The sequence below is a fragment of the Streptomyces sp. MUM 2J genome, from assembly GCF_022414535.1.
In the GTDB taxonomy this organism is placed as follows: Bacteria; Actinomycetota; Actinomycetes; order Streptomycetales; family Streptomycetaceae; genus Streptomyces.
Genome location: NZ_JADWYM010000034.1, coordinates 1 through 57,671, shown reverse-complemented (window position 1 = coordinate 57,671; position 57,671 = coordinate 1). Strand labels below are relative to the sequence as shown.

Sequence of the window (57,671 nt, the reverse complement as noted above, 5' to 3'; positions counted from 1 at the left end):
GATGACGACCTTGAGGTCGGGCCGGCGCGGCAGCAGCTGGGCGAGGTAGCCGAGCAGGAAGTCGATGTTGAGGGACCGCTCGTGGGCCTCGTCGATGATGATCGTGTCGTAGGCGCGCAGCTCGCGGTCGGTCTGGATCTCGGCGAGCAGGATGCCGTCCGTCATCAGTTTGACGAAGGTGGCGTCCCGGTCGACCTGGTCGGTGAAGCGCACCTTCCAGCCGACGGCCTCGCCGAGCGGCGTCGCGAGTTCCTCGGCGACGCGCTCGGCCACGGTGCGGGCGGCGATCCGGCGGGGCTGGGTGTGCCCGATCATGCCGCGGACGCCCCGGCCGAGCTCCATGCAGATCTTGGGGATCTGCGTCGTCTTGCCCGAACCGGTCTCACCGGCCACGATGACCACCTGGTGATCGCGGATGGCCTCCGCGATCAGGTCCTTCTTCTGGCTGACGGGCAGTTGCCCGGGGTAGGTGACGGCGGGCACACGGGAACGCCGGGCGGTCATCCGCTCCTCGGCCTTGGTGACCTCCGCCTCGATCTCGGCGAGGACGGCGGCGCGGGCCTCCGGCTTGCGGATCTTTCGCGCGCCTTCGAGCCTGCGCCCGAGCCGGTGCGCATCGCGCAGCGACAGCTCGGTCAGGCGGGGGGCGAGGGCGCCGAGGGCGGGGGCAGGGTACGTAGACATACGCGGTCCAGGATCTCATCCCGGAGAAAAACGTGGCGAACGCTTTTGCCCGGGGGCCGGCGGGACCCCTGTCGGCCCCCGGGCTGCCGGTCCCGGCCGGGGCGGGGGCGGGGAAAGGGGGGCCGGTGTCCCGCATCCGTGGCGTGTCCACCCGATCCGCCTCGGCACCTCCCCCGGAGGCGTCGCGTCCGCAGAGCGGCGGGTCGAAGGGCCGGGTCAACACAGGGCACATCCGAGCTCGCTCGCCGGGGTGAAGCCTGCGCCTGCTCCACCCTTCTGGAGCGATCGCAGCGACGGTTCGGCGGGGAAACCCAGTAGATCTTGTGGCGTGACCAGTGATCATCTGCAGTACGTGGACGACGAGATGCTCGACGCGCTCTACCGGTGCCGCAGCCGGTCGGCGGACGAGGGCAAGCTCGTGGAGGTGGTCTCCAACGACTACCTCGCCCTCGGCGGGCACCCGGACATCGCCGCCGCGCAGCGGGAGGCCGACGAGCGGTTCGGCAACGGGAACCGGATGGCGGCCCCGCACCTGTTCGCCGACGACCCGCAGCGGCGCCTGGAGGAGCGGATCGCGGCGTGGCTCGGTGTGGAGGCGGTGGTGCTGACCCAGTCCGGGTGGACCGCGAACTTCGGACTGATGCAGGTCCTCGCCCGGGGTGTGCGGGTGTTCCGGGACGGGACCGCCCACACCTCGCTGACCGACGGCGCGCTCGCCGCCCGTGCCGAGATCCACGACGTGCGGCACAACGACCCGGCCCACCTGGACGAGTTGCTGCGCCGCCACGGCCCGGGCCTGGTGGTCCTGAACGCCGTGTACAACGTCCGCGGCGACCTGACCCCGCTCGCCGCCATGACGGAGGTGGCCGAGCGGTACGGGGCCGAGGTCGTTCTGGACGAGTCCCACTCCCTCGGCGCACTCGGCCCGGCCGGCCGTGGACTCGCCGCCGGGGTCGGCCCCGGTGGCCGCGTCGCGCACCGCACGGCCTCTCTGGCCAAGGCGTTCACCGCCCGCGCCGGCATTGTCGCCACCAGCCGCACCGCCGCCGAGCAGGTCCGCTACCGGGCGCGCTCCGCGTGCTTCGCCTCCACTCTGCTGCCGCGCGACATCGCCGGCATCGACGCCACCCTCACCCTCGTCGAGCACGCCGACCAGGCCCGGGCCCGCCTCGCCGGCCTGACCGCCGACCTGCGCCAGGGCCTTGACCGGCAGGGCTGGGACGTCGGGGACGGCGCCCACATCGCCTCCCTCGTCCACACCACCCTGCCCCGCCTGGCCCGCTCCGTCGCCGTCCTGGACGCAGCCGCCATCCGTACCAGCGCCTTCGTCCTGCCCGTACCCCGCCCGGGCCACCTGCCCCTGAGGATCTGCCTCCACGCCGCCCTCACCGGCCACGACCTCGACCGCATCCTCGATGCCACCGCCCTCCTGCGCACCGAACCCGTCTGACGCGAAGGGCCCGGTGACCCGGATGTCCATCGGGCCGCCGCCCCGGTGCGCCGGCGGACGAACGGGGGTTCGCCCCGCCCGTACAAGTCCCCACGCCCTCGTGCGACACCGGGAAGGGGCTGAGCGCCGCCGGTCCGGGTGTCTGTCCCGGGGCCGGGCGGATGACCGGCTGCACGCCGTCCATGTGCCGGCCCCGGTTCCGGGGACGCGGCGGGGCGAGCCGCCGGGGTTGCGCTGGGATGCGATCGACTGGACCACGAGACGCTGACCGTGGGGCGCGCCGCAGCGGGTCGGGCGGCGACCTGCGGCTCGTGAGGCCCGGGACCCGTCGGCGCACGGCCCGGTGCACCCGGCAAGAGAACGGCCCCGTCGAAGCATCTTCGACGGGGCCGCATGCCCTGGTCAGGGCGGTGGTGGCTGGGGCCGGGGTCGAACCGGCGACCTTCCGCTTTTCAGGCGGACGCTCGTACCAACTGAGCTACCCAGCCACGAGGTCTACGAGAGACCTCAGCGGTCCTGACGGGATTTGAACCCGCGGCCTCCACCTTGACAGGGTGGCGAGCACTCCAAACTGCTCCACAGGACCAAGCTGTTGTGTACGACAGTGTCGCACACGGTGTTGCGTGCCCCCAACGGGATTCGAACCCGAAAACTTTACCTCCCTGACCTGGGGCATTGCTGGAGAGCTGGGCAAACACCCCTGTTTCCATCCTCTCCCGCCCTGCTCGATCCGGCTCGCTTCGGGACCCGTGCCCACCGGTGGGCACGGGGCAGCGTGACGTTGCGATTGCAAATCATCGGTCTCTGGACTGGTATGCGACGCCCATGATTCCAGGGTTCTGGGTCGATGCCGTGGCGTTCCGAAGCGCGATAGGTATGAAGTGGCGCCGGAGCAGTGCATCAGCATGCATCTTGAGGGTGGCGCTTCACCTCGTGAAGCGGGCGCGTGTGCATCGCGCTTCAGCTGTCGGCCCGACTCGCGGTCAATTCCTAGACCCGAGTTCGACAGTTGGTGGGCATGCGGCGGTGGCGGATCTGCGGGCTGACCTGCGGTGATGGGCATGAGGAGGCTCCGGAGCCGTTTGCCCACGGCTCCGGAGTACGTTTTCCCAGGTCAGTGGCTATTCTGGGGTCTTGAGGGCGCTCATCTTTGGCGGGAGCGGGACACCGCATTCCTTGAAGAGTTTGGTCTGGGTGTCGGTGAGCCGGGTGGTCTGCTGGAGGCTGCCGGCGGGGCCGGAGAGGGTGACCTGGTGGATCCGGCCGAGCTCGGCGGCAATCTTGGGCCAGGTCTGCTCGGTGCGGCGCTCGGCGACGCGGATCAGCAGCAGGGCGAGCCAGCACAGCAGCACGTGAGCGCGTATCCGCTCGTCAAGGCGGTGGTAGACCGGCCGCAGGTCGAGGGTGGATTTCATCGTGCGGAAGGCGCGTTCTGCTTCCAGCAAGTTCTTGTAACCGAGCGCGACGTCCTCGGCGGACAGGTCCGGGTCGCTGGTGGCCAGCAGGTACTTGCCGTCCAGGCGGGCCTCGGCGGCGACCTTGGCGGCGTCGGTGGACAGCCGCCCGGTGGTCGGGTGCTGCTTGAGCCAACGGCCGAGGGCAGGATGGTCGCGAAGCGCGCACTCGGCCTTGCGGTGCGGGGCGTCCGAAGGGGCTGCGAGGCGCTTGCCGGTCTTGGCCGCCTTGGCCTTCGCCTTCTTCGCATCGGCCTGGCGGGCCGCCTTGATGCGCGTCAGCTCCTCACGGATCGCGGCGAGTTGGTTTTCGCGTCGGGCGGCATCGCGCATCGCCTCGGCAGGGTTGTGGCAGATGATGAAGCGCCTGCCCTCGTCGCCGTCGAGGCGGACCTCCTTCACGCGCAGGTTGTCGCGCACGTCCTGGTAGCGGCCCTGGCGGGCCAGGGCCTGGTCGGCACGGTGGGAGCCTTCGCGCATCTTGACGCCGGTGATGTAGTGGCCGCCGGCCCGGCGCAGGTAGCTCTGGTTGGCCTCGGAGGAGAACCCGGTGTCGCAGACGGTGACCACCCGCCCGAGCCGCCAGTCGCGCAGCCCGTCCTTGACTTCGGTGATCACGGTCTGGTCGTTGGTTCCGCCGGGCCAGGTCCAGCAGCGGACCGGGATGCCCTCGCGGGTGACGGCCAGCCCGATGACGATCTGCGGCAGGTCCCGCCGGTGGTCCTTGGAGTGCCCGTACTGCCGCAGGCTGCTGTGCTCGCCGGTCGGTTCGTCGGCTTCGTCGCGCTCGAAGTAGGTAGAGGTGGTGTCGAAGAAGACCAGGTCGACTTCGAGGTTGAGCAGGTGGGCGGCGGAGAAGAACACTGCTTCCTGCACGGCACCTTGGACATCGGCCTCGATGAGCAGGTCCATGGCCCGGTAGGCGTGCTGCTCGGCGAGGGCGTCCAGACCGGGGATGACGTGGTCGAAGGTGGCCCACTCGGCGGCGGCGAGCTTGGAGGCGGGGGCGATGGCCCGGTTGGCGACCAGCGCGAAGATTGTGCGCTCGACGTCGGTGCGGAACTTGCGGCCGTCGATGCGCGAGGCCAGGGCGGTGTCGATGCCCAGGAGCTTCCACAGTCCGTCGAGCAGCCAGCTCGCCCCGATCGGCCGGGAGGACTGCACCGTCAGCGGGCCGGCTTCCTCGGCGCCCAGCGGCGCGGCGGTGTCGTCCTCGTCACCGAGGTAGCGGTTGATCGAGGCGACCAGGCGGCGCAGCCCGTCGACGTCCAGGCGGTCCTCGCGGCCGAAGTTGACCAGCACCTCGGCCTGGGTGGTGCCGTCCTTGCGCCGGTTGTGGGCGAGTTGGAGGTAACGCACCACCGACCCGTCCTTGTTCCGCCGCTGGATCTTCCGCAGGTACATGCCCGCATCATCAGGCAACAGGCCAGATCAGGGCAATACCCACGGCAAATCCGTTTGCCCACACCTTCGAACGGTCCCAGGCGGGCGCCGGCCCTCTCACCTGCACAGATCCGCCGCCGAACCGTCCCGCATGCCCACCAACTGTCGAACTCGGGTATCCGTCTCCACCACCCAACGCCTGCCCCGCCACGCCTCATCCACGATCACCTGGAGGGCATCGTGTGCTCCGCGCTTCGGCCGGAACCCGAACGAGCACGGGAGCATGTCGGCCTCGAAGACCGGCTCGAGCACGATCTTCAACGCGGCCTGCACGATCCGGTCGCGAACCGAAGGAATCGACAACGGCCTCTGCTCCGCCACACCGGGCTTCGGAATGAACACCCGGCGCGCAGGCAACGGCCGCCAGCGGCCTTCCCGCAGTTCCGCGGCCAGCTCACCAAGGAGACGGTCAACGCCGTACTCCTCAACTTCAGCCAGAGTGGTGGCGTCAATGCCCGGAGCGCCGTTGTTGCGACGCACCGTCACCCACGCGCGCCTCAGGACGTCCCTGCGGTGGACCTTGTCCCCCAGCGCGTGAAACCGCCGTCCGGGACCGGCCTTGGCCGCCCGGTAGAGCGCATGCTGCAAGGCTCGGACCGGATCCAGCTTCAGGGATCCCGACGTGGTGGAACTAGCCGAAACGGCACTCACCAAGCCCCTCCAGACAACCCGCACATCGACGAAGCAGCGGCCCTTCCCTGACCGACGGTTGTGTTGTCCGCCGGCTCATCGCGGTACTACGGCCGCCTCCGACGCCCACCCGGCCCGCGCCCACTTCCCGGGGATCACCCGGTTACAGGACGCGCAGCTTCCGGCAGCACCTATCCGCAGGCCGCCGGGCCGGGGAGGGCCTCCCCAGTTCCCGCTGTCACCGTCACAACGTTCCATGCCCCATACGCCGGGGAGTCCCTCACGGCTGCATCTCCAGGATCTTCGCCGCTTCCATGGCCTTCGCCCTGATCTCGGGGGCTCGGCACTCCCTGTCCCCGCCCCGAGAGGCGGGCCTCTAACGACGCCGCAGGCTTCGCTTCATGCTACGGACCGCTGCTTTGCTCCCCCTTACAGGGCTTTCGACACTGGGCTTCGACGCCGGGCGTTTCCCCCCGACGCCGCCAGTCTGCTACCGGGCCTCCTGGCAGCTACCCGGACCGGACTTCCACCGGCAGGCGACAACGAGCTTACGACTCAAGATCAGCTACATCACGAAGACCTCCGAGTCTGCTGGGCGCGCGAAAGCGCGAGGCTAATGGCCCGGTGATCATGGGCAAGCCCGTGCGAGGACGGCCACTCTGGCAGGTGATCGTTTCCTGGAACGGGTGGCGGGCCGCTCCGGCGGGAGGGGTATCGGAAGAGGGCTGGGAATGCTGTGGGAAGGCTCGATGATGTCGTTGATCGCGGCGAAGGCCGAGTTTGCGCGTGGGAGGGAGGTGGAGTGGTAGGCCTTGCCCGCTGAGGCGGGAGTCGAGGAAGACGCGGTGTGGCGTCTGCGGCTGGCCCACGCGGCGCGGGAAGGGCCGTTTGAGCGGCTGATGTGCGAGGAGCGCACGAGAACGGAGACCAGAGCGTTCCTTGTCCGGACATCCGTCCTTGACGGAAGGGCATGGGCTTGCAGCTGGACTGGGGTCTGGCAGCCAGGTTGCTCAGCCGACTCCAGGCGACCAGGACGATTTCGAAGTTGATCTTGTGGGCGCGCAGGCCACAAGAGGGTGGCGATGCCCGGTGGGCCGCGTCGTACGCAACGAAGCTCCGTTGTGCAGGTGACCTTCCCACGTCGCCTTCGCCCAACAGAGCTTTGATGGGCCGCCCGCCTGCCACCGTCTGCCCGACCAAGTCGCCCTCGCGTCAGCCAATGGACCTTCCCTCACTGACGAACGGCTCGGGACGCCGCCCGACCTGAGAAAGCGGTGCGGAGCGCGTCACCCGTTCGTGGTGGTACTGCTTATTGCGGCATGCGAGCTGACGGCCGACTCCCGTTCCTGGACGGCAATTGGACATTGGGCACGCTTGGCACCGCACGACACCCTGGCCGGGCCAGCGCCCTCGCGGTCCGCACGGCTCTCTCACCGGCCACCATCCGGCGCGTGATCGGTGCTATGTGTTCCGGCGGCCAGGCTGATCTGACGGCGCCAACCCTGCTGGAGTGCGGCCACCGTGGCGGTATAAGGCAAGACCGCCCGTGGCTCGCGCCGCTGCGAAGTGCTGGCCGTGCCCCTGCTGGCTGCGATGACCGGCGACGGCCGCACTGTCACTCAGCTCCCGGTTCCGGGCAGACCTGCGACATCACCTGCTTCGCCTACTCGCGCCAGCCTACTGCTTTGATGCCAGGACGATAGAAGCCGAAGGCATGGGCGTAGAGCGCGAATTCGGCTTCGAGCGCGGCTATCTGGTTCTCCAGTCGCCGGAAGCCGTGTCCTTCGCCCTCGAATGCGAGGTAGGCGTGCGAAACACCGCGACCGGCCGCCTTCACGAGGAACCGCTCGCACTGTTCAGGCGGGCAGACTCGGTCATCGAGGCCCTGAAGCAGCAGGAAGGGCGCCGTCAGACGGTCGGTGCGGTTGATGGGGGAGCGGTCATGATACTGGTCGATTGCTTGGGGCAGGGGGCCGACCAGCGCGTCGAGGTAGCGGGATTCGAAGTCGTGGGTGCCGCCGGAGGCGAAGGCGACCAGGTCGAGGGCGGGGTAGTAGAGGGTGCCGCAGCGATAGGTTGGGACGGAGACCAGCGAGGCTCCGACGGTCCACCCGCCCGCGCTGCGGCCTCGGATGCCCAGCCGGTTCGGATCTGCCAGGCCCTCTGCGACCAGCCCCAGCGCGGCGGCCTCGCAGTCCTGGACATCGACCACGCCCCACTGTCCGCGCAACCGTTCTCGGTAAGCGCGGCCGAAGCCGGTCGAGCCACCGTAGTTGACGTCCAGTACGCCGACGCCGCGGCTGGTGAAGTAGGCGATTGACAGCGAGAGCACCATGGAGCTGCGGGAAGTCGGGCCGCCGTGCACGAAGACGACATAGGGCGGCAGCGCGTGTTCGGGGCCCGTGTAATCGGGATTGCGCGGAGGGTGCACGATGGCGTGTACTTCGCGGCCGCCCGGGCCGGTGAAGGTGCGCGCATACGGCTCGGAGAGGTACGCGGGGTCGACACTGTCGGTATGGGGGTGGCCGATCACCTCGGCGGAGGGCACGGCACAGCCGGTACCGGGGCGGATTTCCACGACCTCATAGGACCTGGCGGGTCCCGCACCGCAGGCGACGACACGGCTGCCGTCGGCGGGGACCGCGAGGGTCGGGGCCCACTCAGTCCAGGGGCCCGGAACGTCGGTCAGCGTGGCGTCCGCCGGGTCCAGGAAACCGAGGTGAGTGGTGCCACGCCCGTGCACGACGGCGATCCGTCCGTCAGAAAGTGGGGCGAACCAGCGGCAGCCGACTTGCCAGAGCGGACCGCCGAACTCCTCCTCGGCGGTGTGGAGCGCCATGACGGCACCAGTGGTGAGGTCGAGCCGGTGCAGGTTCCACCAGCCGTCGCACTCACCCGAGAAGAGCAGTTCGTCCGAGTTCGCCCACTCCACCTGGCAGATCGGCTCCTCGGGCCCGCCGGCGACGGTGCGCGGAGCGCCGAAGGACCCGTCCGGGCCGATGTCGGCGACTCGCAGTTCGGTGCCGTCCCAGGGCATCGCCGGGTGATCCCAGCCGATCCAGGCGACCCGGCGACAGTCGGGTGAGAGTCGAGGACCTGTGATGAAGTGCCGGTCGGCGACGAGCACTTCGACGGCGGACGGGTCGGCGGCGGCCGAGCCATCGAGTGGGACAGCGACCAAGTCACGGCTGACGGCCGCGGAGTCCGGTCCGTGGTGGGTCTCGCGGACACACCATACGTAGTCTCCGACCATGATCGGGTCGACATAGCGGAGCGCTGCCGACTCCGTCGGGTTGGGGGTGAGGGGGACGGGTACGGCCGGTGCGGTGTCAGGGATGACGCGGTACAGGCGCTGGTCGGCGAAGTGGGTGAAGACGATCTCGGGACCTTGCTTGCCAACCTGCCCAGTCCATGGTGCGCCGCCGTACTCCATCACTCGGGTGCGTACGTTCCAGGGGGCGGGCAACGCGTCCTCGGTGCGGCCGTCCGGGTGGCGGCGGACCAAAGTGCAGCGTCCGTTCTCGGAGGGCCGGGGTTCCGTCCACCAGGTTTCGGCACCGACAGTGCCCAGCCAGTCCGGGTGTCCGCTCTGCGCTGATGCGTCGATGGCCGAGACCGGTGATTGCCACGTGCCGTAGGGGGCGGCGACGGTCATGCCGTATATCCTTTCGCGAGGTTCCCTGATTTGGTTGCTGCGGAGCCGATTCCGGCATGCGATCGCAGATCGGAAGCCTCAGTGGAACACAGCCAGAAGTGCCTTGCGGTCGGTCTTCCCAGAGCTGTTGAGGGGGAATTTATCGAATGCTCGGAAGCGGTTTGGGGCCATATGGCGAGGAAGTTTCGAGGAGGCATAGGAGCGGAGTTCGCGGATGACCTGCTGGTCGTTCTCAATTCGGCGAACGAAGCATGCCACGAGGGACTTCGTTCCGGTCCGGTCCGGGACAAGTGAGACGACCGCGTCTTCCACATGGGGATGTTGCTTGAGTACCTCCTCGATCTCCCCGAGCTCGATTCGGAAACCCATGACTTTGACTTGCTGGTCGGCTCGTCCGACATACTCAAACTCTCCGCCAGGAAGGGCTCGGCCGAGATCGCCGCTGCGGTAGTAGCGAGTTCCCCTAGAATCATGGGAGAGATGGGCGAAGCTTTTCTGCGTACTTTCCGGACGACGGTGGTAGCCACGGGCCACGCCATCCCCAGTGATCCACATCTCGCCAGTCTCGCCCAGGGGGAGTTCCACTCCGTGTTCGTCCCTGATGCTGATCGCGAGATTCGACAGAGGCTGGCCGATAGGAGAGCTGATGCCGCTCTCGAAGTCCGCCTCTGTCAGCCGCTTGAATGTTGCGTGCACGGTTATCTCGGTGATTCCGTACATGTTCGTGAATTCGGGTACATGCTTTCCGCAGCTCAAGCTGAACCTGCGGACGCATTCCAGGTCGACCTTTTCTCCGCCGAATATTATGTGGCGCAGTGCGGTCAGGGCCTCCGGCCGCTCCGCGTGCGCCTTGGCCAGATGGCGAAAAACTGATGGAACTTGGTTGAGTACCGTGATTTCCTCTGTCGCCAGGAAATCAATGAAGGCTTCCGGTGTCTGTGTGATATCAGCCGGCACCAGAGTCGCCCGGCTGCCTTTTGCGAAGGCTCCCCAGAGTTCCCACACGGAGAAGTCGAAGCTCATGGAGTGAAATATGCTCCATCGATCGTCCGCCGACACGTCGAACAGCGGCAGTGCTGCCCGCAGCATCGACAGCACATTGTCGTGCGTGACGATGCAGCCCTTCGGGTTTCCGGTGGATCCGGAAGTGTAGATCATGTAGGCGGGATCGGACCCCGCGATCCGCACGTCCGACACCCCCACGGTTTCCTCTGGAGCCGCCTCCCAAGGGGCCTCCCGGGGGTCGAGTATCCCCAGGTGCTGCGGGGCGAATGACTCGGTGATTTCCCGGGGGCCCACCACGAGCGAGACCTGGGCGTCGTCCAGTAGATAATGCAGTCGTTCGAGCGGATAAAATGGGTCCAGCGGCACATAGGCATGGCCGGCCTTGAGAATGGCCATCATGCCGACCACGCTGTCCGGGGAGCGGTCGGCGACCACCCCGAGGAAGGCCGGCCCGCCCGGTGTGAGGGAGCGAATTCGCCGCGCCAAATCCTCCGACCTCCGATCGAGCTCTCCGTAGGTGATCGACGCCCCGCCCCCCGCTACGGAAATCGACTCCGAGTTCTCCCGAGCGACGGAACCGAAAAGGTCGACCAATGATGCGGATCTGGACAGATGCACTTCCCACTCCAGGGGTCGGCGGACGAAGTCCATGCCTATGGAAAACAACAGAAGCGAATGTAGGGAGCTGCTCCCACCGTTCGGAAGAAGCGGATCTCGGACAGCTAGTTCGTGAGCGGCGCGACGGGGCGTGCCCTGCCGGATTGCGCCCCCGCGGCGATGCGCCGGGCGAGGAACGGCGTGAAGCCGCCGGCGTAGCGCGACTGCAACTCCTCACGGTTCCAGTCGTCCCCCCTGATCTCGCTGCGGCAGTAGGAGGTGCCGCAGCGGCAGTCTCCCGGGACGAGCCTCGCTGCGACGTCGCCGAGCAGCGCATAGTCGACGGTCAGCTCCTCCCCTGCGGCCACCGCTCGACGTGTGGAGTAGGTCGTGGGGCCCGACATCCACAGGTTGGAGTCGCATGAATGATTTACGTGGAGGGTCTCCCGCTTATCCACCAGGTGGAACTCGTCGTCGATCTGAATTGCGTCGTAGGCCACGTCGGAATACTTTCGACTCTCCCGGTGCGAGAAGAACTCGGCTCGATTGAGTCGCGTGCCCTCGAAGGTGAAGACGGCCTGGCCGGGCTCCAGTGCGATTCCGGCGAACACTCCAAGGCCGTCAATGCTTGACTCGCCAGTGGTCACCGGGAAAAACGTGCGGAACATCTTGTTCAGTCCTTTCTGGAAGGTTGGGAATTCCGATGAGGGAAATGCTTCTCCGCTCGATGGGCGGTTTGGTCATCGGGACCTTGATCGACGGACCCGATCTGCCCGGTCGCGCATGCCCCGGACTCGACTGTCCATCTCTTCGTGTACGTTCTCTGATGTCAGGCGGGCCGCCAGCAAGCGCGCCGTCGGTTCTGAGTAGACGATATGTGCAGGAACTTTCGTGCCTAGTTCCCGGCTGATATTCCGAGAGGCGGAGAGCACCATCATGGAGTTTGCGCCGAATTCGAAAACGTCGTCGTCGGGGCCGAGTTCAGGGGCTTCCAACAGGTCGGCCCAGATCCGGTGGACAACTGCCTCGGGCCGGCTTTCCTCGGAGGTGTACGACACGGGGGGCCGGTCGAGAGCGCGGCTGGCGGCCCGCGGCCTGCCGTGCACCGCTTCGGTCGCTGTTTCCAGGCCCTGCTGGGCAGGCGGTTCCAGGGCAGCGATCGAGGTGAGCGGTGCCGCGACCGCAGCATCCAGGAACGCCGCGAAGGCACTGGCGGTGCGCTCGGGTGAACCGGCGAGGGTCTTCGCCGCGTCCACCGCCCACTCGATCCGGGTCGCGTCGGCCCCGGCTGCTTCGGTGAGGAAGACCGACACGTCGTACATGGAGTTGACCGGGACTTCGCGCCACGGCTGGAAGCGCAGGCCGTCCGAGGCGGTGACCGGCGGCGCGAGGGACTGTACCTGCTGGCTCAGCACCACCTGGGCCAGGCCCGAGTCGCCGCGGGCGGCCGATCCGGGGAGGTCCGCCAGGATGTCCTCGTAGCTCAGGTCGCCGTGCTCAACCGCCTGCCGGGCGAGCACGGCCACTTGCCCGACGTAGTCGGCGAAGGACAGCCGGGAGTAGGCGTCCGTGCTGAGCTGGTCGTACACGGGCACCAGGTTGACGAAATGTCCGACGGCGTCCGCGCAGTCCACCGACCGACGCTGCGAGATCGCGATCGTCACGGTCTGGGGGGAAGCGCCGGTGCGCTGTCGCAGAAAGGCCTTCAGCGCGGCGAGTACCACGGTGAACGGTGTTGTCCCCGCTTGCCTGGCAAGTTCCAGCACGCTCTGCCAGGTCGCGGTGCTGACCGCACGCTTCAGCACGTGCACCCTCCGGTCCGTCCGGTGCGACGGCGCGGGCGGAGGCAGTGCGGGCTGGGCGCGGAACCCGGCCAGTGCCTTGCGCCAGTACGCGTGCAGAACATCGCGTCGGTCGGCCGCTGGGGTCAGCAGCGGGTGGAGTGCGGCGCTTCCGCCCACCTGTCGCAGCGCGATGCCGGGATCGCCGTACGCGGCGGCGAGGTCGCGCTGGAGCACCTCCGCGGATTCGCCGTCGAACACCATATGGTCCGCGGCGAATATGAGTACCGCGAAGTCGTCGCCAAGCACTAGCTCGGCCTCCCACGGTCGGACCGTAACGTCGAAGCGCTGATCGAGCCTGAGCCGGAGCAACTCGTCGACCTCGCTCGCGGATCCCACCCGGTTGACGGGGAGGTCCACGGCCATCGTCGGCGCGGACACCCGCTGCTCCAGGCGGTCGTCGGCGTTCACCACGAACGTGGTGCGCAGGCTCTCGTGGCGGGCCACGACTGCGGTGAAACCTCGGCACATTCTTGCCACATCCACCGGTCCGTCCAATCGGATGGCGTGGACGACCGTGGTCGCCGTGGCGTCCGCGTGCAGTTCCCGCCAGGCCCACAGCCCCTCCTGGGCGCGGTCGGTCGGGTAGGTTCCCGGCCCGACCGGCGCCACCCTCACCTGCTGGGTGTCCGTCACCCCGTCGGCTAGGGCGCGGATGGTGGGACGGGACAGCACGGCCGCCGTGGAAACGGGCCGCCAGTCGTCCCGGAGGCGCGCGGCGACGTGGATCGCGTCCAGTGAAGTCCCGCCGAGCTCATGGAAGTTGTCGTCAATCCCGACTGTGTTGACACTCAGGACCTCCGACCACGCGGCAGCAACGCGGCTCTCCCACTCCGTCCGTGGGGCCACGAACGGCTTCGCGCTGGCGGGGCGTTCCTGATCCATGGCCAGCAGCGCGTCGGTGGCCACCTTCCCGTTGGCGGTCACAGGGAAAGTGGGGAGCACCATGATCCGGGACGGCATGGCATGGGGGGGCAGCTGGTCGGCCAGCTGATTCCGGATGTCGGCCCTCCTCACGTAGGCTGGAGCCTCGACGGCCGCGATGAGCCGCTTCTCTCCGCTCTCGCCCGTGGTGAACACCACGGCCCTGCGGATTCCCTCTACCGCGTTGAGGGCGGCCTCGACCTCGGCGAGCTCGACTCGGAACCCCCTCAGCTTGACCTGTCCGTCGCGACGGCCGCTGAATTCCAAGACGCCGCCGGGCAGGAACCGTCCGAAATCGCCGGTGCGGAAAACCCGCCTGCCCCGGACTTTGATGAATCCCCTGCTGTGCCCGTCCAGGTAGCCACGAGCGAGGCAGGCGCCGGAGACCAGGATTTCGCCCACTTCGCCTTGGGGGACCGGCTCAAGCAGTTCGTCCACGACCTCGATCGTGGAGCCGGCCACGGCACGGCCGATGGGGACACGGTGGTGGGGGTCCCCGACAGGGCCCACCAGGTGCAGGGTGGCGGTGATGGTGGTCTCGGTCGGACCGTATCCGTTGACGATCCGCAGCCCCGGCACGGCGGTGGCCAACCGGGCCAACAGCCCCTGGGGAATCGGCTCCACCCCCACCAGCAACCGGGCCGCCCGCCACTCACCCTCCTGCTCCGCCGCCTGGACCATCGGCGCGAGCAGCCCCGGGGGTATGTAGGCGCTCTGGATCGCGTCGCCGCCGAGGAACCCCCACAGTGCATCGCCGTCCAGCAAGCACGCCTGGTCAGGTACGTGCAGGCACCCGCCGTACAGGAACGCCGAGAAGATCTCCCACACCGAGACATCGAACGATGGTGGTGCCAGGAGGCTCGCCGTGAATGCCTCTGGCGCCGGCGCCAGGGCCTCGTACGAGGAGAGCATGTTGAGCACGCTGCTGTGCTGCACCACGATGCCCTTGGGGATACCGGTCGAACCGGACGTGTAGATGACGTACGCGTCGTCGTCCGCGTCGCCGTCAACCGGCTGCCAGGAGGAGGTGGCGAGGTCGGTGCGGTCGGCCAACCGGACGACCGGCAGGTGATCGGAGGCCGGGGGGCCCTCAGCCAGGTCTGCGATCACCAACGCGACCGGGGCGAGATCAGAGAGGATCAGGTCGCGCCGGGTGAGAGGGACACTCGGATCGATCACGCAGTAGGCGGCACCGGCGTGGAGGACGCCGAGTAGCGCGACGACGGTGTCGGCGGTCCGTCCGCCCAGCACTGCGACACGGTCCCCGCGACCGACCCCGAGCCGGGCCAGGTCAGCTGCCAGGGCGACTGCGCAAGCGCGGAGTTCGGCGTAGGTCCAGGACCGGCCGTCGGCTGCTCGGAGCGAGGGGCGGGAGGGGTGCCGGTCGACCCGATCGGCGAACACGGCGGTCAGGGTCGAGGACGGGACGGAGGAGGCTGCCATCAGCCGCGCTACCTTTCGTTGGCATCGGTCTGGAACGAGGAGTCGTCGCGCCGGGCCGCCGGGCCTTCCGGGCCCCGACGGTGGGTGGCTCGCGGGCCCTGGCTGGGCGGGTGCCTCTTCGAGCTCCGAGCTCGTTTCAGGTCAGAGGAAGTTGACGTTCTGGGCCAGCGTCAGCCGGCCCGAATAGTTGATGGTGTTGGTGGCCGAACGCATGTAGGCGCGCCACGCGTCGGAGCCGGACTCACGCCCGCCGCCGGTGTCCTTCTCGCCGCCGAAAGCACCGCCGATCTCCGCGCCGGATGTGCCGATGTTCACGTTCGAGATGCCGCAATCCGACCCTTCGGCCGAGAGGAAGTACTCGGCCTCGCGCTGGTCGTTCGTGAAGATGCTGGAGGACAGGCCCTGCGGGACGTCGTTCTGCAGGGCTATCGCCTCGTCGAGGTCCGAGTAGGTCAGGACGTGCAGGATCGGCGCGAACGTCTCCTGTCGGACCCGGTCGGTCTGCCGGTCGAGGTGGACGATGGCCGGCTCCGCGTACACCGCCTGTGGGGCCTGCGAGTTGAGATTACGGCCGCCGCCGACCAGTACCTCTCCGCCGTCCGCCCGGACAGCGCCCAGCGTGTCCTGCATGGCCCGGTAGGAATCGGCGGAGATCAGGGGCCCGACCAGTGTTCTGGAGTCGAACGGGTTCCCCAGGGTGAGGTGCCGGTACGCGGCGACGAGCCGGTCCGTGAGCTGGTCGGCCACGTCGGTGTGGACGATCAGGCGTCGCAGCGTGGTGCACCTCTGCCCGGCGGTTCCGGCGGCGGCAAAGACGATACCGCGGACGGCGAGGTCCACATCGGCGGAGGACGTGACCACGGCGGCGTTATTGCCGCCCAGTTCGAGCAGGCTGCGCCCGAAGCGTGCCGCAACTCGAGGTCCGACCTCGCGCCCCATCCGGGTCGAGCCGGTGGCGCTGACCAGAGCGACTCGGTGGTCGTCGACCAGAACTTCGGCCAGCGTGCGGTCGCCGAGCAGGAGTCGGTGCACGTCGGCCGGCGCACCAACCTCCTCGGCCGCGCGGGCCAGCAGCGCTGCGCAGCCCAGCGAGGTCAGCGGGGTCAGTTCGGAGGGCTTCCAGACTACGGTGTCGCCGCAGACCAGGGCCACTGCCGTGTTCCAGGACCACACTGCGGCGGGAAAGTTGAAGGCCGAGATCACGCCGACCACGCCCAGCGGGTGCCAGGTCTCGGCGAGACGGTGCCCAGGGCGTTCGGATGCGATGGTCCGCCCGTAGAGCTGCCGGGAGAGGCCGACCGCGAAGTCGCAGATGTCGATCATCTCCTGCACTTCGCCGAGTGCTTCGGAGTGGATCTTCCCGGCCTCGATGGTGATCAGCTCGGCAAGCGCGGCCTTGTGTTCGCGCAGCAGCTCGCCGAGCCGGCGGACGAGCTGCCCCCGCTGAGGAGCCGGGGTGGTACGCCAACAGATGAATGCCGCCCGAGCAGCAGAGACCGCGTCCTCGGCGGCCTCCGGGGTGTCTGCCCGCAGGCCGAGCAGATCCTCCCCGGTGATCGGCGTCCGGGCCCGCAGCCCCTCGCCCTCCGGCACCGTGGCGCCGAGTCGGGTGAGCGCGTCCAGCGCCCGGGTTCGGAGGTCCTCGGTGCTGGGCAGCGAGTCGAAGGTGTCGGTCATGGGGATTCCTCGCAGAGCGTGCGGACAACATGCAGAAGCAGGGTGGCCGCCTTCGCGCAGGCGGCCGGTTCGGAATATTCCCTCGGAGAGTGGCTGATGCCGTCGTGCCGACCAGGGACGAAGATCATGGCTGAGGGGCACAGGGCGGCCATCTCCTGCGCGTCGTGGCCCGCGCCGGAGATGAGAGGCTGGTGCCGGTAACCGAGCCGTTCGGCCCAGCTCGCGACGATCTGGCGCAGAGGCTCGGCGAAGGGCACCGGCCGAGTTCGCACCGTCCGGCGGGACTCGCAGACAAGCCCGGTCCCTTCGGCGTGGACCTCTTCGACGAGAGCGCTCAGATGCGCCTCGGCGGCCGTGAGCACCTCGTCGTCGGGCGCTCTCATGTCCAGGCTGAACCGGGCAGCGCCAGGGATGATGTTGATGACGCCGGGCTCCAGGAGCATACGACCGACGGTGGCCGTGAGGCCGTGGTCCTGGTGGTCCGAGGCGTACTCGAACATCCTGTCGGCCAACCGTGTGGCGGTCCGGGCCGCGTCCCTGCGGAGCCGCGGAGGGGTCGCTCCGGCGTGGGCGGCCTGTCCGACGACGGTCAGCTCGTGCCACGAGATCGCCTGGACCCCGGTCGGCACACCGATGTCCGAGTCTGACGAACTGAGCAGCGGGCCCTGCTCGATGTGGACTTCAAGATAGGCCAGCGGAGCGTCGAGAACGAGTCCGGTGCCGGCGAAGCCCGTGTCACGGAGAGCCTCGGCGAGGGTCACCCCGTCCGGATCGCGAAGTGCCAGGGCCTCGGCCAACGGAATCCGTCCGGCGGCGACGGCGCTGCCGAGCATGTCCACGCCGAAGCGCGAGCCCTCCTCCTCGGTGAAGACCGCGACGATCAGCGGTCCGCGGAGCACGGTCTCCGCACTGCGCAGGGTGCGCACCACCTCCAGTGCGGCCAGGACCCCCAGCGCTCCGTCGAAAGCACCCCCCTGCGGCACGCTGTCGACGTGTGAGCCGATCACCACCGGCGACCGCCCCGGATCGGAGCCCTCAAGTCGGCCGAACACGTTGCCGACGGGGTCGATCTGTACGGTCAGGCCGAGTTCCTCCATGCGGGCCATGATCCACCGTCGCGCCGCGACATCGGCGGGGGAGAACGCTGGCCGGGAGACACCGAACAGGTTGGCCTCCGGGGCCTCGTAGCGACCGAAGGACCCGAGTTCCTCCAGCGCCGACCACAACCGCTCTGTGTCGACCTTCAACTGGTCTGTCATCCGGCGCGTCGCCCCCACTCCTCGGTCTCCGTCCGCCAGGCGGTGTACTGGGCCGCTGCGCGGCCCGCTGTCCCAGCGTCGAACGTCCGGCGCCGGAACGTGGGTGTGTCGTCGCCGGGTTGCGGGGTTCCGAGCAGGACGGCGCCCGGCTCGCTCAGCTGTGTGCGGACCTGGGTCAGCAGATCGAACGCGAGCTTGAAGGCTCCGGCCTTGCACTCCCAGAGGGACTCGTATCCGAATGGCTCTGGCAGGCGCTCGGCCCGGATGACGGCTCCCGTGTCGACACCCGGATCGACGTAGTGCACGGTCGCCCCAGCGGCCCGGAGGAAGCGCTCGCGATCCCCGCTCGCCGCGACCTGTTCAAGCGCGTGCATGCCTCGCGCGTGGGGCAGCACGGCCGAGTGCCCGTTGATCACGGGCGGGTCGCCCACTGCGAGCCAGTCGGGCGCGAGGATCTCGTCCAGGAAGACGAACACGGGGCGGCCGGGCCACTCCCCCCGGATCAGTCCGCGGGCCTCGACCGAATTGAACGTCGTGCCTGACTGCCGGTAGGGAGCGTCCTGTTGGGCTCGGAGCCTGGGGAGGCCGAACATCCGCACCATGGCCAGATCGGTCGGACTCAGGGCGCCGTAGACCGCTTCTACCTGGCTGCGCTCCTGACGCGTGTCGAGTCGGCTGCCAGCCAGCTCGGCATGGACGGCCAGGCGCCGCTCCAGCAACGCGGGGTCGGCGGCTTCGCGGATGTACACGGGGTGCGCTGTCCCGGAGTCCGAGCGGCCGCCCCAAGCATCGACGAGAAAGGCGGCGTGCAGGGTGGGCTCGCACAGCAAGGGACTTGTCATGAGACCTTCTCTGGTAGGGCGACACCGGCGAATTGGAGATCAGGTAGGTCGGGCAGATCCTGTTTGGCCAGATGCTGCTCCACCCAGGTGTCGTCGTAGACGGTGTCGGCGTAGCGGTCCGCCAGGTCGGGTGAGATGGCGGCGGCGACCATGTCGCCCCGGTCGGCCAGCCAGCGGAGCGCGCCGCTGACCACGGTTCCGGTCGAGCCGCCCGCGAGCAGTCCGCCGCCAGCCAGTTGCCGGCAGCACCGGACGCTCTCGCGTTCGGGGACGATCACCACGTCGTCGAAGACGGTCGGATCAACCAGTGGCGGCTTCACGCCCGAGCCGAGGCCGGGGAGGTATCGGGTGCGCGGTTGGTCGCCGAAGGTCACCGAGCCTGCTGTGTCGACGGCGACCACGCGGACCCGGGGGTGGTGCTCACGGAAGTACTGCGCGCACCCCATCGCGGTGCCACCGGTCCCCACCCCGACGAACAGAACGTCGAGATTTGGGACGGCCTGGGCGATGGCCGGCGCGGTGCCCTCGTAGTGCGCCAGCCGGTTGGCCTGGCTCTCGTACTGGTTCAGCCACGTCAGGTTCGGGTCCGCCGCGCAGCGCGACCGTACGTAGTCCAGCCGGGCCTGGAGGAAACCGTGGACGGGGTGCGGGGTGTCGATCATCACCACCTCGGCACCGAGGGCGTGCAGAAGGTTCAACGTGGAGTGGTTGCAGCGGACGTCGGTGACACAGATGAAGCGGTAGCCGCAGCTGGCGGCGATGACGCCCAGCGCGACGCCGAGGTTGCCCGAGGAGGACTCGATGATGGTGGCACCTGGCCTCAGACGTCCGGTCTGCTCGGCATGCCGGACCAGGGCCGAGGCAGTACGCAGTTTGATGGAACCGGCGGCGTTGTGCCCCTCCAACTTCAGGTAGAGACGCCGTCCCGTGATCTTGTTCAGGTCCAGGAAGAGAGGCGGAGCAGCGATCTCGAACGGGTGTTGCACTATCGTCATCGGTGTCCTCGGGACTCTTGAGTGGTCGACCCTTACGCGCTCGCGCTGACCGCGAGGACCGAGCGGTCCAGTGCCGCGATGGCCTGGTCCACTTCGTCGGTGCTGATGTTCAGCGCCGGCCGCATGCGCAGAGAGCGTTCGCCGCAGGGCAGCGCGATGACCCGCTCGACCCGGTACAGGTGGGCCAGCACCAAGTCGCGGGTGATCTGGTCGGGCAGGTCCACGGCAGCCAGCAGACCTCGGCCCCGGGGGTTGTCCAGGACCTCGGGGTGCCGGGCTGCCAGCGCGACGAGGTGCTGCTGGAGGTATGCGCCGGTCCGGGCGGCGATGCTGAACCGGTCCTCGCGCTCGATCGCCTCCAGCAGCGCGGTCGCCCTGACCATGTCGGTGAGGTTGCCGCCCCAGGTGGAGCTGATCCGGGAGGACACTTGGAACACGTTGCGGGGGACCTCGTCCATCCGTCGGCCACCCATGACACCGCACACCTGGGTCTTCTTGCCGAACGCCACCAGGTCGGGCTCCAGACCGAGCTGCTGGTACGCCCACGCCGTGCCGCTGGAACCGCAGCCGGTCTGGACTTCGTCCAGCACGAACAGGGCGTCGAACTCGTGGCACAACTCCTGCATGCCCTGCAGGAAGCGTGCGCTGAGGTGGTTGTCACCGCCTTCGCCCTGGATGGGCTCCGCGATGAAGCAGGCGATCGTGCCGCCAGCCTGCTCGAAGGCTTTTCGAGCCGCCGCCAGTGCGCTCGCGTCCGCCGCCGCGTTCTGCGCAGTGAACCGGTCCAACGGGAAGCGCTGTGCGGGGGATGGGATGCGCGGCCACGTGAACTGGGGGAAGCGCTCCGTCTTGGCCGGGTCGGTGTTGGTGAGCGACAGAGTGTAACCGCTGCGGCCGTGGAAGGCGTTCTCCAGGTGCAGCACGGAAAGGTGGTTGGCGGTGTCGGTGCCGAGCCGCTGCGCCTTCCAGTCGAAGGCGGCCTTCAGCGCGTTCTCGACGGCCAGCGCTCCGCCGTCGATGAAGAACAGGTGCGGCAGCGCCGGATCACCGAGGACGCGGGCGAAAGTCGTCACGAACCGCGCGTAGGCGGCTGTATAGATGTCCGGGTTGGCGGTTTTGTTGATCGACGCCGAGCGCAGCGCCGCCATCGTGTCCGGGTCCTCCGTGAGCACGGGCGGATTGGCTCCGAGCGGAAGCGAGGCGAAGAAGGTGAACAGGTCCAGGTACTGATGACCTGTCAGCGCGTCGACCAGCCAGCTCCCGCGACTGGCTTCGAGGTCGAGCACGAAGTCGAAGCCGTCGGCCAGCACGTGCCGGCCTAGCAGGCGGTGCACGTCCTCCGGTGTCGGCTTCTGCCCGTCCTGCGCCTGCTTCGGGGCATGCCGAACCACATCTGTCATTTTCACGGAAACAAGACCCCCATAGTTCCAGCGTGGCTGGTTCGTTCGGTTCAGGTGGACCCCGTGTGGGCCGTGACACTCAGGCGTGCATCCGGGGTAGATCGTTAGGGAAAAGAAAATGAATCGAATCGCGACGGAGGCGGGAGAATGCCCCCGATGTTCGGATGGTGCCGCCGCGATCACAGTCGATCAAGCTCCGGTCAGCATCACAGCGCGGGCGGAGCGTCGTCAACGCCAATGGCAGGCGACCGCGGACTGAGGAAAATCCTCACTTGACCAGCTCAGACGGGTGTCCATACTGTGTCGCCAGTCGAGAATTGATCATTGGGGTTGACGGCATGGAATTGCTGCGGGACGTTAATTTTCCCGACGGTTCGAGCGCGGGGAAGCGATCGGGCCCGATATTCAAGATTGTCACGGGTGCGACGGTCTCCGAGATCATCGATTCCCGTCGGGACGAGCTGCGCGAACTCGTTCGTGAAGCTTATCTCCGCTACCATGAGGGGTTTTCCGCAAATCCGGAGAGCCACTTCCTCAAGTTCCCCGACCGTCCCCGCGACCGCATCATCGCACTGCCTGCGCGTGATCGTGGCGGCGAGGTCGACCGAGTCGGCATCAAGTGGATCTCCAGTTTTCCCGGAAACCTCGCCCAGGGGCTGCCCCGCGCTTCCGCCGTGATCATCCTCAATGAGATGGACACTGGGTTTCCGGTGGCCTGCCTGGAGGCGTCTGCCATCTCCGCGGCCCGGACGGCCGCCTCGGCGGCGCTGGCGGCCCGGGAGCTGCATCGGGAAACCGAAGGTCAGGTACTTGGCGTCATCGGTTGCGGCCCGATCGCGAGAGCGGTCCTGGGGCAGTTGGAGGCCGATGGCTGGTCCTTCCGGCGCACCGTCGTGCACGACCTCGACGCCGCGCGGTCGGACACCTTCCGGCGTGGCCTCGCGGGTGAGACGGCTGCCCTGTCGAGCGCGGCTGCGGTCGTGGAAGAATCCGATCTGGTGCTTTTCGCCACGACCGCAGGCGAGCCGCATTTTCTCGATGCGACCCTTTTCAAGCCCCGGCACACCGTTCTTCACATATCGCTGCGGGACCTGGGAACCGAAGTTCTCCGCGACGCCCAGAACATCGTCGACGATCCCGTCCACGCATTGCGCGAGAAGACGTCCATGGGACTTTCTGTGGAGCTCCACGGGAATTCGATCATCTCCGGCACCTTGGCAGATCTGATGACCGGGGAAGTGGAGCCGGATGCTGCCAGGCCGCGAATATTTTCTCCTTTCGGGCTTGGTGTCCTCGATATCGCTGTGGCCGACTTCGTCCACGGCATAGCGGCCACCACGGGTCGATCCCAAAATATTCTTGACTTCTATTAGGCAAAGGGAAGAGGAGCGGAAGTGGTGCGCGGAAATCCCGATGAATCCATCGGAATAGGTGAGATCTACTGCCTGCTGCCCGATTCCACTCTGCCGATCGGCGAGATCGAACCGGAAGCCGACGAAGCCTTCGTCACGGCATCCGGAGCACAGCGGGTGGGAGTGTTCCCGGGCCTGTCGCAGAGCGATCTGGCGGCCGAGGCCTGCCGGCGGCTCCTCGGGGCCGGTGATCGGTCCGCGGACGTGCTGCTGCACTGTGCGGGGCGAGCCCCGGACACCCTGCTTGGAAGTGACGCGACCAAGGTGCAGCACGCCGCCGGGCTGTCGGCGGGTATGGCTTTCACCGTCGACGGGCTCGGTTGTGTCGGCTCCAGTGCGGCCTGGGGACTCGGCCGGGACCTGCTGCACGCCGACCCCGCCCGCAGCCGGATCGTCATCACGCACGGAAGCAAGCCCACCGGACGGCTGCGAGTGCGGCCGCCGGTGACTGTGGTCGGTGACGGGGCCTTTGCCATGACCTTGGTCCGCGGCGGCCGCCCGGTGCTGGAGGCGCACGCCCTGGAGACCGAGGGGAGCTATCACGACCTGTTTAAGGTCGACTACAAGCGCACCCCTTGGCACAGCTGGGCCGAAGAGTGCTCCGACCCCGCGCGGTACACCTTCGAGCTCGCCCTGGAGAGCCGAAACCGACTTGCGGCGCTGACCGAGCGGGTGCTCGATGCCGCCGCCGTGACTCTGGCGGAGGTCGGCGCGGTGCTCATGCAGAACGTGTCGGCGCGGGCCTTCGACTTCTATGGCGACCTGCTGGGCACGCCGATCCACCCGGTCTGCCGTGACGTCTTCGAGCGCTACGGCCACCTGGGGGCGATGGACGTCGTCGCCAATCTCGATGCCCTACTCAGGACCGGCGACATCGGTCCTGGGGATCGGGTGCTGATCCTGAACAACAGTGCCGTGGCGGCGTGGTCGGCCAGCCTCTGGCGCGTCTGAGATCTCGGCCGCGGCCGAGTTGAGAGGTTGCCTTGGATTTCGCTGCTACCACAGAACAACGACGGATGATCGCCGGGGCTCGGAGGTTCGCGTCCGGCTTGGGCCGGCTCGGTGAGGGCCTCGACGAATCCGACTTCAACAAGGCCGGCTGGGAGGCCTGCGCGCAGTACGGCGTGCTGGGCTGGCTGACTCCCCAGGAGTACGGCGGGGCGGGGCTCGACCCACTCTCGGCGGCGCTGTCCCTGGAGGCGCTCGGGGCCGGCTGCGCAGACAACGGCCTGTTGTTCGCGGTCAACAACCACTTGTTCGCCTGTACCACCTACCTGCTCGATCACGGCACACCGGAGCAACGCTTCGAGTGGCTGCCCGCGCTGGCCTCCGGCTCCGTGATTGGTGCCCACGCGCTCACCGAGGTGACGGCGGGGTCCGACGTACTGTCGATGCGTACGGTGGCGCGCCGGGTCGGCGACCGGTTCGTCATCGACGGCCGGAAGACTTACGTCAGTAATGGGCCTGTCGCGGGCCTGTTCGTGGTCTTCGCCCGCACCGACGAGGGCGCCCCCGGCCAGGCGTCGATCAGCGCCTTCCTGGTGCCCAGCACCCAGTCGGGGGTGACGGTCCGTCCGCTGGCCAAGATGGGGCTCGGCGGAACGCCGATGGGAGAGGTCACCTTCGAGGACTGTGCGGTGCCGGCGACCTCGCTGCTGGGGGAACCGGGCGGGGCCTACCAGATGTTCCAGACCGGATTGGTTTGGGAGCGTGGATTCATGTTCGCCACACAGGTCGGCGCTCTGGAACGGCTCCTGGACGAGATGGTGGCGCACTGCAACGAGCGCCGCCAGTTCGGCCGCACCATCGGGTCGAACCAGTCCGTCGCGCATCGGATCGCAGACCACAAGGTGCGCGTGGAGACCTCGAAGCTGCTCCTGCACAAGATGGCCTGGAAGGTCAAGGCCGGTCACCTGGCCATCGAGGAGGCCTGCATGCTGAAGCTCTGGGTCAGTGAGGCCCTCAAAAGCATCTCGCTCGACCTGCTGCAACTGCGGGGCGCGGCGGGGTTCCTGGCAGGGGCTCCGGCCGAGCGGCAGGTGCGTGACAGCCTGGCGGCGACGATCTACGGAGGTACCTCCGAGATTCAGCGTTCCGCGATCGCCGCGATGTCTGGCCTGGTCGTGAGCGGAGCTTCCTCATGATTACTCGTCAACTGCCGCTCCGCTCACCGCTGACGGGCCAGTCCCAGATCCACGAGCTCGAACGTCAGGTGTACTTCCTCTCGGAGCGGATTCTCGGCTTCGCGATGCACCGGAATGCGGAAGGGGCCGTCGCGGAGATCTCCCTGGAGATCGACGGCGATCCCGGGACGGCCGACTTGGAGACGATCCTCAACGACTTCGTCGACCGGGAGATCCGCAACCGCTGGGGGCTGCCAGGCGTCGAGTTCTGGAAGTCCTCCCGGGACCCGGGCGACATTGCTCTCCACGACTTCGACGCGCTGACCTCAGCCGGGCTGTTCAAGGAGATCGCGCCCGGGCAGGTGCTGCTGGCGGAGGGCGCGGTCCGCCTCTACCGGCAGCTCGATCGGGCGCTGCTGCGCCGGGTCGGCTCGAAGTTCGCGGCGCAGGAACACCAGTACCCGGCCACCTTGCCACTGGCTGTCTTGCAGCGCAGCGGCTACTTCGGGTCCTTCCCGCAGCACGTCTACTTCGCCTCCCGGATTCAGGGCGAACTGCCGGTGTACGAGCGCCTCGCGCGCAGCAGCGGTACTCCGGAGCTCGGCCGACTGCTGCTCGAGAACGCGGCACCGGTGGACCGGGTCCTACCGCCGACCATGTGCTACCACACCTTCGCGCAGTTCGCCGGCTCCCAGGCTCCTGCCGGGCTCACCTGTGTGACCAGCCGAGGAGCGGCCTTCCGGCACGAGTCCCGCTACCACCGCACGGCCGAGCGGCTGAGCGACTTCACCATCCGGGAGACCGTCTTCCTCGGTCCGCCGAAGCAAGTGGAGGCGGCAGTCGCGGAACTGCGCGAACAGGTGCTGCAGCTTGTCGACGAACTCGGACTGGCCGGCTGGTGCGAGCGCGCCAACGATCCCTTCTTCGCCTCCGGCGCGGATGCGGGGCGTGCGGACACGCAGCGGATGCTCGACCTGAAGCAGGAACTCCGGCTGCCGATCAGCACCACGGAGTCCCTGGCGGTGGCCTCCTTCAACATCCACCACACGCATTTCACCGAGAGCTTCGACATCCGGGGTGACGGCGCTACCGACGTCCACTCGGCCTGCGTGGGTGCCGGCCTGGAACGGCTGGTCTACGCAGTGCTAACCCAATTCGGACCTGATGAGAGCCGCTGGCCCGCCCTGCTGCGGGCCGCGGAAGGAGATGCCGTATGACACACGATTCGGAGCGACGGAAGGTCACCGTCGTGGGGGCGGGCACTATGGGTGTGGGTGCTGCCCACGCCTTCGCGGTGGCGGGGGAGGATGTCCTGCTGCTGGACAAGGACCAGCAGGCGCTGGACCGCGCACTTGAGCTGATCGACGCCAATGTCGGTATGTACGGCATGCTCCAGCCCGAGCTGGCCGTCGACGACCCGCGACGGGTACTCGACCGGATCACAGTGGGGACCGACCTGGGGGCGGCCGCCGCCAGCGACTGGCTAATCGAGAACGTGACGGAGAACCATGCCGTCAAGAAGGAGGTCCTTTCCTTCCTCGACCAGGTGTGTGCGCCCGAGGTTCCGATCGGCGTCAACACCTCGGCCATCCCGATCAGCGTTCTCGGGTCGTACACCAGCCGCCCGGAGCGGGTCGTCGGGGTGCACCTGATGAACCCGGTGCCGTTGAAGCGCCTGGTCGAGGTGATCCCCGGCCCGCTCACCTCGGAGGCGACGGTGGCCACCATGCGGGCCCGGCTGAACAACGTCGGCAAGGACACCGTGGTGGTCAACGACTCGCCCGGGTTCGTGACCAACCGGATCGCGATGCTGATGGTGAACGAGGCGGTGCACCTGGTCGCCGAGGGGGTGAGCGATCCGGCCGGTATCGATCGCCTCATGCGCGGTTGTTTGGGGCACCAGATGGGCCCACTAGAGACCGCGGACCTGATCGGCCTCGACACCGTGCTGTTCTCGCTTGAGGTGCTGGCCACGCACCGGGACGAGGAGAAGTTCGTCCCCTCCGCCCTGCTGCGTGAGTACGTGGAGTCCGGGCGGCTCGGCCGCAAGTCCGGCTCCGGCTTCTATTCCTACGCCCCCTAGAAGGGTTGACGATGAATCACACCTATGACGATGTCAGGCAGTTCGTGATCGAGCGGGGCATGCCGGAGGACTTCGCCGACGGCGACGACCTGTTCGCGGCCGGCGGACTCAGCTCCCTGATAGCCATGCAGATCGTCACCTGGGTCGGGCGCCACTTCGACATCCCGGTCCGGGCCGACGACCTCCGCCTGGCCAACTTCCGAAGCGTCGAAAGCATCTGTGCCTTTGTCGAAAGCCGGATGTCCGAGCCGGGCGTGGCCGTCACCGGAGCTCGGTGACAGCCGCCGAGCCGGCATGAGTCGCGACAGGACGCACCACTTCCAGGGGTAAGCACACGATGACGAAGTTCGACCGTTTGATGCATGCACAGACCGTCGCGGAGACCTCCTCGTCCCGCGAGTACTTTCTGAACGACCAGCAGCTGCCGCGCGTCGTCGAGGTTGACCAGGACCTCGATCTGTCGCAGTGGCTGAAGGAGAACAAGGACCGGCTCAGGGCGGAGATCAGCCGCTACGGCGCGCTGCTGTTCCGTGGGCTGGACCGGTCCTCCTTCGAGGAGGTTTTTGCCGGCCTCGCGGACCGCCCGGTTGACTACCGCGGCGGCGCTGCGATCCGCAGCCGGGTCGACTCCGGCACCTACACCGCGAGTGAGTACCCGGAGTCGCTCGACATCCGGCTGCACAGCGAGTTCTGCTACTCCAACGACTGGCCGATGCTGCTGTTCTTCTACTGCGACATCGCTCCCAAGGACCGTGGTCAGACTCCGATCGTGGACAACCGGACCGTCATCCGCCTGCTGCCGGAGGAGATCGTTCGGCAGTTCCGGGAGCGAGGCCTGATGTACATGCGTGGCTACGGCTACAACCGGACCTGGCAGCGCTCCTACGAGACGGAGAGCCGAGCCGAGGTCGAAGAGCTCTGCACGCGGGAGGGCCGCAGCTGCGAGTGGCTGGAGGACGACCGGCTGCGCACCTTCGAGCGCCGGCCGGCGGTCGCTGAGCATCCGGTGACGGGTGAGGAGGTGTGGTTCAACTTCGCCCACGGTTTCCACATCTCCAGGATGGACGACGACATCCGGGCGGCCCTGTCGACCTCGGCGGACGACACGGATGACGCCCTGTGGCCGAACAACGTCTACTGGGGTGACGGGGAGGAGATCGACGGCGACGTCATCACGCAGGTCAACGACATCGTGGAGCGCGAAGCTGTGCAGTTCGACTGGGCGGAGGGAGACGTTCTGGTGGTCGACAACATGATCTGCGGTCACGGGCGTCGTCCCTACACCGGGGACCGCCGCATCCTGCTGAAGATCGCGGACTCCTACCAGGAGCGGGGGACGATCGGTGCCTGAGATCGATGAGGAGCTGCTGCCGCTGACGCCTCCACAGCTCTCCCTGCAGCAGTACACCGCTCGGCCGTTCGTGTTGGAGCTGGGGACCCCGCTGTCGGCGGCCGGGTTGTCGCAGCGGGTGCGAGAGGTGCTGGACGCGACCCCCGCCCTGCGGCTGGCGTTGCGCAAGGTGACCGGCGTCCGGGTGCTGCGGCAGTCGCCTGGCGCCATCCGCTCCGAAGGCGACCACGAACGAGGCGTCGAGTTCTCCGCGGGTGCGCTCACCGTCGTGGTGACCCCCGGGCCCGACGGTTCCCGTCTTCGTCTCACCGGAGACTGGAGCCTGGTCGACCGGTCCTCGCTCCAGGGATTCCTGAGCGCCCTCGCCGGAGTGCTGGACACCGAGGCGCAGGACCGCCTGGCCGCTGTCGTCAGCGCCTACGCGCAGATGGCGAAGGACGGCGAACTCGCGGAGGAGGACGCCTACTGGGAGGCGGTTCCCGCCGACGCCGAACGGGACCCGTTCGAGCTCCTGGGCACGGGGGCGGAGGAGAGCGCGCAGCAGCACTCCGAGCCGACCGTGCGTAGCGTGGCCCTCCGACTCGCTCCCGAGGCCGGGGAAGCGTTGAAGGTGCTCGCCCGGACGTGGAATACCACGGTTGACGACGTCGCCTACCTCGCGCTCTCGGTCCTCGCGTCCGGGTTCACCGAGCAGCCGCTCCTCGGGTGGGTCTGCGACGCGCGGGCGACCCTCGGGCTGGACGGCCTTCCCGGCGCCTTCAGTCAGATCCTGCCGGACAACCCACTGCTCGCGCCGAGCATGCCCCTGGAGCAGGCGGCGCAGTCGCAGAGCCAGCGGCTGGCGGAGCACCGTGCGAAGGCCGGTGGGGCCGCGCTGGGAGCTGGTTCCGTCCGGCCAGCGCTCGTCTTCGCGCCGGGTACCGGCTGGGATCTGCCGACCGGATGGCGGGTCGAGGAGTGGTGCCTCGGTGTCACGGAAGCGGTGACACTGCACGTCGTGGAGACCGAGGCGGCCACGGTGCTACGGGCCGATGCCGTGGACGGGATCGTGGACGGGCGCCTCGAATCCCTGCTGGACGCATGGCGGAGCGTGCTGGAGCACGTGGTCGAGGCCTCCGCCGGCAACTGCGGGCAGGCGGGACCGCTGACCCGGACCGGGCAGCTTGTCCTGGCCGATACCCTGGCCGCACCGGTCGAGGAGCAGCCCCAGGGGCTGTGCGAGGCGGTGTACGCCCACGCTCTCGCGGCTCCCGACAGCACCGCCTTCCGGGTGGGGTCGGCCGAAGTCAGCCGCGGCGAACTCGCCCGGTCGACCGCCGGGGTGCTCCGGGAGCTTGAGGGGATCGAACAGGGCGCTGTCGTCGGTGTGCTCGCCGAGAACGGCCTGGACCTGCTCGTCGGTTGGCTCGCGGTACTGTGGCACGGGGCAGTGGTACTGCCGCTGTCGCCGGAGGAGCCGCGACAGCGGATCGAGGCCGCTCTCGCCTCCACCGGAGCGGTGGCGCTGCTACACCAGGCCGGGCTCGCGGCGCAGGCCGAGGGGCTGCACCCGCGGACGTCGGACCTGGCCGTTGCCGCTGCCTCGGGCACGGCGCCCTGCGGGCCTCCGGCGGACTTCACCGGGGAGGCTCCGGCCTACCTGGTCCGTACCTCCGGCTCCACCGGGGAGCCGAAGGTCGTCGTGGTGACGCGGGACAACCTCGACAACTACCTGCACGGGATCTCCGTCGGGCTGGGACTGGGCAGCCACCCCATGCCGTGGGTCTCCGCGCCCATCTTCGACGCCGGGCTCAAGCAGTTCCTCGGCCCCCAGTACGTCGGTGGCACGACCGTGGGGCTCACCTCGCCGCGTGCCGATGTCGAGGGCGTCGCCCGTGAACTGGCGCAATTCGAAGTCGACTTCGATCTCAACTGTGTTCCCGGCTACTGGTCCGCACTGCTCGACGCGTTCGCCGAGGAGGCCCGGCCCCGGCTGCGCCGCCTCTTCCTCGGCGGCGAGCCGGTCGCGCCGGGGCTGGTCGCCCGGACTTCGTCTGCGTTCGCGCACAGCGAGATCTGGAACCTCTACGGGCCAACCGAGACCACCGCGACCGCCACAGCGGGCCGCCTGCTGCCCGGAGGCCAAGTGGATGTCGGGCTGCCCGTCGCCGGTGCCCGGGTGCTGATCACCGATCGCTGGGGACGACCGGTGCCCGAAGGGTTCCCGGGAGAGGTCCGGGTGGCCGGTCCTGGCGTTGCCGCGGGTTACCTGAGCGACGGGCAGGTTGTGCCGTTCGGCACGATGACGATCGGCGGCCGGGAGATCCCGGTCTACCGGACCGGGGACCTCGGGTCCCTCGTCGGCGGCCGACTGCGCCTGAACGGCCGTACGGACCGTCAGGTCAAGGTCCGCGGCTGGCGGATCGATCCCCAGCAGATCGAGTCGGTGGCCGAGTGGCTCGACGGGGTCCGCGCACGGGTCGCGGTGCGTCACGGCGACGGCACCTCGCTCCACCTGTTCTACACAGGCCCGGCTGCCGAACCCGACATGACGTCGCACCTGCGCGCCGAACTGCCGGCGGCATTGATGCCGACGGTCACCCGAGTCCCGGTCTTCCCGTTCACGCCCAGTGGCAAGCTCGATGAGCGCTTGCTGCTCACCACCATGGAGAAGACCGGTCAGATCGACCCCGAGGCGTACACGTCGGCCGAACGCGCTGTGGCCGAGGTGTGGCGGGAGCTGTTGAGCGGGGGGGAGTGGCCCGACCCCGAAGCGGACTTCTTCGCCGCCGGCGGTCATTCGCTGGTGCTCGCCCGGATGGTGAACATCCTGCGCGGGGACGGTCATGAGCGGCTCACCATCAGGGCCGCCATGCGGCGGCCGACCGTGCGGGAGCTGGCCGATCTGCTTGACCTCCCGGCCGCGCGCTCATGACCCCGGGGCTCTTGGAGGAACACCTCGTCGCACTGCGCGGGGAGGGAACGTCGGCGCTGGTGTTCGTGCACCCCGCGAGTGGGATGGCCACGGCCTTCCGGCGCCTGCTCCCCCAGTTGGAGGGCGACTACCAGGTGCTCGCCTTCGAGAACGCCGGTCCGGCGAGCACCGAGCTGTGCTCGGTCGGTCGCCTGTCGGCCCGGTACACCGACGAGCTGATGTCGTACGGCATCGAGCACGTGGTGCTGGCCGGTTGGTCCTTCGGCGGGTCGGTCGCCGTCGACATGGCAGCACGGCTCGAAGCGGCCGGGCGGAAGGTGTCCGGGATCGTACTGATCGACTCGGGATGCCCGACCATCCTCGACCGCGCGGAACGCACCCTGGGGGACGAACTCGCGGGACTGTTCGAGTTCTCGTCGACCGAGGAACTGGAGCTGGGACCGGCGCCTTCGGAAGAGGAGACCTGGGCCGCGGTCCTGCGGGTCCTGCGGGACCGGTACCGGCTACCGTCACTCACCCGGGCGGACCTGGAGCCCTTCCTGTCCGCCTTCACCTGGCACCTTGAGGCGATCCGCGCCCCTTGGACGCCGCCCCGACCGACCGTGCCGATGTTCCAGATCCGAGCCCGGCACGAGACCGGCTGGGGAGCAGTTCCTGCCGATCTCGGCTGGACCGCCGCCCTGGGGGTGCCGGTCCAGGTGACCGAGGCCCCCGGCAACCACTACAGCATGCTCAACACGGACCACGCGGCTGAGTTCGGGACTGTGCTGACGACTTGTCTGGAGTGCCTGGAGTGGCCGAAATGAGAATCGAGGACGACACCGTGGAGCAGGACACAGCCCCGGACCGCATTCCCGAGAACTGCGTCGCGATCGTCGGGATGGCCGTCAGGGCGCCCAAGGCACCGGATCTGGAGTCGTTCTGGGAGATGTGCGTCCGCGGTGAGGACGGGACGACCACCTGGTCGCGGTCCGCGACCGAGCCCACCCGGGTCCCCACCGCAGGATTGTTGTCCGACGTGGACCTCTTCGACGCCGCGTCGTTCGGGCTCAGTCCCGCGGAGGCGGAGGTCCTCGATCCGCAGCACCGGGTCTTCCTGGAGCTGTGCTGGGACGCGCTCGACGGTTCGGGCGTGGTGCCCACCTCGGATCTGCCGACGGGGGTGTACGCCTCGGCGGCACCCAGCAGCTACCTGGTGCCCCAGGGCAGTTCCGAGGCCGCCAAGTACCAGGTCCTTACCGGCAACGCGCCTGACTTCCTCGCCACCCGGGTCAGCTATCTGCTGAACCTGGAGGGCGAGGCGGTCAACGTCCAGACTGGCTGCTCCTCCTCCTTGGTTGCCGTCCACCTGGCGGTGGAGAGCCTGCTCTCGGGCAACATCGATGTGGCGCTCGCCGGCGGAGTGACCGTCAACCTCGGCCTGGCGGACGGTTATGTCTTTGAAGAGGGCATGATCACCTCTCCCGACGGCGTCTGCCGGCCTTTCGATGCCGAGTCGGACGGCGCCGTGCCGGGCAACGGGGCCGGCGTGGTGGTGCTCCAGCGCCTGGAGGACGCCATCGAGCAGGGGAGGGTGGTGCACGCGGTGATCCGCAGTACCGCCGTCAACAACGACGGCTCCGAGAAGACGAGCTTCCTGGCCCCGAACCGCCGCGGTCAGACGGACGTGCTGCTCTCCGCGATCTCCCGGGCGCGGATTCCCGTCGAGAGCGTGGGCTATCTGGAGACGCACGGCACCGGCACCCGGCTCGGTGACGCCATCGAACTCGCCGCCGCGCAGGACGCGTTCACGGCGCTCAGCGGCGCGGCGGGCTTCTGCGCCGTCGGCTCGCTCAAGGCGAACTTCGGGCACCTCGACCGGGCCGCCGGAGTGGTCGGCCTGATCAAGGCCGCCCTCTGCGTGGAACGCGGGGTCCGCCCGCCGCTGCGGAACCTGCGCTCGCCGCTCCCCGACTTCGTCGGCGGGGCCGTTCCGTTCACCTTCCCGACCGGCGCCGAACTGTGGGACGCCGACGTCCGGCGGGCCGGGGTCAGCTCCTTCGGCGTCGGGGGCACCAACGCACACGTGATCGTCGAGCAGCCCCAGACCGCTCAGCGCGCCGGGTCCGCTCCGGTCGAGGGTCCGCAGGCGATACCGCTCTCGGCACCGCACCAGGCCGCCCTGACGGCGGTCGAGGAGACCCTCCGCGAGCGGCTGGACCGCGACGGCGCCGATCTGGACCTGCTGCACACGCTCGCAGCAGGCCGACGCCGTCACCGCCGGCGCAGCGTGCTCCTCCGCACCGGCGGAGCGGGCACGACCCGGGTGACCGCTCTGGAAGGCACTCGCTCGCCGGGCGAGTGTGCCGGTGCGGTCGCCCTCGTGCTCGCACCCGCCCAGGCGGCACCGGCCGGCGACTTCGGCCCGCTGCTCAGCCGCTATCCGGTGGCCCGCGAGCGCTGGGAGATGGTGACCGCCCGGGCCGATGCTGCTGCGGACAGAGTCTGCCAGGGTCTGGGGACGGACAGGGACGAGCGCGCCGCTGCCGTCCTGCGGATCGCCCAGCACCTTGCCGTGGTCGAGCTCCTCACTTCCTTCGGCGTCGAGATCGGCTCGTTCCACGGGCGGGACGACGACCCGCTGCTGGGCCTCCTGCAGGGCGATTCGGATCTCGAACGCTGCCTGCAGGAGCTGCCGTACGCCCCTGCCCCAGACGCCGAGGAACCGACCGCGACCGTCGACGGGCCGTGCATCGACCTCGCGGAGATCATGTCGCACCCGGACGGCTGCGTGGCTGGGCTGTTCGCCCAGCTGTCCGCGCTGTGGGTGGCGGGGCAGGAAGTCGACTGGGACGCGGTCAATCTCTCCGGACAGGGCTCGATCGCGGAACTGCCGGGATACCCGTTCCAGCGCCAGTCGCACTGGGCGCACGCCCCCGGGGCGGAGCCCGGTGCTACCGGGCGGTATGGCCGCTGCGTGCTTGAGGAGCCGGTCTGGGTGCCCGACGCCGTTCGACCGGGAACACCGCGAGTACCGGCGCAGGTGCGCGTCGTGGGTGAGGGACGTGTCGCCGACGCCCTGCGTGAACGGCTGGCACGCATGGGCGAGGACACCCGGGCCTCCTCCGGCAGTGCCGTGGTCGTGGTGCTCGAAGGCCGGGACGGAGAACCTGCCGGTACCCCGTCCGATTTCGACCTGAGGCGCTGGCTGCGCGAGACCGTGCTCGGTCCCGCCGGGGCGCTCGCCGAGAACACGACGGACCTCGTCCTGGTCTCGCGGGGTGGCTTCGCGGTCCTCCCCGGCGAACTGCCCGATCTGCGCCAGTCCGGCCTGCTCGGGGTGCGGGCCTGTGCCCCGCACGAGGTGGTCGGTCTCCGCGCCTCGGTCCTCGATCTCGAACCGTGCGAGCCAGGTGGCGCGGCGCTGGACGTCGACGCGGAGCTGGACCAGATCCTTTGGCAGTTCGTCGACGGCAGCGAGGACCGGGCACTGCGCGGCGGCTCCGGTTACCGGCGGGTCCACCGGCCGGTCGACGGCTTGCACCCGAGCCTGCTGCGCTGGGGCGGCACCTATCTGGTCCTGGGCGGGACCGGGAACCTGGGTATGCATCTGGCCGAGACGATCTGCGAGCAGACCCGAGCCAGGGTGGTGCTGGCCGGACGGAGTGCGGCCGGGCCCCGGTCGGCGGAGATTCAGGCCGCTGAGCGACGGATTCGCGCATCCGGTTCCCGGATCGAGTGGGCCACGGTCGACTGCACCGATGCCGAAGACCTGCGCCGCCTCCTCGCGGAGGTGGCCGGCGAATCCGGACGGGTGGACGGCGTCTTCCACTTGGCCGGCGACACGGATCGGGACGCGTTCTCCGAACTAACCGAGACCACCGAGCAGTTGGCTTTCGACACGGTCCGCGCCAAGGTCGACGGGGCACGTTTCCTCGCCGCCGAGCTGGAGAACGTCGAGCACGACTTTGTCGCGCTGTACTCGTCCCTGTCCACCGTCATCGGGGCGCGTACCTTCGGGCCGTACGTCAGCGCCAATGCCTTCCTCGACGCGCTGGCCCGGGTGCAGACGGCTCGTACCGGCCGACCGTGGATCTCGATCCAGTGGGACGGATGGTCGCACGACGGCAGGAGCAGCGAACGCGGCCTCAGCAGGGAGGAGGGCGCGCTGCTGCTGCGGGCCGCACTCTGCACGCGGTCCGCCGTGGTCGCACCGGCCACCGAGCCCATCGCCGCCCGCCTGCGAACGATCAGCCGTGATCTGCGCGCGGTCGCTGGCATCATGACCGCCGACAGCGCTCCGGCACTTGGTACTGACGCTCTGGAGGCGGCGCTGGCCGCGATCCGGGCGGTCACCGGCCACAGTGAGGTGCCTGCCGACGAGACCTTCGTCGCCCTGGGGGTCGACTCTCTGCAGATGATGCGGTTCGCCGCCCGGGTGCGCCCACTGCTCCGCCCGGACGCCACCCTGGCCCGACTGGTCGCCTGCCGGACGCCCCGGCAGGCCAGCGAACTGCTCATCGGCGGAACGGAAGCAGCGGCTGAGCAGCATGCCGCAACTGTGGCCGTGCACCGGGACCTACTCTCGACTATGCAGGAACGCCTTTATTACGAGAACCAGTTGGGCGGGGACAGCGACTCCTACAACGTGCCCTTCGGTTGGACCGTCAACCAGGAGGTCTCGGAGCCCGAACTGCTCGCCGCCGTGCGGGCGGTGCTCGCGGAGCACACCTCTCTGCGCTCCGTCTTCGCGACGGATCGTACGGGCATCCCCAGGCGCACGGTGATCGACGCGAGTGCTGTTCCGGTGGACGTGGTCGGCGGGCTGCCCGACGGCGAGCACCCGGAACGGCTCCTGGAGGAGTTCGTCTCGCGGCCCTTCGACCTGGCCGCCAACTCTGCCAGGGTGCTGCTACGGCAGAGCTCGGGAAGGTGGCAGGTGATCTTCGTCTGCCACCACATCGCGGTCGACGGCTGGTCCACCGATCTGATCGGCGGTTCGCTGGTGGCTCACCTCGCGGGCGGCGAATCCGCCCGACCCGCGGGCGACTACGCCGATTTCGTCGCCTGGGAGCAGGCCTTCCGGGCAGGTCCGGAGCACGCCCGGCAACTCGATTTTTGGCGGCGGACCCTGGACGGCGCGGCGCCCACCGTGCCGCCGCGGGACCGCGACGCCGACGGGGGCGACAGCGTGGGCACGCTCTCGCGCTCGATCGGGGCACGGACGGTGATCGACCTCCAGGAGATGGTCGCGATCGAGGGTACGACGCTCTTCGCCGCAGCGCTGGCGGCCTTCGCCGGTTCCCTCGCCCGCTGGTGCCGGACGGACGAGGTCCTGATCGCGACCAACATCTCCAAGCGTCCGCTGCCCAGCCACGAGAACATCGTCGGGCTTCTCGTGGACCCGGTCCTGCTGCGCCTCCGACAGCGGCGCCCGGATCACGGGCCCACCTTGGGCGCGAGCCTCGCGGATACGCGCCGGCAACTCCTCGAAGCGATGGGCAACTCGGACATCCCGTTCCTGGATGTCCTGCCGCTGTTGCGCCGGGAGTCGAGGGCCCGCTCCGGTGCCTTCGGCGTGATCGCGACGATGTTCGACTCCGAGGCGGCGGACAGCAGGGTCGAGGCGTTGGAGATCCCACTGCCAGGGACCGCGAAGTTCCCGCTGGCCGTCGAGTTCCGGTCCAAGGCCGGTGTGCTGCGGATCAGGGCGCTCTACGACCGGTCTCTGTACCGAGAGGCGACCATCGGCACGCTGCTCGACGACATGGTCCGCTACCTGGAGGCCTTGGCCGTACAGGGGCCCTGTGGGGCACTGCCGGTCACGGAGGCACGCCCTCCGTCGCCTCTGCGCGAGCGGCTGGCCGCACGGTTGACCTCTGCGGCGGCGGCTGGACCGTCCGGGGAGGTGCTGGCATGACCCGATGCGCCGTACCCGGTTACAAAGGCGAGGGGTTGATCCGTCGGAGCAAGTGAGATTCTCGGGCGGGGCACCTGCCAGAACTGAAAGACCGCACATGGAAAAGGGGAATACCTGATGCACGCCGACGCGTCTCCCGTCGATCTCCGGCCCGGCCCGGCTCACCGCGACTGGGCTCGCCGCCTCGCGGCGCTGAGCAGTGGTGAGGCGGCCTGCACGGGGCGAGAAATCGAGTACAGCTGCCGTGAGTTGGGTATTTGGCAGTACACGGACCTGGTTCCGGTGCAGCCGTTCGTGGTCGACGCCGCGAGCGGCCGTACCCTCGACCGGCTGAATTCGCAGCTCACCCGCCTGTTGGTGGACCATGCCGTGGACATCTCCGCGGGGGACTTCGGACGGCTAGCCGATCACACCGGCGTTCCTCAGGACGCTCGCTGGTTTCTGCCAGCCGCCCAGCCGCTCGGCCGGGTCCTGGGTTGTTCCCGGGCGGACGTACTGGTCGAGTCGGGGCAGCCGAAGTTCCTCGAATTCAACTTCGGGGCCTGTCTCAACGGGGCGACGCCCACCCCGGTGCTGACGGAGGCCCTGTTCAAGTCCGGCCCCGGTATCGAGGCCCGTCGCGCGCACGGAATCGGTGCGCAGTCGACCTTCGCGGCCCGGCTCAGCTGGATCGTGGACCAACTGCCTGAACCTGGCGGCCGGGTGGCTCTGCTCGGATTTCCCTGGGACGGGGACGAAGGTTCGTTGCGGGCATTCGAGCTGGAAGCCGCCTATCACAGCGCGCACGGTGTCCCCTGCGACTTCGTCCCGTTCGACGAGGTCGAGATAGACGCAGGTGGGCTTCACTGGCAGGGCGTCACCTACGCGGCCGCGGTGAAGTACTTCATGGCTTCCGAGCGGGTGGTTGGCGAGCACGCGGACCGGCTGGTGGCCTTGGAACAGAGCGGAGTGCCGCTCTTCGGCGGGCAGCTCGCGGCACTGTTCACTAGTAAGGCGCTGCTGGCCGATCTCTTTCAGCGCACCGATTTGACGGCGGAGCAGCAGCGGCTGCTCGACCACGTTCCGTGGACCGCCCGACTGCAGGAGGGCCCAGCCCGGCGGCAGGGGGCCCTGGTCGACGCAACCGAGTGGGCAGCCTCGCACCGGGAGAACGCGGTGCTCAAGCCGTGCAATGCTTTCGGCTCACGCGGCGTGGTTCTCGGTTCCGTCACCCCGGCCGGTGAATGGGAGCGACTGCTGAAGGACGCGGTCGCGAGCGACGATTACGTGGTGCAGGAGGCCGTCGAAGCCGACCCGTGGCCGCTCCTCTACTGGGACCGCCAGCGCGAGGAGCTCACTGAGGTCACCGCACCGGTGCTGCTCGGCCCGTTCCGCGTCGGCGAGCGCAGCGCCGGCTGCTACACCAAGCAACCCCGCGTGAACGAGGCAGCCAGGTTGCTGCGCCACCGTGACGGCGTGTCGTTCGGTTGTGTGGTGACTGCCGGGGAGGACACGCTGGCAGAAGGGCACGGGCGGTGACCTCTCTCGACGAAAGCACAGTTCGGCAGGGCTCGGACCCCCTGCCGACAGCCTCGAGTACCGGTCGCAGCTGAACCGTTGCTGCTCGCCTTCAGCTGCGCCAACCTCGTCGGCCGCGCAACGGACGAGGCCGACGAGGTTGGCGCGTGATCGAGCACATCGCGGCTGATTGGGATTACGCCGCGGAACCCTTGGCGACCGTCGATGCGCCCGTACTGGCTGGCCGCCCTGTCGTCGACGGCAAGTAAGGGGGCTGCTTCACCAAACAGGGCCGGATCCGCTGACGATTTGATTGCCCGAAGAGCGGGGTCTCTTTCGGCTCTTTTCACCTCCGCAAATTCGACTCGATGGTAAGTCGCGTCATGACAAAGGAACCTGCAGAGTGAATTCACCCGAAACGGCCGATGCCGCCGACAAGCGGCCCACGGGCTCGGCCGCGACAACTACCCAGACCGCAGGAAGGTCCAAGCCCCGCCTACGGGCACTACTGACATCTTTCGCGTTCGCCAACCTCGCGGACGGGTTCACGTTGGTGACACTGCCGCTACTGGCGGCAGAGACCTCTAGGTCGGCACTGGCGGTTGGCACTGTCGCCGCATGCCGGATGGTGCCGTGGGCATTGCTGGCACCTGCGTTGGGTGTGTTCGCCGACCGGTCCGCACTGCGTGCGGTGTTGCAAGGCGCGAATCTCCTACGGGCCTCCAGCCTGGTTCTCGTGGCGGTCGCCGTGGCGGGAGGCTGGCTGAACATCCCCATCCTGGCAGCAGGCGCGCTGCTAGTCGGCATCGGTGAAGTGCTCTACGACGTCTCGGCGCAGACGGCACTACCCGCCATTGTCTCCGCAGATGAGTTGGAGAGCGCCAACTCCAAACAGACGGTGCTTGGGGAGCTACTGAACGGCATGATCGGCCCGGCACTGGGCGGCATGATCATGGCTGTCAGCGCGAGCTGGTCGCTGCTCTCTAGCGCGGCCTTGTACGCGATGGCGATTCTGGCCGCGATGCGCCTGCCTCGGCTCGCCGCGGAGCGCAGCGAGAGCGTCGCGGGTTACCTCCCGTCGATGCTGGAGGGGTTCCGAGCTATTTGGCGCAACCCGTTGCTGCGTGTGTTCATGCTGATGACCGCGTTCGGAGCCTTGACCTTCGCTGGATGGCAGCCGCTGTTCGCCCTCTTCGCAACCGACAAGGACCTGGTCGGCCTGGACAGCTTCCACTTCGGGCTGGTCTATTCGATCGGGTCGCTAGGAGGCATCGCGCTGTCGGTCGCAGCCCCCCGGCTGATCCGGTGGATTCCGCGTGTGCACATGCTCACGGCCTCGCAGCTCCTCGGCGGAGTCTTCCTCGCGCTGCCCGTGTTCGTGCCGACCTTCTTGATGGCGAGCATCGCTCTCGCCGGATACAGCGCGTGCGTGATCATGTGGAACGTCATCACGGTCTCCTATCGTCAGCGCAGTGTGCCTCGTTCGATTCTTGGCCGCGTCAACGCGTCCTACCGGGCACTTGCCTGGGGGCTGATGCCCTTGGGGCCTCTCCTCGGCGGCGCGGCCAGCAGCGCCACTGACAGCGTCGGCAATGGTCTGCTCGCACTGGTGGTGCTCTCCGTAAGCGGGGCCCTGTTCCTGCCGGCCATCTACCGGCATCGCCACGCACTGGCATCTCAAATAGAGGTAGATCATGCCCGGGACTAACACGCTCCAGACCTGCTGGGACGAGCACCTTCTAGGCACAGCAACAGGGCGCCAGCTTTCCATTGATCTTGCCGAGCGCCTGGATGCCATGATGAGCATCGGCCCCTACCGTCACCCCGAAGGCCCCGTGCCGATCCGCCCCGTGCTCATCACGTCCGAACGTGGGCGCGAACTGGAAGAAGCCTCGATACGTCTGCTCGATCTCGTTGACCGGACGTGCCGTGCCCACGCGAGCTCGGTGGCCGAACTGGCGGACCGCGTGGGATACACACGCCCGACCGTTTCGTTGCTCAGCGACAACCCGGCGCAGAATCGTGCCGTGCTCGGTATGGCACGACCGGACGTCGTGATCAGCGGGGGAGCTCCCAAATTTGTCGAATGCAACATCGACAGCGCGCTTGCGGGACCCGAGCAGATCGCATTGTTGAACGGCTTCTTCCGGGACACTGTTCGGTCTACCGGTTGGGAATGGTTGGACGACAAGCGCGTAGGCGTCCCCGACTCTCTGCGCGCGCGCAGTCAGCTGGCCGTGGACAGCGCGAAGGCCCGCGGTGTGGATCGTCCGGAAATCCGAGTGCTGGGATGGAGCGCCGAGGGCTTTGGGTCCGAGAGGTACTTCAGCGACGTCATTTCCGACCTTGCCGGACGGGGCGTATCCTGCGAGTTTGCGCTTCCAGGCGACCTCGATTTCTCAACATTCCTGACGCATCGAGGCCGTCGTGTCGATGTCGTGCTGCGTATGTTCACTACCGGCGAGGCTGCCGAAGAGGGCCTTGACCTTACACCCCTCGCGCGTTCAACGGAGACAGATACAGCACTCACGCTCTCGCCGGAGTTGGGCACGCTCTACACGAGCAAGCGAGTTCTTGCCTGGCTCAGTGAGTCTGCCGATGAACTGTCATCTGCCGATCGAGAGTTCGTCGACACCTACCTGGCGTGGACCCGGGTCGTCTCGGACACCGAGGTGACCTGGAAAGGGGATCGTGTCGGCCTGCTGAAGCTCCTCCGCACCAATCGCAATGGATTCCTGCTCAAGCCGTTCGACCAGCGCGGCGGTGCGGGCTGCGTGGTGGGGCGGGACGTTGAGGAAAGCGAGTGGGAGGATGCCCTCGAGTCTGCTGTGGCGAACGGGCGCTATGTGGCCCAGGAGTTCTGGCCGCCCGACCCCATCAACGTGCCGGTTTTCCATCATGGCGACGGCGAGGTCAGGTCCATCTCTGCCGCCTCGGTATTCAGCCCGATCATCTTCGGCCGGCGTCTGAGCGGCGTCCTGGTCAGGCACACCAACGTGTCCACCACCTCGATTGTCAACGGGGTGCGAGGCGGAGTAATGAACACGGCTTGGACCGTGTCGAGCTGAGGAGCGATGTATGACTGCTATATGGGATGACTTGCCTTCCCCAGTGGAAGCGGCCGCCACAGCCCAACACATCCGCGATCGCATGCGCGGTCTGCGATTCACGCCGGAGCAGGAAAGGACCGCGATCCGTCCAGTAGTGCTGCCTGCGGAGACCAGGACTGCGGTCCATGACGCGATGGAAGGGTTGGTTCGTCTCCTGCACAAAATCTGCTGGTCGTTGACCGACGATCCGAGAGAACTCGTGCAGCGGGCAGGTCTGCTGCCCTACCAAGTACCACTGCTCGGCGCCGGCGGCACGTCGCACGAGATTGAGTTCTCCGCGAGTAATGCGCGTGGGGACACCGTGTTGCGCGATGGGGTGCCATTGTTCGTCGAGTGCAACTTCGGTGTCGCGAACGGGGGGCCAGTCACGGCCCACTATCTTATCGCCGCCTACCGCGACCTCTTCGGGATGGAGCCGACCCGCGCGGGGAATGAGCCCGCCGAACCTCTTGAGGGCTGGGTCAGGATGTATGAGCGTATCTGCGCCGAGAAGGGGCTGAAGCGGTCCGTGGTGAACGTCGGTACGATGCGGGATTCTGACATTCCGGACAGGTGGTACTACGACGCGGAGTCCGAGTATCTGAAGAATCATGGATTTGAGAGCGCTTTTGTCGAACCAGAATTCTTCGACTCGCCGAAATCGGGTCGTCCATCCTTCGATATCGGGCTGAAGAACTTTCTTCCCGAGGATTGGCGCAAACTCGGTATTTCGTGGGACGGAATCGCACGGGCTCACCAGAGCACGCTGTTCATGGTCCCGGACTCGGGCTTGGCGCTGTCGAGCAAGCTAGTCCTCGCCTGGTTGAGCGAGGGATCGGTACCGCTTACTGCCGACGAACGAGCCTTCGTGGATCGTCACATCCCGTGGACCCGGCTGATGCGAGCTGGCTCGACTGAACATGAGGGGACCGAGAAGAACCTGATAGACCTCGCCGTCATGCGGCAGCGGGACTTCGTGCTGAAGCCCATCAACTCTGCTGGCGGAAAAGGCGTTATGGTCGGGCGGTCCAGCGATCCCGGAGAGTGGAAGAATCGATTGCAAATGGCGTCTGAGACTCGTGATCACGTACTGCAGGAATATGTGCAGGCGGATCACATGGAAATGGACTACTATAATGCCCGCACCGGCAGGGTGGAACGAACTGGCGTGTCTTACATTCTCGGCCCCTACGCGGTGGACGGTATCTGCTCAGGCAGCACAATAAGGCACGTCCCGCTAGGTAAAACCGAAGTGGTGAGTTTTCACCGCGGGGCATGCATTAATATGATTTACTGAGGTCTGGGGGGTGCTGATGTCTATATCCCCAAAGTCGCCGACGTCCACGGTGTAGTCCACGTCGCCCAGTGCCGTTTAGCCAGAACAGGTACGCGAGTGCCTTTCCTCGCACATACTCATGGACGGATTCTCGCCTGTTATCGATATTGCAGCGTAGCACTGGCCTACGACCAACCCGGCCTGCCGGCAACCCACACCACCGCTCCCGTGGGATCCGCTTTCAGCGGATGCCGTTGACGCCGCAGACCAGGTGGTGTCTGCTGCTGGCCTGGCGGCGGTCGACCGCCGCCAGGCCCGTCGCGGTGCCCCCTTCTCGGGCTTACGTGGGACGCGTCCACGTACGCGTGGCTCAAGTCCAGTTCCCCGGCTGCGTCCAGCCCCGGCAGCCGGATCCACTGCAGTTGCTCGAAGACTCGTACGTCTTGCCGGGCGATCTCCGTGGAGAGCACGAAGGGCACGTGACACGGGCCGGGGGGCGGGTGACCGCTCCGACAAGGGGTGGCAGCACCGGCTCGAGCATCGCCCACAACTCGTCGTCCACGACCCACGGCTATCGGGTCTGGGTTCTGTGCCGCAATGCACCCTTGATGTCTCCCCACGGTGCGTCCACTGGTCGGGCATAAGTCGGGCGAAACGGGAAGCGCGTGGACGCATGGTTGGCACGGGATCAGGTTGACGCAGTTTGGAGGGTCTGCGCCAATTCCTCCCAAGCTCTGGCGTAGGCCAGGGCAAGCTGGGTGACCGACTGCGCGCAGTGCGCGGGAACGGCTGCAGCGATCCTGTCCACCTCTTCCGGGGCAACGGAGCATGCTGCAAGCTTCTTCACCAGCGCCCGTCCCGCCTCCGAGAGTCGCAGGGACGGATCTCTCGCTAGTGCCTTGAGAATCCGAGGGCCTTGGAAAGGCTCGATCGACGTTCGCGCTGCGCTGGTGACGCTGGTGCGACCGGATGGCAGTGCCCGGAACTCTTCAGGCGGCGCCCAGCCGCGTGAGGGCGTGGTGCGGACACCGCCGTCGCCGACGCCGTGCGCATTCGGACCGCCGACCTGAGACGAAGCGGGTCCGGCAGAGTCATCCAACGCCGTGCGCCTTGACGCATGAGGTGGCTGCATGGCCCGCTTCCGACCGTCACGGCCGATCCTCATCGTCGACTGAGGAATTTCCTCACTCGGCTTCTGGCGGACGACCGCCACAGTCTTGGGTGACAGTCCAACGATCCCCGCGACCGCCCGATCCGACCATTCAGGACGGCCCCGGAGGATTCTCGCAGCCGCGGCCTTGCGGTCTGCGAGGGAGAGGGGCATCCCATGAGCGTTGTTGGCTTCGACTGCCCGAATAAAGCAGTTGTCCTCGGAGTCATCCACAAAGGTCACGTCCAGTGACCGGTCGCCTCGTAGGCGAGCGGCCATCAGCCGGTGCACCCCGTCGATGACGCGCATCGTCCCTCGGTGCACAAGGATCGGCGGAAGCAACTGCGTCTCCGCAAGCACTCGAACATGCCCGTTGTCGACGCCACGGAGCCGAGGTGAACTTCCCGTCACAAGCAGCCTGATGGGGACCCGCTCGACGGGAGGAGGAGTCGCGCGTGGCGTGCGCCGGCCTGTAGTCGCGATAACCGAATCCACTCGCCTACCTCCCTTTCGCGTGCTGGCTCGGAGACGCCTGATCGGTCACGGTGACCGCTCGCTGGGCGAACTCCGAGAGTTGGACGATGCTGCGTGCGTACCCTTGCAACCGGACACGGGCTTCTGTGTGCCCTGCTCCTGCGGCGCCGCGCAGGAAGAGACTGGCTTCGAGACGCTTGATCCGCGCGGTCACCGTCTGCTGGAATAGATTGAGTTGACCAGTCGCCTTGCTGGAGTTGGGCCAGCCGGCCACGGCTAGGAAGGTGTTCAGATAGCTGACGTCCATGGACCCTCTCCGTACAGTTCCACCGCGGCCAAGGCCGCGGCGTAGTCACGCACCACTGTCTTTTCTTCGGTGTGGAGTAGCTGAACCCGGGTCACCGGCGGTGCTCCGCCAACCACTGAGCCGTGGTAGCTCTCCAGCGCCTTCAGTTCCCGCATGAGGAGGCGGAATCTCGCAGAACCGGGCGCCGGAGTGGCCAGGCTGACCCAGGCCGCGTGTCGTAGCCGCCGGTAGGGCCTGGAGGCGCGCAGCCGGAACCATTCCGGGGCGAGATAGGCGAAGACAGTCCAGTCGGCCTGTCCTTCGCCGATCGCCTCGCGCGTGAGTAGCGGCTCGTCGGTCGCGCAGATGCCCGCGTTCGGGGCGCCCTGGACCGGACCGTGCGCGGTGTGCTCGAACTCCGTGCAGGCCGGACCGTTACGCAGCCCTGCCGCGTCGAGTCCGCTCAGGGTGAGGTCCACGAGCCGGTCTTGCCGCACGCCCCGGCGGGCGAGCAGCATCGCACCCCGCGGTCGGCCGTCAGCCTGTGGCGAGCCGGACTGCCGCATCTCCCAGATATCGCAGATGTAGTGGACCCCGTCGAGACTCACTGAATGAACCTTGAATCCCGTCTGGCTGACTATTTCCGCAGTATTCTGCAGGGCCACGCTTTTTCGCATGCCACTGTTTCGCAGGCCCAGATGCGCGCTCAAATCAGCAGCTAATTCGACCCCGGTTCCGAGTCCGGGCAGCACAGCTACCGGCTGGGAAGAGGACACACGGTCCACCGTGTCCATGAAATGGCGGTTGTGCACCACGAGGTCACGAAAGTCATCGCGCCGAAAGGATGATTCAAACCACTCAGGTATTTCTGCAGAGCTCTGTACGTGAACAATTTCATAGCCTCGCATCCGGATCGGGGACACGAGCAGTCGTGCGTTAGAGTAAGCATCGACCAGAGCCACCACGGGCCGATCGGTCATCCTGACTCCTCCTTCTTTACACCAAGCATTCCCATCCATGCACTGCCCCATCTATCGGTGGCTCGAGGAAAGGCGGGCCCGACCATCAGTAGCGTGCGCCGTTTGCAGTTCCGGCCGCAGGACGGCACTCAATGAGATTCGCGAAGGCGAATTCCGAGACGTGGAGCCACGCAGAGCCGTGCCGACCGCCTCGGCAGACACTCCCGGACGACGGTCGGCCGAGACGCCTCGGCCCCTCTCAAACGCCCTCCCCTACCGACGCGTTGATGCCGAACGCGTGCGTCCCTCGCCCTGCTCACCGCGTTGCGCCAGGCCGTCGGCTTACGGTGGCACTAATTGGGGCGGGCGGACCGTCGAGCGCGCCAGTGTGAAGCACTCGCCTCGGGGTGCTCAGTGCCGTAACCGTCTGATACTCCCGCGTGAACCGGCACCCAGGTGCGGGGGTGCCCATTTTCGCTAACGGACGACATTATGGATCACCGCTAAGAATGCACTGGGCGTCTCCGAATTACGACAAATTCTGTGTGTATCGGATATGAGTCCTGCGGGTTCTCGCGGGGTGTAAGAATTGGCATTCCTCATGCCAGACCCAATGGGCGACGCTACCTTGGCCACCCTGATTTTCAATCCACTGGGACCGCATCCCGGGCGGCTACGGGGAATTGGAGGGGGCCCGCGGCATCAGTCGGTCCTGGGAGGTCACCCCCACGCAGAGTCATACGGCGTGAGAGTTTCCTGATTCTGCGAAGCGGACGCCGTGTGATCAGTATTCGTCAGCGTCGTACTGTCCGCATGAAGATTGATGGCGCCGAGGGCCAACAGTGCGGCCGTTCCGAGTCCGACAGAGATGGTGCGAATGCGGTAAATCATTGGTCTCCCTCGATTTGCGACTGAGTCACCGTTTCGGTGTTCAGAAGCATCCTCTGCCGTTCGCCGCGAGTGAAGATTCAACTGGCATCATGAGTGGGCAGTGCAAGAACGTGAAGTGGGGACAAATGTGCACAGAGAAGGATCAGGTGGGGGTAACGCAGCTCCCTGAGCTGTGCGAGCAGGGCCTGGCGCGCTATCGCGAGGCGCTGGTGGCAGGTGGCGTCGTGGCGGACCGGGTCCCTGACTGCCTGGTCGACTTGGGGTTGTTCCGGTGCATGCCGGACAACCCGGGATCCCTCGTTCCGGTTCCTCCAGCCCTTGCCACTGCTTCACTTTCCCGGCCGATTGAGCGTGCAATCATGAGGCACCAGGACGCCCTGATGGCGATCCGCGCCACGATGGCCCGGGTGGAGGTTGTCTACGCGGAGGCCCAGCAGAGCGGCGGCACCTCGGTCGAGGTGCTCAGCGGCGAAAGCGTGATCGGAGCCGCTCTGGAAGAGGCGGTGCAGTCTTGCCGTGAGGAGTTGCTGACCGCCCAGCCCAACGGCGGCCGCTCGCCGGAGCTCCTCGCCGAGGCCCTGCCGCGCGATCTCGCCCTGGCCGCTCGAGGCGTCAAACAGCGCACGTTGTACCAGCACACGGTGCGGGGACACGGTCCCACGCTTTCCTACATCGAGCGAGTGGTGAACGCGGGTGCGCAGGTCAGGACGCTTGACGAGGTGTTCGAGCGGCTCATCGTGTGTGACAACAAGACGGCCTTCATCCCCGGTCCGCATGACCGCCGCCAGTCCGCGTTGGTCATTCGGCAACCCAGCGTCATCGAGTACCTGGTCAAAGGCTTCGAGCAGGCGTGGAGCCGTGCGGTAGCCGTGGGAGAAGCCCCCTCCCGGCTGCGCCCGCCACTCCTTACCGACGAGACCCGAAGGGCCGTGCTGCGGCTCATGGTGGAGGGCTACACCGACGACGCGATCGCGGCGCGACTGGGCATCAGCAGACGAACGGTGGGCACGCACGTCCAGAAGACCTCTGAAGTTCTCGGCAGCCGCAGCCGCGCACAGCTTGCCTACCTCATCGCACAAACCGACCTTCTGGACCACTCCATATAAGAGCTCATGATCCCAGGGCTTTGTGTCTTGAGTCTCACGTTCCGAACTGCGACGGCATAGAGGTAGACAAGGCCGCGGAGACAGAGAAGGTCTTCTGACGCGTGCGACGACGGGCCCTGACAGACCTCATCGTGTCTGTCGGGGCCCGTCTGTCCTTCGGGGGGTTGGTTTCGGAGGGCGGCGAGGTTCACCACAGGCTGAGCGGGCGCCCAGCCGCGATCGCTGCACGGACGCGAGCTTTGATCGACTCCGCGGACTCCCCGCCCTTCCGGCCGGCCTCGATGGCGGCGCCGATGGCGCGCGACCTTCCGGCCGGGCCGCGGACGTCAGCGAGCGGACTGCTCGGGTCGCGGCGGCGGGCCAGCCATTCGGCCCGGTTCTCCGCCGCCGTGCCGAGGCGCAGGTGCGTCGGCTGCTGGCAGGAGTGGTTGTCGCAGGTGTGGCAGACGGTCGGGCTGTCGGTTCCCCAGCCAAGTCGGGGGATCACGCCGTGCGCGAGCTGGTATCCGTACAGGTGGCCCGGCACCGTGCCCGTGCGTGTCCTGCCCGGCCGCGACGCGGCCCTGAAGCTGGCGTGGCCGGTGCTAGAGATCCCTCCGAGGAAGAACCAGCAGTCCTCGGTTGACGGGGTCCGGTAGACCTTCGCCCAGTACCGGGCTTGAACGGACTCGTCGGCCAGCCAGCGCATCCACTCAACGGCCGGTATGCGGACGGGCGTTGGTTCACCGATGAGCGAAAGTTGCTCGTCAACGTGAATGGGCCCGGCCCCGTTCACCGCCGAGAGCGGGAAGAGGCCGTGCCCGGAGTCGTGCTCAGGCGGCATCAGCCCGGCCGTCATCCGTCGTGGCCGCCGGGGGCGAGGTGTCCGGGGTCGAGGAAGCGGCGCCGGCCGCATCCGGTGGAGGCTTACGGGTGCGGGTGGAGCGAGGCCGCTCGGCGCGGGCCCGCAGCTCCTCGATGACCTCCTTCGCCCGAGCGGCGGTAACAGGCTTCGCTTCCCGTTCCAGCTCATCTGCTGGGACGCCCAGCAGTTCCGAGACCAACTCGGCGTCGTTGTCGAACAGCCGCAGGACGACAGCAGCGGCTTCCCGCGCGGCGACATCGGCCTCCTCCTTCGCCGTGGCCGCTTTCGCTGCGGCCTCTCGCGCGGTCAGCGTGTTCGCGGCGGCTATCTCGCGCGTCTTCGCCTTCAGTGCTTCAGCAGCGCGAACCCGCCGCCGCAGCTCCGACGTGCTTACCGGCCCTGCCGAATTGGTGCTCACCCGTGCCCCCAGTCCTGTTCGAAATCGTGGCTCGTCGCGCGCACCGTAGGCACAGGTCCGCGGACATCTCGAACCACGGGTCGGTGGGGTCAGGTCAGTGATCAGTGCCTCCGGCGGGGGATCGGCCGGCACCGGGGCGGAGGGGGCTTCGTGCCCGGCTGCGGGTTCGTGGGGGTGAGGGTGCTTCCATCCCGCACACCGTCGACCCAGCCAAGGCGAGCAGACACGGCACCGGGCGTCCAGGTCGTTCGTGCAGTGGCGCGCTCCACCTGGACGCCCGGCACCGCGTCCGCTCCACTGCGTGTGGGTCGACGGCGTACGGGATGGAAGCGGGTGAGTGGTACGGAAGGAGCGTTGCCACCTGCGGGTTTGATGCGGAGCAGGCTTGCCCCGAACCCAATAATATGGTTTAATTAGTGGTGTCGGAAGGGGAGGGCAACCCCCGACCGGCGAACGGCGGACCGACCGGCCGCCGACAACCTCTCTCACCAGGAGAACGCACGTGAGCACCACGAAGGCCCCCGGAAAGCTCGACACCATCCGCGCTCTGCTCGCCACGGCGGAGGACCCCCGCACGCCGGAGTCGGAGGCGGAGTTGGCCCGGAAGCGGGCGTTCGAGATGATGGCGAAGTACGGCGTCGAAGAGGCCATGCTGAGCGACGGGCAGCCGTCGCGGGACGCGGTCACCGCGAAGTACGTCGACCTCCCCAACCCGTGGGCCATGTCCCGTGTCCGGCTGATCTGCTTCATCGCTCAGAGCGTCGGGTGCAAGGCCGTGCACATGGGAGTGCGGGGCAAGGTGCGCCGAGTTCACATCGTGGGCCATGAGTCCGACATCCAGCGTGCCGAGGTTCTTTACTCCTCGCTCCACCTTCAGATGCTCGGCGGGCTCAGTGCGCAGGTTGTCCCGTACGGCGTCCGCAGCGCGCGGGCATGGCGGAACTCGTGGACCCTCGGGTTCATCGAGCGCGTCATTGCACGGCTTGAGGCGATCGAGCAGGCAGCCCGCGCCACCGCCAGCGAGGAGACGTCGGCCACCGGCCGCAGCGGTGAACTCGTGCTGGCCGACCGTGACGCGAAGGTGGAAGCGCTCTACCGCGAGGAACACCCGCACGTCCGGCACACGCGCGGCTCGTACAGCGGCAGCGGGTACGGCGACGGAGCCGCCGCAGGCAACCGCGCCGACATCGGAGGCAGCCGCCGCATCGGTGCCCAGACCACCGGAGCGATAGCAGCCTGACCCGCCCGTCTCGCCGGGGCGGCAGCCCGCCGCCCCGGCCCCCGCTCGAAGCGACGAGGAGTCACGCATGTACATGGAATGGGCCCGATTCCACAAGACCGACGAGAACGGCCGCCACTACTTCCAGATCTACAGCTTCCCCTCTACGTGGGCCGCCGCGACGCCGAAGGAGCCCGGCACCGGCCGGATCAGCGAAGCCGCCGCCCTTGCCTACTCGATCATCTCCATGTCCGGCTGGCAGTGGCAGACCCCGTGTCACTGCGTCGAGTGCACCATCACCGCCAAGTCCGCCCAGTACGCAGCCAGTTGACCGCCACCGACCACCGCCAGGAGAACGCGATGCCGTCCCGGAAGCCGCCCGCCACCCCCGCCCGCATCCTCACCGCCGCCGCCGACCACATCGAACGCGTCGGGCTCTACCAGGGTGACCACCTCTGGCAGCCCGGCCGGATGGGCGACAGCGCCCCGTGCACAGTGCTGCACGCCTGGGAGCGCGGCGTGCGCTCCGCCCGGCCCCGCTGGTCCGTACGCGGTGAGGCGTGGGACATCTTCCAACGCGCCCTGTTCGACTCCCTTGTGGTACTCAGCAACCAGGCCAACGGCCGCCCCGTGTCCGGCGTCCGGTGGCGAAAGCTCAAGCTCACGGAAGACGCCTACCGGCGCACCCTCCTGTGGTGCTGGGGGGACGAGCCCGAGCGGACCACCGCCGAGGCCGCCGCCATGATCCGCACCGCCGCAGCCCTACACCCGAGTGACGGCGATCACAGCATCCCCGGTTGCCCCACTCTTCAGAACGTGGTTTAATTAATGGTGTCGGAAGGGGGAGGGCAACCCCCCCGACCGGCACCCCACCGGGCCGAACGGCCCGACCAACTCTCACCAGAAAGACAAGGACCGATGACGAACACCAAGACCCAGGCCGGCGTCCAGACCTCCCCTGCCCTGTGGCCGACCCTCACGGTCGCCGAGCTGGCCGCGCACCCCGGCAACGTCCGCGACATCGAGGCCCCGGCCGATCTGCTGGCTGACGTGAAGGACAGCGGCATCGTGGAGCCGCTGTACGTCGTGCGCACCAACGGCGACGTACCGCAGGTCATCGACGGGTTCCAGCGACTGGCCGCCGCCGTCGCCGCAGGGCTGGAGACCGTGCCGGTCACCCCGCGCCCCGTCATCCGGATTGACGCGCTCACCCCGCACCCGAAGAACGCCCGCGAAGACCTCGACCTGAACGCACCGTTCGTGGAATCCCTCCGCGCCGAGGGGTGCCGCATCCCCGTCAAGATCCAGCGACTCGACGGCGGAGTCCTCCAGGTCAACGACGGAAACCGCCGCTACCACGCCGCGACGGACGCGGGTCTTACCCACCTGCCGTACGAGTGGGAGGACGACGACCGCGACGCGGCCGGACAGTTCCTCGACATGATCACAACCGCTCAGCACCGCAAGAGCCTCACCAAGACCGAGGTGAACCAGGCCATGTTCAGCGCGGCCGAGGCGGGCGCGCAGGTGGGCCGCATCGCCAAGGCCGCAGGCGTACGGCAGAAGGACGTCAAGACGCTGGTCAAGGTCCGGTCCGACGAGAAGCTGTCGGCCGCCGTCAGCGGCGCGAGCAGCTACGAGTGGACGTTCGAGCACCTGGCCGCACTCGGAGAGTTTGCGGACGACGCCGAAGCGCTTGCCGCGATCACCGAGGCCGCCGCCGACGACGACGCCGACGAGGGAGACGTTGACTGGGCCATCGCGGTCGAGCGGACCAAGCGCGACAAGCGGACCAAGGCCGAGACCCACCGCGCGGAGCTGGAGGCGACCGGGCAGAAGATCAGGGACGCCGAGGAACTGTCCGAGCGCGCCATGCCCGTGTGGCGACTGCGCGGCATCAGCACCGAGGAGCACGCCGACTGCAAGGGTCTGGTGTGGGTGTTCGACGAGCGGCGGGCGGACCGGTACGAGCCCTACTGCTCCGCCCCCGGCCTGTACGGACACACGGTCCCCGAGGGCGGAAACGGCAGCGGCACGAAGACCGCCGCCGAGGTGGAGGCCGAGCGCGCCGCCCGCGCCGCCGTCAAGAAGGGGAACATCGACTGGGACGCGGCCGAGGCCCTGCGCCGGAAGTGGATCACCGACCTGATCAAGCGGCGCAACCTCCCGAAGACCACGACCAACCACCTCATCGGACATGTGAACAACGCTCTTTTGAACGCCAGTTGGGGCCTTGACGAACTGGTCAAGGAGCCGACGACGGAGATCCTGGCCGCCTTCCTGGGGCTGAGCACCGAGCAGGCCAAGGACCGGGGCAGCTTCGCCGGTCACGTCGCCAAGGACCCCCGCAGGGCCCCGCAGCTCCAGTTCGCCGCCATCGCCGCCGTACGGGAGAAGTGCGCGAACCGCTCCGCGTGGAGGACGGACAGCCAGCGCGCCCCGTGGACGCGGACGCCCACCGGCCGCTGGTTCCAGGTGCTCGCGGCTCTCGGGTACCCGCTCACGCCCATTGAGCAGTCGGTCGTGGACGACGAGCCTTACGACCCGTCGAAGAAGAAGCCCCGCGCCATCACGACGGGCAGTGAGCCGGAGGCCGAGCAGGAGACCGGCACCGACGAGGAGGAGGGCGAGCCGGACGCCGAGGAGGCCGACGACCCCGCCAGCGACGATGAAGCCGCCGCCTAACCACCTCAGCCGCCCGACGCCGGGGGCGGGAACCCTCCCGCTCCCGGCCACCCCAGGAGCCCCACAGTGACCCGTACAGCCCTGCTCGAGACCCACGCCGACGACCACGGTTGCGGATGCGTCCCCGCCCCCGCCGAGCCCGACCCCGGCACCACCGCCGACATCATGCAGGCCCGCGCCATCGCGGGGGGACTCGCAGAGTTCGGCGTCGGGCCCCGCCGCTGGTCCGCCGCCTACGACCACCAGGTCGCCGCCGTCGTCCTGCGCGTGGACACCCCGCGCGGGCTGTACGCGCTCGCCATCCCCGCCCCCGGCGCAGCGTTCGCCGTCCACCACCGGGGCGAACGCATCGGCGCACTGGACTGCCGCCGCACGTACGGCACCGCCGACAGCTACACCGCCGCCCTGTTCGCCGCGTTCCTGCGCGACCGCGCCGCACTGGACATCCCCGGCCGGGATGCTTGCCCCACACCCCAAAACATGGTTTAATTAATGGTGTCGGAGGGGGAGGGCAACCCCCCTCCGACACGACGGGCCGCCAGCCGGCCCGAGACCGGCCGTACGCGGAGGGCAACCCGCCCGGCCGGGCCCGCGATCCCTCTCTCACCAGCAGGAGTACCCACGATGACCAGCGCAGCCATGCGGTTTTCCATCCCCGCGACCGCTCAGTCCCGCGTCCGTCAGCTTGTCGAGGCCACCAACGCCCGCGCCGCCGTCCACCACCTCAGCGCGTACGCGCTCGACATCTCCGAGCCGTTCCTTGCCGACTACCGCGACCTTGACGGCCGCGTGATCGGCAAGCGCCCCACCGTCACCGTGACGATCTCCGGCGACATCCCCCGTCACCACGGCTGGACCGTCATCGCCCGCCTGGACCACGACGAGGAGGGCGAGACGATCACCAGCCTGTTCCCCGGTCTGCCCGAGCAGGACGCCGAGGCCGCGCGCCAGTACCGCGCCATCGAGAACTTCTGCCACGGGTGCGCCGTCGCCCGGCACCGCACCGCCACCTACCTTGCCCGCCACGAGACCGGCGAGATGCGGCAGTTGGGCACGACGTGCGTCGAGCCGTACACCGGCCTGCCGATCAAGGGACTTGAGGCCCTGTGGCGGTTCGGCACGCTGAAGGACTGCGACTGGGACGGCGAGGGGGGCGGCATCCCGGCCGATCTCCGCGTCCCGGTGATCGAGGTGCTGCGGGTGACCGCCGCCATCGTGAAGACGGAGGGCCGGTTCTACAGCCGGTCCGAGCAGTGGAAGGACGCGTCTCCGACCGCCGACGGCGTCGAAGCGTACTTCTTCGACCGCAAGGCCCCGCAGGAGTGGAAGGACGCTATCGACGCCGACCCCGACGCGCCGACCACCGCCGCCGCCGTCCGGGCATGGGCCGTCCAGGGATACGGCAGCCTCTCCGACTACCGCCACAAGGTGGGGCAGCTCGCCAAGGGTGAGACCGTCGACCCGCGCCACCTGCCGACGCTCGTGTCCGCCATCGCGGGTTGGTACCGCGACCAGGAGAAGGAGGCCACCGAGCGGGCCGCCCAGAACAGCAAGCCGCAGGGCACCGTGGGCGAGCGCATCACCACCACCGCCACCGTCACCACCGTGATCGAGCTGGAAGGCCGGACGTACGGCTACCACACCCAGCGCCGCCGACTGGTGAAGTTCCAGGACCCGAGCGGCAACGTGTTCGTCTGGTTCAGCTCCGCCGCCGATGTCCCCGACCAGGGCGACGAGGTCGAGCTGACCGGCACGGTCAAGGACCACAGCATCTACGGCGAGACCGCACAGACCGTACTCACCCGGTGCCGCGTTGCCGCACGCGAACCGGTCGCCGCGTAGCAGGAGCCCGGCCGGGCGGGAGCCACCGCCCGGCCGGACCCCGGCCGCCGGGCCGTGGGGTGGGCGGCATCGAGCCGCCCACCCCACGCTCCGCCCACCACCGACCAGGGCCGCCCGCGTCGGCGGCCGGCCCCGCTCACCGGCCCCCGTACGAAGGGCGTCCCTCCGGGACGACTCAGCCCGGCCCGGCCCGGCGTCCGGCCGGAACGTCCGGGCCGCAGGCGGCCCTCCCGTCCCGTCCGGACGCCGGGCCAAACGGGCGTGCCCTTCGGGCACGACGGCCCTGTCCATCGCGCTCCGCGCGACCACGGGCGGCATCTCCCCGACGCCGGAACGGTACGCCGCCGACCGCACCGCCGAGATCCCGAGGAACACCCCATGCCCAAGAACGCGTCCGCCGTCCAACATCAGGTTGCCCCCGCGGGGGACCCGTCTCCGCAGACCTGTCTCCAGGTCGCCAGGCAGGCCGCGATCCTCGCCGTCACCGCAGCCGACGACGCCATGACTGCCGTCTGCCGCAGCCGATCCGGCGCTACCGCCCGCTTGGAGGCGGCCATGCACGCGGCCCACAAGGAAGCCGTCGAAGCCGAGGGTCACGCCGACCGCGCCGAGCAATACGCCGACGACCCCACCATGCCGAGCAGTGCCCCCTTGTACTGCGCTCGTGCGGCCGTCGACCACGCTGTTCGGGCGCAGTCGGCCGCCGGAGTCGAGACGACGGCCGCCGACCTGCGGGTCGAGCTGGAGCGGAAGTTGACGGCGGCTGAGTACGCCGAGCGGGAGACCGAACGCCGCCGGGAAGAAGCCGAGCGGGAGGCCGAGGAGCGGGCGGCCACCGGCATGGACGCGGACAACCGGGACCGGGCGGCGAGGAACCGCTATCTCGCCGAAGGGCATGTTGCCGAACTCGGTTGGACGGCGGGACACGTCCGTGTGCTGGAGGCCGCCGCGTCCGGGCGCCTGTACTGGCGAGGCGGGCGGGCCCGGCAGGCAGCGCGGCACGGCGTGTGGAACGGTGGCCGGCGGATCAGTCGCGAGCGAACCCAGGCACTGTTCGCCGCGCGGTTCCTCGTCGCCGTCCGTCAGGACGACGGCACCCGCGTACTGATGCCCAGCCCGATGGGCCAAGTCGCACTTGAGCTGGCCCGGCTCCATCCCGCCGGGCTCCACGGCAGCGACAAGGCCGCCTACGAGGCACGGTTCGCCCGGGTCCGTCGACGCCATAAGCGCCGCGACGACCAGAAGGCCGCCGCCCGCGTGCTCCCGCCGCTCGATTCCAGCGCGCGGAAGTTGTACCGGAAGCCGGTCACCCTCACCGAGCAGCAGGCCCGCGCCGAGCGCGACGCCGTCGACCGGTGGGAGGACGAGGGCGGCTACTGCCCCGGCGCGGACACTCCGCGCCCCGCAGCAGGCGTCCCCGCGAATCCGCCCGTCCGGATCATCCTGCCCCTGCACCGGCACACCGCCGTGCAACCCGCCTTGTGGTGACGGTGATGCATCCGAGGAGCCCGCCGCGCTACCCGCGGACCCCGGCCGCACAGGCGCCGCGTACGACCAACAGCGACTCCGGCGAACAGATTCGTTGGGTGCCGGCGAGGGCGAAAAGGCTGCCTCCGGCGGGTCCTCCTCGGAGGGGGTGGGGGCTGGTCGGTCGGGTGCCGCGCCGTTGTGGTGCGGGTGGTGAAGGCGGGGTTCCCTCCTCGGCCGGACACCCAGGGGGCGTATCAGGAACCCGGACACGGCGTCCAGGCCAAGCCGCTACGCGGTCGCTACGCGAGCCAGGACACCGCGCCCGGAACCCTGATACGGCGGAGCTGTCCGACCGAGGAGGGAACCCCGCCCAGGCCCGTTGTGGCCGGGCTCGGCCGGGCGGGTGCGGATCGCCGGTGGAGGAAAAGAGCAGGTCAGAGCGTCTATCCGGGTTGACCCAACCCCTAGAACATGGTTTAATTAGTGATGTCGGAAGGGGAGGGCAACCCCCGCCCGGCACCCGGTAGGCCGACCGGCCGCCGACAACCTCTCTCACCAGGAGATGGACGATGAACACGCCTCTCACCGTCGCGGAACTGTCCCACCCGATCGCCCTCGAACTCGGCGGAAACTGGCGACCGCAGCCCGCGCGCCACGGCGTCCAGGAGCTGGACCACGCCGCCACGTTCACCCACCTGGACGGCCGACAGCTCCACCTCTCCGAGCGGTTCGATGACCCCGGACATCTGCACATCCGGGGCGCGTTCCCCACCACCGACTATCCGTTCCACAGGGGCGAGCGCGACACGGTCCGAGTTGCCATGAGCGAGGACCCGGCGGACATCGCGGCCCGGATCGCCGCCGACCTCATTCCCGTGCACCGCAAGGTTCACGAGCGGGTGAAGGAGCACAACCGCGCACAGGCCGCAATGCGGCGGGGTGTTGAGGAAGCCGCACGCGATCTCTCCGACCGACTTCCCGGAGCGCGAACCCGAATCGACGGCACAACCGCCTTTGTCTACATGGATCTTGAACCGGGCGAAGTCCGTATCGGACTCGACGGCGACACGGTGAGTCTTGTACTCAACGACGTACCCCGGATTATCGCTGACGCCGTCGTATTCGCGGTGAGCCGATTCCTTCCCCATGTTCAGACCCCCGAGGGAGAGCGCGGCGAATACGTCGACGGATACGCCCTCTAATTCCCACGCGTCACGGCGGCGCGCTACCCCAGCGCGCCGCCCTCCCCAGAAAGGCCCCCGGAATGAGCGCCGACGTATTCACGATCGAGCCGCAATGGATCGTGCAGGCCCCGCACCAGGGGCCCGGCAAAGTCGTTGGTCATCCGGTCAGGAGAAGGTTGATGGGGCGGTCGGTGTCGCGG

General features: G+C 68.3%; 40 protein-coding genes and 2 tRNA genes (1 of these 42 running past the window's edge). 24 read left to right on the top strand and 18 right to left on the bottom strand.

Annotated elements, in window-relative coordinates:
• Positions 1–684: the 5' portion of an ATP-dependent RNA helicase HrpA gene (gene hrpA / locus I3F54_RS23940; protein WP_240120928.1), read on the bottom strand. 3,261 nt of this gene lie to the left of the window's left edge; only the first 684 of its 3,945 coding nucleotides appear in the window; the start codon lies at positions 682–684; its stop codon lies off the left edge, out of view.
• A gap of 328 nt (positions 685–1,012) precedes the next feature.
• Here hrpA and I3F54_RS23935 point away from each other — a divergent pair, with 328 nt between their 5' ends.
• Positions 1,013–2,134, top strand: coding sequence for an aminotransferase class I/II-fold pyridoxal phosphate-dependent enzyme (locus I3F54_RS23935; protein WP_240120927.1), 1,122 nt, complete (start codon positions 1,013–1,015; stop codon positions 2,132–2,134).
• Positions 2,135–2,545: 411 nt separating this feature from the next.
• Here I3F54_RS23935 and I3F54_RS23930 read toward each other — a convergent pair.
• The 13 genes from I3F54_RS23930 to lat form a co-directional block, all read right to left on the bottom strand.
• Positions 2,546–2,622, bottom strand: a tRNA-Phe gene (locus tag I3F54_RS23930).
• Between the two features lie 23 nt (positions 2,623–2,645).
• A tRNA-Asp gene (locus I3F54_RS23925) sits at positions 2,646–2,720 on the bottom strand.
• A 535-nt stretch (positions 2,721–3,255) separates the two neighbouring features.
• The gene (locus I3F54_RS23920; RefSeq protein ID WP_240120926.1) at positions 3,256–4,992 is read right to left on the bottom strand and encodes an IS1634 family transposase; all 1,737 of its coding nucleotides are present in this window, start codon (positions 4,990–4,992) and stop codon (positions 3,256–3,258) included.
• Between the two features lie 96 nt (positions 4,993–5,088).
• Entirely contained in the window at positions 5,089–5,682 is a 594-nt protein-coding gene (locus I3F54_RS32420; protein ID WP_240120925.1) for a reverse transcriptase domain-containing protein, read from the bottom strand.
• A 1,642-nt stretch (positions 5,683–7,324) separates the two neighbouring features.
• Complete coding sequence (locus I3F54_RS23910) at positions 7,325–9,316, bottom strand: prolyl oligopeptidase family serine peptidase (RefSeq protein WP_240120924.1); 1,992 nt, start codon at positions 9,314–9,316, stop codon at positions 7,325–7,327.
• 78 nt (positions 9,317–9,394) lie between these two features.
• Positions 9,395–10,972: an amino acid adenylation domain-containing protein gene (locus I3F54_RS23905; RefSeq protein ID WP_240120923.1), complete on the bottom strand. Its 1,578-nt coding sequence runs from the start codon at positions 10,970–10,972 to the stop codon at positions 9,395–9,397.
• Positions 10,973–11,043: 71 nt separating this feature from the next.
• Complete coding sequence (locus tag I3F54_RS23900; protein ID WP_240120922.1) at positions 11,044–11,586, bottom strand: SET domain-containing protein-lysine N-methyltransferase; 543 nt, start codon at positions 11,584–11,586, stop codon at positions 11,044–11,046.
• Between the two features lie 72 nt (positions 11,587–11,658).
• Positions 11,659–15,126 (bottom strand): non-ribosomal peptide synthetase, encoded by a 3,468-nt coding sequence (locus tag I3F54_RS23895; RefSeq protein ID WP_240120921.1) that lies wholly within the window; start codon positions 15,124–15,126, stop codon positions 11,659–11,661.
• A gap of 141 nt (positions 15,127–15,267) precedes the next feature.
• Positions 15,268–16,803: an aldehyde dehydrogenase family protein gene (locus tag I3F54_RS23890; protein ID WP_240120919.1), complete on the bottom strand. Its 1,536-nt coding sequence runs from the start codon at positions 16,801–16,803 to the stop codon at positions 15,268–15,270.
• A complete protein-coding gene (locus tag I3F54_RS23885; protein WP_240120918.1) occupies positions 16,800–18,062 on the bottom strand; it encodes a Zn-dependent hydrolase in 1,263 nt (420 codons plus the stop codon). Before I3F54_RS23885 ends, I3F54_RS23890 begins: the two co-directional genes overlap by 4 nt.
• Complete coding sequence (locus I3F54_RS23880; protein WP_240120917.1) at positions 18,059–18,904, bottom strand: formyltransferase family protein; 846 nt, start codon at positions 18,902–18,904, stop codon at positions 18,059–18,061. The genes I3F54_RS23885 and I3F54_RS23880 overlap by 4 nt, the downstream gene beginning before the upstream one ends.
• Positions 18,901–19,899, bottom strand: a complete 999-nt coding sequence (gene sbnA / locus I3F54_RS23875; RefSeq protein ID WP_240120916.1) for a 2,3-diaminopropionate biosynthesis protein SbnA — start codon at positions 19,897–19,899, stop codon at positions 18,901–18,903. Before sbnA ends, I3F54_RS23880 begins: the two co-directional genes overlap by 4 nt.
• A gap of 32 nt (positions 19,900–19,931) precedes the next feature.
• Positions 19,932–21,299, bottom strand: coding sequence for an L-lysine 6-transaminase (gene lat / locus I3F54_RS23870; RefSeq protein WP_374205958.1), 1,368 nt, complete (start codon positions 21,297–21,299; stop codon positions 19,932–19,934).
• A 272-nt stretch (positions 21,300–21,571) separates the two neighbouring features.
• Between lat and sbnB the strand changes: the two genes are divergently transcribed.
• From sbnB to I3F54_RS23800, 14 genes are all read left to right on the top strand, one after another.
• Positions 21,572–22,672 carry a 2,3-diaminopropionate biosynthesis protein SbnB gene (gene sbnB, locus I3F54_RS23865; RefSeq protein ID WP_240120915.1) on the top strand — a complete coding sequence of 367 codons (1,101 nt, stop codon included), beginning with the start codon at positions 21,572–21,574 and terminating at the stop codon, positions 22,670–22,672.
• A 21-nt stretch (positions 22,673–22,693) separates the two neighbouring features.
• Positions 22,694–23,662 carry a 3-oxoacyl-[acyl-carrier-protein] synthase III C-terminal domain-containing protein gene (locus I3F54_RS23860; RefSeq protein WP_240120914.1) on the top strand — a complete coding sequence of 323 codons (969 nt, stop codon included), beginning with the start codon at positions 22,694–22,696 and terminating at the stop codon, positions 23,660–23,662.
• A gap of 32 nt (positions 23,663–23,694) precedes the next feature.
• Positions 23,695–24,855: an acyl-CoA dehydrogenase family protein gene (locus I3F54_RS23855; RefSeq protein ID WP_275676704.1), complete on the top strand. Its 1,161-nt coding sequence runs from the start codon at positions 23,695–23,697 to the stop codon at positions 24,853–24,855.
• Positions 24,852–26,051 (top strand): hypothetical protein, encoded by a 1,200-nt coding sequence (locus I3F54_RS23850; RefSeq protein WP_240120912.1) that lies wholly within the window; start codon positions 24,852–24,854, stop codon positions 26,049–26,051. The genes I3F54_RS23855 and I3F54_RS23850 overlap by 4 nt, the downstream gene beginning before the upstream one ends.
• A complete protein-coding gene (locus I3F54_RS23845) occupies positions 26,048–26,917 on the top strand; it encodes a 3-hydroxyacyl-CoA dehydrogenase family protein (RefSeq protein WP_240120911.1) in 870 nt (289 codons plus the stop codon). The genes I3F54_RS23850 and I3F54_RS23845 overlap by 4 nt, the downstream gene beginning before the upstream one ends.
• A gap of 11 nt (positions 26,918–26,928) precedes the next feature.
• Positions 26,929–27,195 carry an acyl carrier protein gene (locus I3F54_RS23840; RefSeq protein WP_240120909.1) on the top strand — a complete coding sequence of 89 codons (267 nt, stop codon included), beginning with the start codon at positions 26,929–26,931 and terminating at the stop codon, positions 27,193–27,195.
• A gap of 59 nt (positions 27,196–27,254) precedes the next feature.
• Positions 27,255–28,268, top strand: coding sequence for a TauD/TfdA family dioxygenase (locus I3F54_RS23835; RefSeq protein ID WP_240120908.1), 1,014 nt, complete (start codon positions 27,255–27,257; stop codon positions 28,266–28,268).
• On the top strand, positions 28,261–31,182 hold the full coding sequence (locus I3F54_RS23830) for an AMP-binding protein (RefSeq protein ID WP_240120907.1): 2,922 nt from the start codon (positions 28,261–28,263) through the stop codon (positions 31,180–31,182). Before I3F54_RS23835 ends, I3F54_RS23830 begins: the two co-directional genes overlap by 8 nt.
• 11 nt (positions 31,183–31,193) lie before the next feature.
• Positions 31,194–31,988, top strand: coding sequence for an alpha/beta fold hydrolase (locus I3F54_RS23825; RefSeq protein WP_240120906.1), 795 nt, complete (start codon positions 31,194–31,196; stop codon positions 31,986–31,988).
• Positions 31,985–37,081, top strand: coding sequence for an SDR family NAD(P)-dependent oxidoreductase (locus I3F54_RS23820; protein WP_240120945.1), 5,097 nt, complete (start codon positions 31,985–31,987; stop codon positions 37,079–37,081). Before I3F54_RS23825 ends, I3F54_RS23820 begins: the two co-directional genes overlap by 4 nt.
• Before the next feature lie 117 nt (positions 37,082–37,198).
• Positions 37,199–38,599 (top strand): hypothetical protein, encoded by a 1,401-nt coding sequence (locus I3F54_RS23815; RefSeq protein ID WP_240120905.1) that lies wholly within the window; start codon positions 37,199–37,201, stop codon positions 38,597–38,599.
• A 382-nt stretch (positions 38,600–38,981) separates the two neighbouring features.
• A complete protein-coding gene (locus I3F54_RS23810; protein ID WP_240120904.1) occupies positions 38,982–40,286 on the top strand; it encodes an MFS transporter in 1,305 nt (434 codons plus the stop codon).
• Positions 40,273–41,646 carry a hypothetical protein gene (locus tag I3F54_RS23805; RefSeq protein ID WP_240120903.1) on the top strand — a complete coding sequence of 458 codons (1,374 nt, stop codon included), beginning with the start codon at positions 40,273–40,275 and terminating at the stop codon, positions 41,644–41,646. Before I3F54_RS23810 ends, I3F54_RS23805 begins: the two co-directional genes overlap by 14 nt.
• Positions 41,647–41,656: 10 nt before the next feature.
• Positions 41,657–42,964 (top strand): hypothetical protein, encoded by a 1,308-nt coding sequence (locus I3F54_RS23800; protein ID WP_240120902.1) that lies wholly within the window; start codon positions 41,657–41,659, stop codon positions 42,962–42,964.
• A gap of 1,628 nt (positions 42,965–44,592) precedes the next feature.
• Here I3F54_RS23800 and I3F54_RS23795 read toward each other — a convergent pair.
• On the bottom strand, positions 44,593–44,874 hold the full coding sequence (locus tag I3F54_RS23795) for a hypothetical protein (RefSeq protein WP_240120900.1): 282 nt from the start codon (positions 44,872–44,874) through the stop codon (positions 44,593–44,595).
• Positions 44,856–45,833, bottom strand: a complete 978-nt coding sequence (locus I3F54_RS23790; protein WP_240120899.1) for a hypothetical protein — start codon at positions 45,831–45,833, stop codon at positions 44,856–44,858. Before I3F54_RS23790 ends, I3F54_RS23795 begins: the two co-directional genes overlap by 19 nt.
• Positions 45,834–46,702: 869 nt before the next feature.
• On the opposite strand from I3F54_RS23790, the gene I3F54_RS23785 reads away from it, so the two are divergent.
• Positions 46,703–47,809 carry a LuxR C-terminal-related transcriptional regulator gene (locus I3F54_RS23785; protein WP_240120898.1) on the top strand — a complete coding sequence of 369 codons (1,107 nt, stop codon included), beginning with the start codon at positions 46,703–46,705 and terminating at the stop codon, positions 47,807–47,809.
• A 187-nt stretch (positions 47,810–47,996) separates the two neighbouring features.
• On the opposite strand, the gene I3F54_RS23780 is transcribed toward I3F54_RS23785, so the two are convergent.
• A complete protein-coding gene (locus tag I3F54_RS23780; RefSeq protein WP_240120897.1) occupies positions 47,997–48,497 on the bottom strand; it encodes an HNH endonuclease in 501 nt (166 codons plus the stop codon).
• Between the two features lie 124 nt (positions 48,498–48,621).
• A complete protein-coding gene (locus I3F54_RS23775) occupies positions 48,622–49,071 on the bottom strand; it encodes a hypothetical protein (RefSeq protein ID WP_240120896.1) in 450 nt (149 codons plus the stop codon).
• Positions 49,072–49,573: 502 nt separating this feature from the next.
• On the opposite strand from I3F54_RS23775, the gene I3F54_RS23770 reads away from it, so the two are divergent.
• The 8 genes from I3F54_RS23770 to I3F54_RS23735 all read left to right on the top strand — a co-directional run bounded on the left by I3F54_RS23770 (position 49,574) and on the right by I3F54_RS23735 (position 57,489).
• Positions 49,574–50,311: a DUF2786 domain-containing protein gene (locus I3F54_RS23770; protein ID WP_240120895.1), complete on the top strand. Its 738-nt coding sequence runs from the start codon at positions 49,574–49,576 to the stop codon at positions 50,309–50,311.
• A 67-nt stretch (positions 50,312–50,378) separates the two neighbouring features.
• A complete protein-coding gene (locus I3F54_RS23765) occupies positions 50,379–50,621 on the top strand; it encodes a hypothetical protein (protein WP_240120894.1) in 243 nt (80 codons plus the stop codon).
• Between the two features lie 29 nt (positions 50,622–50,650).
• Positions 50,651–51,115, top strand: a complete 465-nt coding sequence (locus I3F54_RS23760) for a DUF6197 family protein (RefSeq protein ID WP_240120893.1) — start codon at positions 50,651–50,653, stop codon at positions 51,113–51,115.
• A gap of 93 nt (positions 51,116–51,208) precedes the next feature.
• Positions 51,209–52,975 (top strand): ParB N-terminal domain-containing protein, encoded by a 1,767-nt coding sequence (locus I3F54_RS23755; protein WP_240120892.1) that lies wholly within the window; start codon positions 51,209–51,211, stop codon positions 52,973–52,975.
• Positions 52,976–53,041: 66 nt separating this feature from the next.
• Positions 53,042–53,464 carry a hypothetical protein gene (locus I3F54_RS23750; protein WP_240120891.1) on the top strand — a complete coding sequence of 141 codons (423 nt, stop codon included), beginning with the start codon at positions 53,042–53,044 and terminating at the stop codon, positions 53,462–53,464.
• A gap of 135 nt (positions 53,465–53,599) precedes the next feature.
• The gene (locus tag I3F54_RS23745; protein ID WP_240120890.1) at positions 53,600–54,817 is read left to right on the top strand and encodes a hypothetical protein; all 1,218 of its coding nucleotides are present in this window, start codon (positions 53,600–53,602) and stop codon (positions 54,815–54,817) included.
• 378 nt (positions 54,818–55,195) lie between these two features.
• Positions 55,196–56,305: a hypothetical protein gene (locus tag I3F54_RS23740; protein WP_240120889.1), complete on the top strand. Its 1,110-nt coding sequence runs from the start codon at positions 55,196–55,198 to the stop codon at positions 56,303–56,305.
• Between the two features lie 551 nt (positions 56,306–56,856).
• On the top strand, positions 56,857–57,489 hold the full coding sequence (locus I3F54_RS23735) for a hypothetical protein (protein WP_240120888.1): 633 nt from the start codon (positions 56,857–56,859) through the stop codon (positions 57,487–57,489).
• The last annotated feature ends 182 nt before the right edge of the window (positions 57,490–57,671 follow it).

What these genes read in the sequence shown, in the direction of transcription:
- I3F54_RS23790 (WP_240120899.1), bottom strand. Translation starts at nt 45,833, where the DNA reads ATGACCGATCGGCCCGTGGTGGCTCTGGTCGATGCTTACTCTAACGCA.
- I3F54_RS23800 (WP_240120902.1), top strand. Translation starts at nt 41,657, where the DNA reads ATGACTGCTATATGGGATGACTTGCCTTCCCCAGTGGAAGCGGCCGCC.
- I3F54_RS23755 (WP_240120892.1), top strand. Translation starts at nt 51,209, where the DNA reads ATGACGAACACCAAGACCCAGGCCGGCGTCCAGACCTCCCCTGCCCTG.
- I3F54_RS23735 (WP_240120888.1), top strand. Translation starts at nt 56,857, where the DNA reads ATGAACACGCCTCTCACCGTCGCGGAACTGTCCCACCCGATCGCCCTC.
- I3F54_RS23850 (WP_240120912.1), top strand. Translation starts at nt 24,852, where the DNA reads ATGATTACTCGTCAACTGCCGCTCCGCTCACCGCTGACGGGCCAGTCC.
- I3F54_RS23820 (WP_240120945.1), top strand. Translation starts at nt 31,985, where the DNA reads ATGAGAATCGAGGACGACACCGTGGAGCAGGACACAGCCCCGGACCGC.
- I3F54_RS23815 (WP_240120905.1), top strand. Translation starts at nt 37,199, where the DNA reads ATGCACGCCGACGCGTCTCCCGTCGATCTCCGGCCCGGCCCGGCTCAC.
- I3F54_RS23905 (WP_240120923.1), bottom strand. Translation starts at nt 10,972, where the DNA reads ATGGACTTCGTCCGCCGACCCCTGGAGTGGGAAGTGCATCTGTCCAGA.
- I3F54_RS23795 (WP_240120900.1), bottom strand. Translation starts at nt 44,874, where the DNA reads ATGGACGTCAGCTATCTGAACACCTTCCTAGCCGTGGCCGGCTGGCCC.
- I3F54_RS23920 (WP_240120926.1), bottom strand. Translation starts at nt 4,992, where the DNA reads ATGTACCTGCGGAAGATCCAGCGGCGGAACAAGGACGGGTCGGTGGTG.
- I3F54_RS23910 (WP_240120924.1), bottom strand. Translation starts at nt 9,316, where the DNA reads ATGACCGTCGCCGCCCCCTACGGCACGTGGCAATCACCGGTCTCGGCC.
- I3F54_RS23745 (WP_240120890.1), top strand. Translation starts at nt 53,600, where the DNA reads ATGACCAGCGCAGCCATGCGGTTTTCCATCCCCGCGACCGCTCAGTCC.
- I3F54_RS23780 (WP_240120897.1), bottom strand. Translation starts at nt 48,497, where the DNA reads ATGCGCTGGCTGGCCGACGAGTCCGTTCAAGCCCGGTACTGGGCGAAG.
- I3F54_RS23740 (WP_240120889.1), top strand. Translation starts at nt 55,196, where the DNA reads ATGCCCAAGAACGCGTCCGCCGTCCAACATCAGGTTGCCCCCGCGGGG.
- I3F54_RS23835 (WP_240120908.1), top strand. Translation starts at nt 27,255, where the DNA reads ATGACGAAGTTCGACCGTTTGATGCATGCACAGACCGTCGCGGAGACC.
- sbnA (WP_240120916.1), bottom strand. Translation starts at nt 19,899, where the DNA reads ATGACGATAGTGCAACACCCGTTCGAGATCGCTGCTCCGCCTCTCTTC.
- I3F54_RS23895 (WP_240120921.1), bottom strand. Translation starts at nt 15,126, where the DNA reads ATGGCAGCCTCCTCCGTCCCGTCCTCGACCCTGACCGCCGTGTTCGCC.
- I3F54_RS23880 (WP_240120917.1), bottom strand. Translation starts at nt 18,904, where the DNA reads ATGACAAGTCCCTTGCTGTGCGAGCCCACCCTGCACGCCGCCTTTCTC.
- I3F54_RS23845 (WP_240120911.1), top strand. Translation starts at nt 26,048, where the DNA reads ATGACACACGATTCGGAGCGACGGAAGGTCACCGTCGTGGGGGCGGGC.
- lat (WP_374205958.1), bottom strand. Translation starts at nt 21,299, where the DNA reads ATGACAGATGTGGTTCGGCATGCCCCGAAGCAGGCGCAGGACGGGCAG.
- I3F54_RS23840 (WP_240120909.1), top strand. Translation starts at nt 26,929, where the DNA reads ATGAATCACACCTATGACGATGTCAGGCAGTTCGTGATCGAGCGGGGC.
- I3F54_RS23900 (WP_240120922.1), bottom strand. Translation starts at nt 11,586, where the DNA reads ATGTTCCGCACGTTTTTCCCGGTGACCACTGGCGAGTCAAGCATTGAC.
- I3F54_RS23760 (WP_240120893.1), top strand. Translation starts at nt 50,651, where the DNA reads ATGCCGTCCCGGAAGCCGCCCGCCACCCCCGCCCGCATCCTCACCGCC.
- I3F54_RS23805 (WP_240120903.1), top strand. Translation starts at nt 40,273, where the DNA reads ATGCCCGGGACTAACACGCTCCAGACCTGCTGGGACGAGCACCTTCTA.
- I3F54_RS23885 (WP_240120918.1), bottom strand. Translation starts at nt 18,062, where the DNA reads ATGACAGACCAGTTGAAGGTCGACACAGAGCGGTTGTGGTCGGCGCTG.
- I3F54_RS23890 (WP_240120919.1), bottom strand. Translation starts at nt 16,803, where the DNA reads ATGACCGACACCTTCGACTCGCTGCCCAGCACCGAGGACCTCCGAACC.
- I3F54_RS23765 (WP_240120894.1), top strand. Translation starts at nt 50,379, where the DNA reads ATGTACATGGAATGGGCCCGATTCCACAAGACCGACGAGAACGGCCGC.